The 41518-nt window shown below is 58.1% G+C and carries 40 protein-coding genes and 1 tRNA gene; 17 read left to right on the top strand and 24 right to left on the bottom strand.

From position 1 onward, the window contains the following. On the bottom strand, window positions 1–735 hold a 735-nt coding region (locus tag PHQ58_RS20185), incomplete at its 3' end, for an IS630 family transposase (RefSeq protein WP_300114868.1). Between the two features lie 56 nt (window positions 736–791). On the opposite strand from PHQ58_RS20185, the gene PHQ58_RS20190 reads away from it, so the two are divergent. Further along, a complete protein-coding gene (locus tag PHQ58_RS20190; protein WP_300114977.1) occupies window positions 792–3131 on the top strand; it encodes a methyl-accepting chemotaxis protein in 2340 nt (779 codons plus the stop codon). A gap of 60 nt (window positions 3132–3191) precedes the next feature. Here PHQ58_RS20190 and PHQ58_RS20195 read toward each other — a convergent pair whose 3' ends face one another. The 3 genes from PHQ58_RS20195 to PHQ58_RS20205 all read right to left on the bottom strand — a co-directional run bounded on the left by PHQ58_RS20195 (window position 3192) and on the right by PHQ58_RS20205 (window position 5538). Continuing rightward, on the bottom strand, window positions 3192–4346 hold the full coding sequence (locus tag PHQ58_RS20195; protein WP_300114871.1) for an aminotransferase class V-fold PLP-dependent enzyme: 1155 nt from the start codon (window positions 4344–4346) through the stop codon (window positions 3192–3194). A gap of 37 nt (window positions 4347–4383) precedes the next feature. Beyond that, window positions 4384–4515 carry a hypothetical protein gene (locus tag PHQ58_RS20200; protein WP_300114874.1) on the bottom strand — a complete coding sequence of 44 codons (132 nt, stop codon included), beginning with the start codon at window positions 4513–4515 and terminating at the stop codon, window positions 4384–4386. Between the two features lie 117 nt (window positions 4516–4632). Further along, a complete protein-coding gene (locus tag PHQ58_RS20205) occupies window positions 4633–5538 on the bottom strand; it encodes a LysR substrate-binding domain-containing protein (RefSeq protein ID WP_300114876.1) in 906 nt (301 codons plus the stop codon). A gap of 275 nt (window positions 5539–5813) precedes the next feature. Between PHQ58_RS20205 and PHQ58_RS20210 the strand changes: the two genes are divergently transcribed. Both PHQ58_RS20210 and PHQ58_RS20215 read left to right on the top strand, forming a co-directional pair. Continuing rightward, on the top strand, window positions 5814–7007 hold the full coding sequence (locus PHQ58_RS20210) for an acyl-CoA dehydrogenase (RefSeq protein WP_300114879.1): 1194 nt from the start codon (window positions 5814–5816) through the stop codon (window positions 7005–7007). 446 nt (window positions 7008–7453) lie between these two features. Continuing rightward, window positions 7454–8770 carry a CaiB/BaiF CoA-transferase family protein gene (locus PHQ58_RS20215; RefSeq protein WP_300114882.1) on the top strand — a complete coding sequence of 439 codons (1317 nt, stop codon included), beginning with the start codon at window positions 7454–7456 and terminating at the stop codon, window positions 8768–8770. 36 nt (window positions 8771–8806) lie between these two features. Here the strand turns inward: PHQ58_RS20215 and PHQ58_RS20220 are convergent, their stop codons facing one another. Both PHQ58_RS20220 and PHQ58_RS20225 read right to left on the bottom strand, forming a co-directional pair. Continuing rightward, the gene (locus tag PHQ58_RS20220) at window positions 8807–10561 is read right to left on the bottom strand and encodes a diguanylate cyclase (protein WP_300114885.1); all 1755 of its coding nucleotides are present in this window, start codon (window positions 10559–10561) and stop codon (window positions 8807–8809) included. A 45-nt stretch (window positions 10562–10606) separates the two neighbouring features. Continuing rightward, window positions 10607–11845 carry a YbfB/YjiJ family MFS transporter gene (locus tag PHQ58_RS20225; protein ID WP_300114887.1) on the bottom strand — a complete coding sequence of 413 codons (1239 nt, stop codon included), beginning with the start codon at window positions 11843–11845 and terminating at the stop codon, window positions 10607–10609. 260 nt (window positions 11846–12105) lie between these two features. Between PHQ58_RS20225 and PHQ58_RS20230 the strand changes: the two genes are divergently transcribed. The 6 genes from PHQ58_RS20230 to amrS all read left to right on the top strand — a co-directional run bounded on the left by PHQ58_RS20230 (window position 12106) and on the right by amrS (window position 16649). After that, window positions 12106–12681: a cytochrome b gene (locus PHQ58_RS20230; RefSeq protein ID WP_300114890.1), complete on the top strand. Its 576-nt coding sequence runs from the start codon at window positions 12106–12108 to the stop codon at window positions 12679–12681. A gap of 41 nt (window positions 12682–12722) precedes the next feature. Continuing rightward, window positions 12723–13295 (top strand): YceI family protein, encoded by a 573-nt coding sequence (locus PHQ58_RS20235; RefSeq protein WP_300114893.1) that lies wholly within the window; start codon window positions 12723–12725, stop codon window positions 13293–13295. A 63-nt stretch (window positions 13296–13358) separates the two neighbouring features. Further along, the gene (locus PHQ58_RS20240; protein ID WP_300114896.1) at window positions 13359–13934 is read left to right on the top strand and encodes a YceI family protein; all 576 of its coding nucleotides are present in this window, start codon (window positions 13359–13361) and stop codon (window positions 13932–13934) included. A 228-nt stretch (window positions 13935–14162) separates the two neighbouring features. Next, window positions 14163–14978, top strand: a complete 816-nt coding sequence (amrB, locus tag PHQ58_RS20245) for an AmmeMemoRadiSam system protein B (protein WP_300114899.1) — start codon at window positions 14163–14165, stop codon at window positions 14976–14978. Beyond that, window positions 14968–15558 (top strand): AmmeMemoRadiSam system protein A, encoded by a 591-nt coding sequence (gene amrA, locus PHQ58_RS20250; protein WP_300114901.1) that lies wholly within the window; start codon window positions 14968–14970, stop codon window positions 15556–15558. The genes amrB and amrA overlap by 11 nt, the downstream gene beginning before the upstream one ends. Beyond that, window positions 15555–16649: an AmmeMemoRadiSam system radical SAM enzyme gene (amrS, locus tag PHQ58_RS20255; protein WP_300114904.1), complete on the top strand. Its 1095-nt coding sequence runs from the start codon at window positions 15555–15557 to the stop codon at window positions 16647–16649. Before amrA ends, amrS begins: the two co-directional genes overlap by 4 nt. Before the next feature lie 155 nt (window positions 16650–16804). Here the strand turns inward: amrS and PHQ58_RS20260 are convergent, their stop codons facing one another. The 3 genes from PHQ58_RS20260 to PHQ58_RS20270 form a co-directional block, all read right to left on the bottom strand. Further along, window positions 16805–17506, bottom strand: coding sequence for an RES family NAD+ phosphorylase (locus tag PHQ58_RS20260; RefSeq protein WP_300114906.1), 702 nt, complete (start codon window positions 17504–17506; stop codon window positions 16805–16807). Further along, complete coding sequence (locus PHQ58_RS20265) at window positions 17503–17877, bottom strand: antitoxin Xre-like helix-turn-helix domain-containing protein (protein WP_300114909.1); 375 nt, start codon at window positions 17875–17877, stop codon at window positions 17503–17505. The genes PHQ58_RS20260 and PHQ58_RS20265 overlap by 4 nt, the downstream gene beginning before the upstream one ends. A 507-nt stretch (window positions 17878–18384) precedes the next feature. Then, window positions 18385–18460: transfer RNA gene (locus tag PHQ58_RS20270), tRNA-Arg, on the bottom strand. Window positions 18461–18615: 155 nt separating this feature from the next. Between PHQ58_RS20270 and PHQ58_RS20275 the strand changes: the two genes are divergently transcribed. After that, entirely contained in the window at window positions 18616–19161 is a 546-nt protein-coding gene (locus PHQ58_RS20275; protein ID WP_300114912.1) for a c-type cytochrome, read from the top strand. 51 nt (window positions 19162–19212) lie between these two features. Here PHQ58_RS20275 and PHQ58_RS20280 read toward each other — a convergent pair whose 3' ends face one another. The 3 genes from PHQ58_RS20280 to PHQ58_RS20290 are packed head-to-tail and all read right to left on the bottom strand — an operon-like array spanning window position 19213 to window position 21243. After that, the gene (locus PHQ58_RS20280; protein WP_300114914.1) at window positions 19213–19749 is read right to left on the bottom strand and encodes a DUF2946 family protein; all 537 of its coding nucleotides are present in this window, start codon (window positions 19747–19749) and stop codon (window positions 19213–19215) included. Further along, on the bottom strand, window positions 19742–20755 hold the full coding sequence (locus tag PHQ58_RS20285) for an alpha/beta fold hydrolase (protein WP_300114917.1): 1014 nt from the start codon (window positions 20753–20755) through the stop codon (window positions 19742–19744). The genes PHQ58_RS20280 and PHQ58_RS20285 overlap by 8 nt, the downstream gene beginning before the upstream one ends. 38 nt (window positions 20756–20793) lie before the next feature. Beyond that, on the bottom strand, window positions 20794–21243 hold the full coding sequence (locus tag PHQ58_RS20290) for a nuclear transport factor 2 family protein (RefSeq protein ID WP_300114919.1): 450 nt from the start codon (window positions 21241–21243) through the stop codon (window positions 20794–20796). 98 nt (window positions 21244–21341) lie between these two features. Between PHQ58_RS20290 and PHQ58_RS20295 the strand changes: the two genes are divergently transcribed. The 3 genes from PHQ58_RS20295 to PHQ58_RS20305 are packed head-to-tail and all read left to right on the top strand — an operon-like array spanning window position 21342 to window position 23406. Next, window positions 21342–21929, top strand: coding sequence for a LemA family protein (locus tag PHQ58_RS20295; protein ID WP_300114922.1), 588 nt, complete (start codon window positions 21342–21344; stop codon window positions 21927–21929). Next, on the top strand, window positions 21926–22885 hold the full coding sequence (locus tag PHQ58_RS20300) for a TPM domain-containing protein (protein WP_300114924.1): 960 nt from the start codon (window positions 21926–21928) through the stop codon (window positions 22883–22885). The genes PHQ58_RS20295 and PHQ58_RS20300 overlap by 4 nt, the downstream gene beginning before the upstream one ends. Further along, window positions 22885–23406 carry a TPM domain-containing protein gene (locus PHQ58_RS20305; RefSeq protein ID WP_300114927.1) on the top strand — a complete coding sequence of 174 codons (522 nt, stop codon included), beginning with the start codon at window positions 22885–22887 and terminating at the stop codon, window positions 23404–23406. The genes PHQ58_RS20300 and PHQ58_RS20305 overlap by 1 nt, the downstream gene beginning before the upstream one ends. 96 nt (window positions 23407–23502) lie before the next feature. Here the strand turns inward: PHQ58_RS20305 and PHQ58_RS20310 are convergent, their stop codons facing one another. From PHQ58_RS20310 to PHQ58_RS20350, 9 genes are all read right to left on the bottom strand, one after another. Next, a complete protein-coding gene (locus PHQ58_RS20310) occupies window positions 23503–23919 on the bottom strand; it encodes a F0F1 ATP synthase subunit epsilon (RefSeq protein WP_300114930.1) in 417 nt (138 codons plus the stop codon). Between the two features lie 3 nt (window positions 23920–23922). Then, the gene (atpD, locus tag PHQ58_RS20315) at window positions 23923–25347 is read right to left on the bottom strand and encodes a F0F1 ATP synthase subunit beta (protein WP_300114933.1); all 1425 of its coding nucleotides are present in this window, start codon (window positions 25345–25347) and stop codon (window positions 23923–23925) included. A gap of 48 nt (window positions 25348–25395) precedes the next feature. Further along, window positions 25396–26292 (bottom strand): F0F1 ATP synthase subunit gamma, encoded by an 897-nt coding sequence (atpG, locus tag PHQ58_RS20320; protein WP_300114936.1) that lies wholly within the window; start codon window positions 26290–26292, stop codon window positions 25396–25398. A gap of 30 nt (window positions 26293–26322) precedes the next feature. Beyond that, the gene (gene atpA / locus PHQ58_RS20325; RefSeq protein ID WP_300114939.1) at window positions 26323–27876 is read right to left on the bottom strand and encodes a F0F1 ATP synthase subunit alpha; all 1554 of its coding nucleotides are present in this window, start codon (window positions 27874–27876) and stop codon (window positions 26323–26325) included. 50 nt (window positions 27877–27926) lie between these two features. Continuing rightward, on the bottom strand, window positions 27927–28457 hold the full coding sequence (locus PHQ58_RS20330; protein ID WP_300114942.1) for a F0F1 ATP synthase subunit delta: 531 nt from the start codon (window positions 28455–28457) through the stop codon (window positions 27927–27929). Window positions 28458–28466: 9 nt separating this feature from the next. Then, window positions 28467–28937: a F0F1 ATP synthase subunit B gene (locus PHQ58_RS20335; RefSeq protein ID WP_300114945.1), complete on the bottom strand. Its 471-nt coding sequence runs from the start codon at window positions 28935–28937 to the stop codon at window positions 28467–28469. Between the two features lie 36 nt (window positions 28938–28973). After that, complete coding sequence (atpE, locus tag PHQ58_RS20340; RefSeq protein ID WP_300114948.1) at window positions 28974–29222, bottom strand: F0F1 ATP synthase subunit C; 249 nt, start codon at window positions 29220–29222, stop codon at window positions 28974–28976. Window positions 29223–29286: 64 nt separating this feature from the next. Continuing rightward, window positions 29287–30177, bottom strand: a complete 891-nt coding sequence (atpB, locus tag PHQ58_RS20345; RefSeq protein WP_300114953.1) for a F0F1 ATP synthase subunit A — start codon at window positions 30175–30177, stop codon at window positions 29287–29289. A 51-nt stretch (window positions 30178–30228) separates the two neighbouring features. Continuing rightward, entirely contained in the window at window positions 30229–30711 is a 483-nt protein-coding gene (locus PHQ58_RS20350; RefSeq protein ID WP_300114956.1) for an ATP synthase subunit I, read from the bottom strand. Between the two features lie 91 nt (window positions 30712–30802). Here PHQ58_RS20350 and PHQ58_RS20355 point away from each other — a divergent pair, with 91 nt between their 5' ends. The 4 genes from PHQ58_RS20355 (at window position 30803) to PHQ58_RS20370 (ending at window position 36590) form a co-directional block, all read left to right on the top strand. Continuing rightward, window positions 30803–31108, top strand: coding sequence for a DUF493 family protein (locus tag PHQ58_RS20355; RefSeq protein ID WP_300114959.1), 306 nt, complete (start codon window positions 30803–30805; stop codon window positions 31106–31108). Between the two features lie 2 nt (window positions 31109–31110). After that, window positions 31111–31926, top strand: coding sequence for a lipoyl(octanoyl) transferase LipB (lipB, locus tag PHQ58_RS20360; RefSeq protein ID WP_300114961.1), 816 nt, complete (start codon window positions 31111–31113; stop codon window positions 31924–31926). Window positions 31927–32036: 110 nt separating this feature from the next. Further along, a complete protein-coding gene (lipA, locus tag PHQ58_RS20365; RefSeq protein WP_300114964.1) occupies window positions 32037–33071 on the top strand; it encodes a lipoyl synthase in 1035 nt (344 codons plus the stop codon). A gap of 57 nt (window positions 33072–33128) precedes the next feature. Next, window positions 33129–36590, top strand: coding sequence for a DEAD/DEAH box helicase (locus PHQ58_RS20370; RefSeq protein WP_300114967.1), 3462 nt, complete (start codon window positions 33129–33131; stop codon window positions 36588–36590). Between the two features lie 472 nt (window positions 36591–37062). Here PHQ58_RS20370 and PHQ58_RS20375 read toward each other — a convergent pair whose 3' ends face one another. The 3 genes from PHQ58_RS20375 to PHQ58_RS20385 form a co-directional block, all read right to left on the bottom strand. Continuing rightward, window positions 37063–38238, bottom strand: a complete 1176-nt coding sequence (locus tag PHQ58_RS20375) for an HD domain-containing phosphohydrolase (protein ID WP_300114970.1) — start codon at window positions 38236–38238, stop codon at window positions 37063–37065. A gap of 87 nt (window positions 38239–38325) precedes the next feature. Continuing rightward, entirely contained in the window at window positions 38326–39513 is a 1188-nt protein-coding gene (locus PHQ58_RS20380; protein ID WP_300114973.1) for an EAL domain-containing response regulator, read from the bottom strand. Then, the gene (locus PHQ58_RS20385; protein ID WP_300114975.1) at window positions 39510–41342 is read right to left on the bottom strand and encodes an ATP-binding protein; all 1833 of its coding nucleotides are present in this window, start codon (window positions 41340–41342) and stop codon (window positions 39510–39512) included. The genes PHQ58_RS20380 and PHQ58_RS20385 overlap by 4 nt, the downstream gene beginning before the upstream one ends. Window positions 41343–41518: the final 176 nt, after the last annotated feature.

Here is a 41518-nt window from a genome sequence, read left to right on the forward strand (position 1 = left end):
ATCTTTGATCAAAGCTTGTAGAAATTCAACGAGCTTTTCTGAGTCAAATGCGTCCTCAATGATCATCCAGCGTGCCTTGCCCTGGTTGGTCACTGTGGCGATCATCGAGAGCTTTTGGCGGGTGCCACCAATTGCAAAAGCGACCGGGGTTTTACCTGCTGGCGCGTAGCTTCTGCCACGCACATCCGTGTTGACCAATGCAGTCTCATCACCCCAGTGAATTTCGGCTCCTTCAGCTCTGGCGCGTTGCTCTATTCCAGGGTATTCGCCCTCCAGCCACGCCTGTACTGCCGCAGGGCTTTGCTCGTAGGCGCGCTTGATGGGTTTTTGAGGTGTGAAGCCCCAGCGGGCAAGGTACTTTCCGATGCTGCGAACTTGCAGTTTGATGCCGTATTCCTGCTCGATGAGTTGGCCTACTGCAGCACGACTCCACAGGCTGAAGTCCATCTTGAGTTGCTCGGGGCGCCTGTCGATGATCATTTTCTGAATCGTGTCTTCTTGCACCGCAGTGAGCACACGTCCATCGCCTCTAATGCGACCTCGGCAGGCCGGACGAATGGCGGACCAACCACCAGCATCGAACAGATCAATGGTGACTCGAACTGCCGGGTAGCTCAGCCCCGTCATGGCCACGATTTGCATGATCTTGATTGCCTTCTTGTGCAACCGCACGACTTGCTTGCGCCGCTCGTGAAGTTGTTCGAGCGTTTGTTTTCTTGCGTTTTCTTTTTCCATGAACTTCTGATCCGGAAAATCATAGAAAGTTCATACTTTATCGGGCCTTATCTATAATTGCGCTTAAAGACGCGGTGCGGGGCCTCAAGATTGGTCAGACCGGGTATTTTTATGTGCTCAATGCCCAGCCCGGGGACAAACTGGGTGACCTGATCATTCACCCGGCCATGGAAGGCAAAAACCTGTTGGCCACCAAAGACGCCAGCGGGCGTGAGTTCATCAAGGACATCCTGCAGCAAAAAGATGGCGAGATCCGTTACCCCTGGTTGAACGCCGCACTGGGTGAAACCACCCCGCGTGAGAAAGTGGTGGCATTCAGCTACCTGAAAAGTTGGGATTGGGTGGTGGCCGGTGGCACTTATGTGGACGAATACACCGCAGAGATCAACCGTCTGCGCAACATTTACGCGGTGGCGGGCCTGGTGATTGTGTTGGTCATCTCAGCCATTTGGCTGTTGCTGATTCGTCGCATGGTGGTGCGCCCTATGGCCATGGTGAGCGGCGCCGCTGAAAAAATCGCACAGGGCGACCTTAGCACCACGCTGGTCACAGACCGCCAGGATGAGGTGGGTCAACTCATCACCGCTATGGGCAGGATGCAAACCGTTTTGACCACTTTTCAGGCCGCACAGGCTGAGATGGCGATCCAGCACGAAGCCGGCAACATTGACCACGTCATGCCCGCTGCCAGTCTGCCGGGCGTTTACGGTGCCATGGCGCAAAGCATCAACCAAATTGTCAAATCACACATTGCCGTGAAGATGAAGGTGGTGGACATCGTCACGGGCTACTCTGAAGGGCGGCTTGATGTGGTCATGGAACGCCTGCCCGGTCAGCGCGCGCGTATCAGCGAAGCTGTCGACAAAGTGCAGCATTCGTTGCTGGAGGCCAGCAAAGCGGCACGTTTTAACGCCCGGGTGAGAACCGCTCTGGACAACGTCAGCTTGCCGGTGCGCATTGCAGATGACGATGGCACGCTGATTTACCTCAACCACGCCTTGCAAGCCACGCTCAAGCAACACGCCGAAGGCTTTCGCCAGCAAATACCGGGGTTTGACCCCGACAAGGTGGTGGGGGGCAGCGTGGGGGTGTTTTACGCCGAGCCGCAAGCCGCTTTGGCGCGTCTGCGCAGCCTCAACACCGTGGCCCATTCGCGCCTGAATTTGGGTGGACGTCTGTATGACTTGACCACCACCCCAGTCACATCAGACACCGGTGAACGCCTGGGCACCGTGGGCCAATGGCAAGACGTGACCGACCAGTTGGCCGCTGAGGGCGAGATTGACCAAGTGGTGCAAGCTGCCACCAAGGGTGATTTGAACCAACGGCTCAGCTTGGTTGGCAAAACCGGCTTTTTTGCCAACTTGTCTAACGGCATGAACCTGTTGCTTGACACCAGCGAAGACGCCATGACCGATGTGGCCAACGTGTTGGCTTCGGTGGCCGAAGGCGACCTGACCAAGCGCATCACACGTGATTACCAGGGCTTGTTTGGCAAGCTCAAGGACAGTGTCAATGCGTCCAGCGAGAACCTGACCCGAGTCATGCAAGAGGTGCGCGGCGCGGCCGATGCCCTCACCGGCGCGGCCAACCAGGTGTCGGCCACGGCGCAGTCCCTGAGCCAGGCCGCCAGTGAGCAAGCCGCCAGCGTGGAGCAAACCACGGCCAGCATTGATGTGATGAGCGCCAGCATTTCGCAAAACAGCGACAACGCCCGCGTGACCGATGGCATGGCCGCCAAAACCAGCAAAGAGGCCGTGGACGGTGGCCAGGCTGTCAGCCAAACGGTAGCGGCCATGAAGCAAATTGCCGCCAAGATTGGCATCGTTGACGACATTGCCTACCAAACCAACTTGCTGGCCTTGAACGCGGCCATAGAAGCGGCACGGGCGGGTGAGCACGGCAAAGGCTTTGCCGTGGTGGCCGCCGAAGTACGCAAACTCGCCGAGCGCAGCCAGGATGCGGCGAAAGAAATTGGCGAACTCGCAAGCTCAAGCGTGACCACAGCAGAACGTGCTGGCAAGCTGCTCGATGAAATCGTGCCCAGCATCCAGAAAACCAGCGAACTGGTGCAGGAAATCGCGGCAGCCTCCAACGAGCAAGGCGAGTCCATCACCCAGATTGGCGGTGCCATGGGCCAATTGTCCAAAGCCACGCAGCAAAACGCATCGGCTTCAGAAGAATTGGCGGCCACCAGTGAAGAGCTGTCAGGTCAGGCGGAGCAATTGCAGCAGTCGGTGGCGTTTTTTAAAACCGGGCAGGATGATGGGGCCACTTTGCGGCAGCGGGGGGTACCCGTGCGGGGTGAACGCCGGGCGCTGACGTCGGGCAAAACAACACCCACCATGACCAAGCTGCCACGGACCGGCAGCGCCGGAAATTTCAAGCCGTATTGAAAGCAAGCACCAACAAGCGCCGGCTTGCTGGTGCTTGTTGGTTTGGTTTTTAACGGTCGGTCAGGCCAGCGCAGCTTCCGGTGCCGGAATGCCCATGGCGTCCAGCGCTGCCGCCAGTTGCGCCACGCTGCGCGGCACGTTGTGAAGCTTTTCCAGCCCAAACAGGCCCACGCGAAACGTCATGAAATCAGCCGGTTCGTCACATTGCAGCGGTACGCCGGCCGCGGTTTGCAGACCCAGCGCCAAAAACTTCTTGCTGTTTTGAATGCCAGCGTCTTCGGTGTAGCTCACCACCACACCGGGTGCCTTGAAGCCGTCGGCTGCCACGCTCTGGATGCCGCGGCTCTCAAACAGCGCGCGCACCGCCGAGCCCAGCGCTTGCTGCTCGGCCTTGACTTTCTCAAAGCCGTAGTCACGCGTTTCCTGCATCACCTCGCGCAGGCGCATCAGCGCATCGGTTGGCATGGTGGCGTGGTAGGCGTGGCCACCGCCCTCATAGGCTTCCATGATCTGCAGCCATTTCTTCAAATCGCAGGCAAAGCTGGTGCTGATGGTGCTGTCGATGGCGGCGCGGGCGCGCTCACTCAGCATCACCATGGCGCAGCAGGGCGAGCCGCTCCAGCCTTTTTGCGGTGCGCTCACCAGCACGTCCACGCCGGTGGCTTTCATGTCGACCCACATCGCGCCCGAGGCGATGCAGTCGAGCACAAACAGGCCGCCAACCTCATGCACCGCATCTGCCACGGCTTTCAAATAGTCGTCGGGCAGAATCATGCCGGCGGCGGTTTCCACATGCGGGGCAAACACCACGTCGGGTTTTTTGGCGCGGATGGTGGCCACCACCTCATCAATTGGGCAGGGAACCCATGGCGACTGTTTGGTGGTGTTGACGCGGCGGGCTTTCAGCACGGTGGACTCGGCTGGGATGCTGCCCATGTCAAAAATCTGCGTCCAGCGGTAGCTGAACCAGCCGTTGCGGATCACTAACGCTTTTTTGCCAGTGGCGAATTGCCGCGCCACGGCTTCCATGCCAAAAGTGCCGCTGCCAGGCACCAGCACAGCTGATTTGGCAGCGTAAACCTCTTTGAGAATGCGTGAAATGTCGGTCATCACGCCCTGAAAGCGTTGCGACATGTGGTTCAGTGCGCGGTCGGTATAGACCACCGAGAACTCAAGCAAGCCGTCAGGGTCAATGTTGGGAAGAAGTCCGGGCATGGTGCGCTCCTGTAAGTGGGGGGTAACGTTGATTAGCTTAGCACGGGTGTTGACCTTTGCACCCCCAGGGAAGTACCCGGCCGGGCGGTGTCAGCAGCATGCCCAGGCTTTTAGTGGCGTCGTCAATGAGCAGCAGTGTGGCTTGTGTGGTGGCATCCGTGGCATCCATCTGGACCTGCATATGCGAGGGGACAAACCCATGTCCAGGAAGCGCAATTTTGAAATGTCAGGGCAGCGGCTTATTGACAATACGCAAGCTTTTGCCGCGCGCGCAGGTGCGTGCAGCTCAAGCGCTGGTTTGCACTGCCTGCAGCAGCCAGGCTAGAAAGGTGTGGTTGGCAGATGGGTTGTCTGTGCCTTCAGGTTGCACAAAATAGTAGGCGCGCTGGCTTGCCAAAGGCTGCTCGCAGGCCACCACCAGTTCGCCGCGTGCCAGTTCCGTGGTGACCAGTAGCCGTGGCACCAGGGCCAGGCCCATGCCGCACACGGCGGCGGCGGCGGTCATGGAAAACAGCTCAAAACGCGCACCCGACAAGGCCAGCGCTGTGGCCACGCCTTGCGCTTCAAACCATTGCCGCCAGGCGTCCGGGCGGGTGCTTTGTTGCAACAGCGGCAGCTTGGCAATGGCCTCGGGTGACAAGCTGGCAGCACCTTGCAGCAGGCTTGGGGCGCAGACCGGCAGCACCACTTCGTCCAGCAGTTTCACCGCCTGGGTGCCGGCCCATTGGCTGACCTGCTCGGGCGTGCCGGCAAACAGCGCTGCATCAAACGGTGTGTCGGCAAACATGAAGGGGCGGGTGCGGGTTTCAAGGTGCACGGTGAGTTCGGGGTGCTGACTTTTGAGCTTTGGCAGGCGCGGAATCAGCCAGCGGGTGGCAAAAGTTGGTACGGCGGCCAGGTGCAGCCGGCTTTCGCGCCCCTGGGTGCTCATGACATCGAGCGTGTCTTGCTCCAGTGCCTGCAGGCGCAGCGCCACTTGGGCGGCGTAGTCGCGCCCGCGCTCGGTGAGTGCCACGCCATGGCGCGTGCGCTTGAACAGCGCCACGCCCACAAAGTCTTCCAGTGCGGTCAACTGGCGCGACACCGCGCCCTGAGTCAGCGCCAGTTCTTGAGCGGCGCGGGTGTAGCTTTGGTGGCGGGCGGCGGCATCAAAACAGGCGAGGGCTTGAAGGGACGGAATTTTTCTGCGCATGATGTGCGTAATGTACACATTTGTTTTAAAAATTGCTTGTGATTTGCTATTGTATAAATAGCTGTTTGCGCTTACTTATTATGGGATATAGCGTCATTTTCCATATGAAATATTTGATGCTTGAAAGGGTTTGTGAAAGCAAGTTATGAGTTATTTGAATATCAAAGTGACAACAAATCGGTTGTGTCAAGCACTGGCTGCGCGCTACCATGCAGTTATTCCATTCAGGCCAGACCTGAATTAACCGAACACCCCCACCCTCAGGAGACACCGAAATGGCCCACGCATCATTCAACTGGCAAGACCCCTTTTTGCTGGAGCAGCAACTCACCGACGAAGAACGCATGATCAAGGAAGCCGCTGCCGCCTACTGCCAGGACAAGCTGCAACCGCGTGTGGTGCAGGCTTTTCGCAACGAGCAAACCGACCCCGCCATCTTTCGCGAAATGGGTGAACTGGGCCTGCTTGGCCCCACCATTCCCGAAGCTTATGGCGGCCCTGGCCTGAATTACGTGGCGTACGGCGTGATTGCCCGTGAGGTGGAGCGTGTCGACAGCGGTTACCGCAGCATGATGAGTGTGCAAAGCTCGCTGGTGATGGTGCCGATTTTTGAATTTGGCAACGAAGCCACCAAACAAAAGTACCTGCCCAAACTGGCCACTGGCGAGTGGATTGGCTGCTTCGGCCTGACCGAACCCAACCACGGCTCGGACCCGGCCAGCATGCTCAGCCGTGCCGTGAAAGTGCCCGGCGGTTACAAGCTCAGCGGCAACAAGATGTGGATTTCCAACAGCCCGATTGCCGACGTGTTCGTGGTCTGGGCCAAAGAGGTGTCTGAGACCGGCACAGTCGGCCCGATTCGCGGCTTTGTGCTGGAAAAAGGCGCGGCGGGCTTAAGCGCCCCGGCCATTCATGGCAAGGTGGGCTTGCGTGCCAGCATCACCGGCGAGATCGTCATGGACGGCGTGTTTTGCCCTGAAGAAAACGCTTTTCCTGAAGTGCAAGGCCTGAAAGGCCCGTTCACTTGCCTCAACAGCGCCCGCTACGGCATTGCCTGGGGTGCGTTGGGTGCGGCAGAAGACTGCTGGTTTCGCTCACGCCAATACGTGATGGACCGCATTCAGTTTGGACGCCCCTTGGCTGCCAACCAGCTGATTCAAAAGAAACTGGCCGACATGCAGACCGACATTGCGCTGGGCTTGCAAGGCTGCCTGCGCCTGGGCCGCATGAAGGACGAAGGCACGGCGTCGGTCGAAATCACGTCGATTTTGAAGCGCAACAGTTGCGGCAAGGCGCTCGATGTGGCCCGCCTGGCGCGCGACATGATGGGTGGCAATGGCATCAGCGACGAGTTTGGTGTGGCGCGGCATTTGGTGAATCTGGAGGTGGTCAACACCTATGAAGGCACGCATGACATTCATGCGCTGATTCTTGGCCGCGCGCAAACAGGGATTGCGGCGTTTAATTAATTGGAGTCAGATTCCAATTAAATTGGCATGCAGGGGTGCGAGGGGCAATGGGGATGCCAGCTTTTTTGGCGGCAGCGGACGGGGTATTGGGCCCCGCCTCAACGCGCTGCGCTTTGCGAAGTCGGCGGGTCCCAATACCCCACCCGCTGCTGCATGCGCCGCTGGGGTGCCAAGGTTTTGAAGACCGGATGAGCGTCTTCTGTGCAGGAAGTGTCTCGTGCTTTTTTACTTCGACGACCCTTACCGCACCGCAGGCCATGCGGGTTTGGGCTGGGGGCCGACTTCGCAAAGCGGAGCGCGTTGAGGCCCCCGGCCCAAACCCGCATGGCCCACCAAGACTGTGGGTCCGCCCAAGCAACCCCACTGCGCATGGCCTACCCAAACTGTCAGTCAGTCAACGAATGACGCCCTGACTTCACCCCCACAACAGCAACAAAACAAGCACCATGACAACCAAGCCCTCAGCCCTCGCTCACCTCAAGGTCCTGGACCTGTCCCGCGTCCTGGCTGGCCCCTGGTGCACCCAGATGCTGGCCGACCTGGGCGCTGACGTGGTCAAGGTCGAACGCCCCGGCGCTGGCGACGACACGCGCCACTGGGGCCCGCCGTTTGTCAAGGATGCGGACGGCAACGACACCGACCAGGCCACTTACTTCACCGCTTGCAATCGCAACAAACGCGCCATCACGCTCGACATGGCCAAGCCGGAAGGCCAGGCGCTGATCCGGCAAATGGCGGCGCAGAGTGACATCCTGGTGGAGAACTTCAAGGTCGGCGGCTTGAAAGTTTACGGGCTGGACTACGAAAGCCTGAAAGCCATCAACCCACGCCTGATTTATTGCTCAGTTACCGGTTTTGGCCAAAACGGCCCGTATGCCGAACGCGCTGGTTATGACCTGATGATCCAGGCCATGAGCGGCATGATGAGCATCACCGGTCAGGCTGATGGCACACCCGGTGGCGGCCCGATGCGGGTCGGCGTGGCGGTGATCGATATCTTTACCGGCGTTTACGCCACCAGCGCGATTCTGGCCGCCATCGAGGTGCGGCATCGCACGGGGGAGGGCCAGCACATCGACATGGCGCTGCTTGATGTCGGCATGGCGGTGCTGGCGAACCAGGCTGCGGGGTTTTTGAATTCCGGCAAGGTGCCAGAGCGTCAAGGCAACACCCACCCGAGCCTGGCGCCGTACCAAAGTTTTGACACCGCTGATGGCGCCGTGCTGTTGGCGATTGGCAACGACGGCCAGTTCGCCCGCTTTTGCGAGGTGGCGGGCCACCCCGAGTGGGCTGCAGATGCCCGTTTTGCCAGCAACACCTTGCGGGTGCAGCACCGCGACGCCCTGATTCCCCTGATGCAGGCCGCCACGCGCACCCGCAGCACCGCGCAATGGATCAAATCGCTGGAAGACAAGGCCGTGCCCTGCGGGCCCATCAATGACATTGGCCAAGCCTTTGCCGACCCCCAGGTGCAAGCCCGGGGTTTAGTGATAAAACAGCCTGTAGCCCATATAAATAAAGCGCAAGCAGCTACTAAATCAATAGTGTCTGACGCCTTGGGTAACACCGCCGCCAGCATGGACACTGTCAGCGGAGCCAGCGCCACAATCAGCACCGTGGCCAGCCCGCTGCGGCTGACCGCCACGCCGCCGGTGCTGCGCCGCCCGCCACCTGCCTTGGGTGAGCACACCGACGAAGTACTGGCCGAACTGGGCTTGAGCACTGCCGACATTGCCGCACTGCGCCAGCGCGGCGTGGTTTGACACGCTCCCGCCGCACGCCACCCGCAAGGCGACGTGTCAGGCAGCAGCAGGCGTTGCCGGCAAGTCGGCAGCAGTGAACAGATGCACCTGATTGCGCCCGGCTTGTTTGGCCTGGTACATGGCCAGGTCGGCATGGTGCGCCAGCGCTATATCGGTTTGCCCATGCTTGGGGTACAAGGCGATGCCAATCGAGCATGAAATGAACAGCCGCTGCTCCGCCACTTCAAACACCAGCGCCAGTGCTTCGCGAATTTTTTCGGCCACCGTTACAGCGGATTGGTCAGTCTGATCAGCCGCATTGCGCAGCAGCAGCAAAAATTCATCGCCCCCAATGCGCGCCACGGTGTCAGACTGGCGCACGCAGGCCAACATGCGCTGTGCCACCGCCTGCAGCAGCTGATCGCCCACCGCATGGCCAAACTCGTCGTTCACGGGCTTGAAGTGGTCCAGGTCCAAAAACAGCAGGGCCACATGCGTCTGGTCCCGCTGGGCTGCGGCCAGTGCCTGTTGCAAGCGGTCGGTCAACAGGGCGCGGTTGGGCAAGCCGGTCAGGCTGTCGTGCTGGGCCAGGTGGCGCAGCTGTTCTTTGCTTTGTTCCAGTTCGGCGGTGCGTTCTGCCACGCGCGTTTCCAGCTCGTTGCGCGATGCCCAAACCCGCGTCGCCATGTCACGAAACAAGCGCATCAGGTGGCCGATTTCATCTTTGCCACCGGTGGGCAGGTCTTGCGGTGCAAAGTGTTCGCTTTGCACCTGTTCGATGGCGCGTGCCAGCCGGTTCAAGGGCTGCAACACCACGCGCCCCAGCAGCACATTGAAGGCGATCAAAGCGACCAGCAAAGACAAGGCAAACACCAGCAACATACCGACAAAATTTTGTAAGGGCAGCAAGGCGTTGATGTCCAGCAGCGTCACCTCATACCAGTCGATTTCGGGCAAATAAGCCAGGCCTACCAAAAATGGCTGGCCTTGCATGTGAACCAGTCGGCTCAGTGTTTTGCTGGGGCTTTGCTCGATTTCTTTCATGGCCGCCAACACGGTCTTCCGGTCTTCGTCGGTTTGAAACAGCATGTCCAGCGTTTTGTGCGTGCCGGCTGACTTGGTAATGCTGGCAAAGTCAATCAGCTTTTGGTCGCGGTACACCTGAATGGCCCCGACATGGTCCACAAACAGGCTGGTGATGCCGGGCTGGCTGTTTTCGACCACTTCACGGATAAAGCTGGTCAGGTCCAGCCCGGTGCCAGCGACGCCCAGAATGTCGTTGCCGTCGCGGATCAGTACATCAATCCACAGCTTGGTCACGCCCAGGGTCACGTCCGGGTTGACGTTGATGTGCATGTCGCGGTTTTGCGCGATGATGTCGTAAAACCAGCGGTCGGCCGGCTTGTCGGCCTTCAGCGTGTAACGCAGTGGCGCATTGGCGTACTCGTTTTTGGCGTTGTTGTGGTAGTAGCGGCCGCTGGGGTGTAGCCCCAAAAAGTAGCTGTGGTCGGCAAAGTTGGCCCTGAAGGTTTCCATTTCAACCAGCGCGCGGTGCGTCAGTTGGGCATCATCAGGCTGGCGTGCCCAGTCCTTGATCAATTGCGAGTTGGCCAGTTGGCGTGACAAGGCGATTTCCCGCAGAATGGGCTGCATCATGCGCACCTTGTCGTACAGCACCTGCTTTTCGGCGTAGCGCATCGCCCATTGCGCCACGATGCCCAAGGCCTGATCACGCGCCACCCACCAAGCCATGGCACCGGTGGCAATGGTCAGCAAGGCGCTGAGCAGCAAAATTCTTGTTTTGAGTTTCAATTGAATCACCTCTGCGGCATCTGTGCAAAGCCCGTGGCAGCTGGCCTAGCCTTGGGGCCGCGTGTGTTGCGCATCGCGCCTTTCCACCAGCTTCAACACCAGCAGCAGCAGCGTGCCCACCACCATCACCCCGGCGGCAAAGTACAGCCCGGCGTTGTAGCTGCCCAGCCGCACGGCCAGTTGCCCGGTGATGGCGGGGCCCACGATTTGCGCCACGCCGTAGCTCAGTGTCATTTTGCCCATCATCTTGGCGGGTTTGGTGGGGTAATAGCGCCCGGCCATGCTCAGCACCAGGCTGACCATGCCAATGAAGGTGCCGCCAAACAGCAGCGCGCCCAGCAGCGTGGGAATGAGCCCGCCCACCATCACCGGCAGCAAGATGCCCACAATTTGCAGCACGGCGGCCAGAATCAGTGCGTTGAGGTCACCGGTGCGCCGGGCAATGAAGTCCCAGTTGATGCAGGCTGGCGCCGCGCCCAGCCCGATCGCCAGAAACGCCAGGTTGCCCTGGCCGGCCAGCCCCGGCAGCTTGTTGACAATGGCCACAATGAAGGTGGCGCTCACCACATAACCAAAGCCGGCGCAGAAATAGGCCGCCATGAAGATGCGCAAATACAGCGCACTGGGCGGTTTGTCGACCATCTTTTGCCCGCTGGCGGTCAGGCCGGTCTGGTCTGGCGCTGGCAGCCAGGCCAGCGCCGGGTAGAGCAACACGCAGCCGATAGCCGTGAAGGCCCACCACTGTTCGCGCCAGTCCAGCGCCGGGCTCATCAGCATCACGGCCGCCGAACAGCCCGCAATGCCCAGCCCGATGCCCGCAAAGTGAATGCCCAGCTCGCTGCGGTGGTTGTGGCGAATCAGCCAGTTCAGGATCAGGCCAGTGCCCAGCAACATGCCGGCAGAGCTGCACAGCCCAGCCACATAGCGAGAAATGGCCCACAGCACCACATTGGTGGTCAGCGCCATCACCAGCGTGCTGACGATCGCCATCACCATGCCAATTCGGTACAGCTTGTCCTTGAGCACCAGGCTGCTGATTTGCGATGCAAGGATGGCCCCGCTGAGGTAGCCCGCGTAGTTGATGGCGGCCAGCCAACCGGCCTGGGCCACACCCAACCCGGCTTGCTGCTGCATCAGCGGCAGCAGCGGCGTGTAGGCAAAGCGCGCCACACCCAGCACCAGCAGCAGGCTGAAGATGCCCGCGCCCAGCACCTTGAGGCGTGCTCTCGCATCGGATGAATGGACGGTTTGACCCGTTGGCGGGCGCTCTGGGGGGTGATTCATCATTTGTTGTCAATGTTTTGTATGGATTCGCCCACGGCCAGCTTGCGTGGAGGTGCCAGGCTAGAGCCTAACGGGTTGTCTTGCATTATTTCACCGCTTGCGGCGCCACTGGCTGCGTAATGCCAGGGGAGCCGGGATTCGAAATGTTCGAAATATTTCAACTATGCCATCAATCTGGTTGAATTTGTTTGCATTAACTGCTTCCTAAACTCATAGTCAGCCTCAGGGTTATCCCTGTAACCCCTGTCTGGAGAAATGTTTTGACCCCGTCCCAAGTTGATCCCGCCCCGCGCCAGTTGCGCTACACCAGCGTGGCCATCGTCCTGCACTGGCTGCTGGCGCTGGCCATTCTGGGCATCTTTGCTTTGGGGGTGTACATGGCTGATTTGCCCTTTTCGCCCTCGCGCCTGAAGCTGTTCAATTGGCACAAGTGGGCGGGCATCAGCATTTTGCTGCTGTCGGTGGTGCGCCTGCTGTGGCGCGTGACGCACCGGCCGCCCGTGCTGCCCGCCGCCATTGCCCGTGCCATGCCGGGCTGGCAGACACTGGCCCACCACGCGACCCATCACCTGATGTATGTGTTGTTTTTTGCCGTGCCATTGATTGGCTGGGCCTACAGCTCGGCGGCTGGCTTCCCGATTGTGTTGTTTGGCCAGGTTGCGCTGCCTGATTTTGTGGGCCCGGACAAAGCCTTGGCCGAGTTGATCAAGCCGCTGCACGAGCTTTTCGCCTGGGGCTTGGTGGCGCTGGCCGCAGTGCACGTGGCCGCCGCCCTCAAGCACCAATGGATCGACCGCGATGGCCTGTTGCTGCGCATGCTGCCTGGCCTGCGTTGACCCGATCACCTACATCCCCTTTGTTTCGCCGGAGTACCCACATGAAAACCCACCTGTTTCTCGCCGCCCTGACCACCACCCTGCTGGCTGGCGTGGCCTTGCCTGCCGCAGCCCAGCAAAAACTGCTGCCCGCCCAAAGCGAACTGAGCTTCGCCGCCAAACAAATGGGTGTACCGGTCAGCGGGCACTTCAAGAAGTTTGACGCGCAAGTCAGCTTTGATGCCACCAAACTCGCTAGCAGCAAGGTGACTTTCACGGTTGACATGGGCAGCGCCACCATGGGCTCGGCAGAGGCTGACAGCGAGCTGCCCAAGGCACCTTGGTTCAACGCTCCCAAGTTTCCTCAAGCCACCTTCACCTCGTCGGCGTTCAAGGCATTGGGGGCTGGAAAATACGAGCTGGCTGGCAAGCTCAGCATCAAGGGACAGGCGCGCGACGTCCTGGTGTCTTTGAGCATGACGCAGTCCGGTGCGGTCACCGTGGCCAGCGGCGTGTTGCCGATCAAGCGGCTCGCCTTCAGCATTGGCGATGGCGATTGGGCCGACACCTCGATGGTGGCTGATGAGGTGCAAGTCAAGTTCAAGTTTGCCCTGAGCGGGGTGGGCAAGCTCTGACCCCGCTGCCGCCCCATTTTTTAACCGTTTCTTTTCTGTTTTCAACCTTTCCAGGAGTTTTTCATGCGTTCATCCTTTTTGCCCATCGCCGCTGCAGTTGTTTTGCTGGCCGGCACCGTGTCTGCCCAAGCCGCTAGCTATGCCATTGACCCGGCGCACACCTATGTCACTTTCGAGATCAGTCACTTTGGCACCTCTACCAACCGCGGCCGCTTTGACAAGAAGGACGGCTCAGTGGAACTGGACCGGGCGGCCAAGTCCGGCAAGGTCAGCATCGTGGTGGACACCACATCCATCAACACTGGCTTTGCAGCGTTCAACAAGCATCTGCAAAGCAAAGACCTGTTTGACACCGAAAAATTTCCGACCATGACGTTTGCTGCAGACAAGTTCACCTTCAACGGTGACAAAGTGGCCGAAGTCACCGGCACCTTGACGCTGCTGGGCAAGACAAATGCGCTGACCCTCAAGGCCACCAACTTCAATTGCTACGACAGCCCGATGCTCAAGCGCGAAGTCTGCGGTGGTGATTTTGAAGGCACATTGGACCGCACTGCCTACGGCATGAATTACGGCATCGACTGGGGTTTTCCGAAAAACGTGCGCCTAGTGGTGCAAGTTGAAGCGGTCAAGCAATAAATGCAAATTTATATGATAAATCAGCCTGTAGCCCTTTATAAGTAAGCGCTACCAGCTATTTATTAAATAGCAATTAAGGTCCCTGCGCGCCGGGCTTGCCCTGGCGGCGGGCCCTCTGTACTTGGCGGGTTTGCACAGCGTGTTCATCCCGCGCGAGCGCTTCAGTTGATAACTCGCAATTCCCCCTGATATGAAAAGCATTAAGTTCGCCCAAGGAGGGATGAACCTATGCAGTCAATTCGACCACCAGCAGTGGCTGGTGCTTTTTATTCGGGGCACGCCGCCATGTTGTCCGGCCATCTGCAGGCCTTGCTGTCCGCCGTTGTACCTGCGAGTGGGGTTGACGACGCGGTGCCCAAAGCCTTGATCGTGCCGCATGCCGGTTATGTTTATTCGGGCTCAACGGCGGCATTGGCCTATGCGCGGCTGGCGCCGTTGCGCAAAATCATTCGCAGTGTGGTGTTGCTTGGGCCGGTGCATCGGGTGCCCGTCAGGGGTTTGGCGCTACCGGGCGTTGATGGTTTTGCAACGCCTCTGGGCCAGATCGACCTTGATCAGGCCGCCATTGCTCGCCTCAAAGGCTTGACCCAAGTCGTGGTCAGTCCGGCGGCACACGCCTTGGAGCATTCCCTGGAAGTGCAATTGCCATTTTTACAAGCCGTGCTGGAAGATTTCAAGCTGGTGCCGCTGGCCGTGGGTGACGCCACACCCGCTGAAGTGGCCGAGGTGCTGGAGGCGCTGTGGGGTGGCCCTGAGACACTGATTGTGGTCAGCTCAGACCTTTCACACTTTTTGCCCTACAACACGGCACAGCGTGTGGACCAGGGCACCGTGCAACGCATCATGCGGCTGAGCAGCTCCATCACCCACGAGCAGGCTTGTGGCGGTACGCCGGTCAATGGCTTGCTGATGGCCGCCCGGCACCACCATTTGCAGCCACAGTTGCTGGGCCATTGCAACTCGGGCGACACGGCAGGTGACAAAGACCGCGTGGTGGGTTATGCCGCTTTTGCGTTCGTGCAGGAGCCAACTCATGTCCATTGATACCGCCGTGGAAATGCAAAGGGGTGTGCCGGTGCATGCGGGCGGCATTTTGCTGCCGATTGCCCGCGCCGCCATCTCTACCGCTTTGGGGCAGCCGCGCTCTGTGCCAGAAGATGCCCCGTGGCTGCAAGAGCCGGGTGCCTGTTTTGTCACCTTGACCCGGCAACGGCAGTTGCGCGGCTGCATTGGCTCGCTGGAGGCGCGCCGCAGTTTGCTGGCCGATGTCAAGTCAAACGCCGTGGCCGCTGCGCTGCACGACACCCGTTTTGCACCCTTGACCCTGGCCGAGTTGACCGCCATCAAGCTAGAGGTGTCCGTGTTGTCACCCATGCAGCCACTGCACTTTGACAGCCAGGCGCAGGCGCTGGCGCAGTTGCGCCCGGGCGTGGACGGGGTGGTGTTTGAATATGGGCGCTACCGCAGCACTTTTTTGCCACAGGTATGGGAACAGTTGCCCGATGTGTACCAGTTCATGGCGCACCTCAAGCAAAAAGCCGGCCTGCCGCCTGAATTCTGGGACGTGGGGGTTCGGCTGCAGCGCTACAAAGTGCGCAAATGGCAAGAGCAGGAGGCACCATGATGACCGAACACACCGAATCAGATTACCAGGCCCGCTATTGGCACTGGCTAGACGATGGTCGCATGCAATGCGACCTGTGCCCGCGTGACTGCAAGCTGCATGAGGGCCAGCGCGGTGCCTGTTTTGTGCGCATGCGCCAGGGTGAGCAGATGATTCTGACCACTTACGGGCGCTCCTCCGGGTTTTGTATTGATCCCATCGAGAAGAAACCGCTGAACAACTTTTACCCCGGCAGCAGTGTGCTGTCGTTTGGCACGGCGGGCTGTAACCTGGCCTGCAAGTTTTGCCAAAACTGGGACATCAGCAAATCACGCGACATGGACCGCCTGATGGACCAGGCCTCGCCCGAGGCAATTGCCAAGGCCGCGGTTGCCAACCACTGCAAGAGTGTGGCGTTTACCTACAACGACCCGGTGATCTTTGCCGAATACGCCATGGACGTGGCCGATGCCTGCCACGCGCGCGGTGTGCAAACCGTGGCGGTCACCGCGGGCTACATCAATGAGGTGGCCCGGCGTGATTTTTACGCCAAGATGGATGCTGCCAACGTCGACCTGAAAGCGTTCACCGAAGATTTTTATTTCAAGCTGACCGGTGCGCATTTGCAGCCCGTGCTTGACACGCTGGTCTACCTCAAGCGCGAAACCCAAGTGTGGTTTGAACTCACCACGCTGCTGATTCCAGGGCACAACGATTCAGACGAAGAGCTCACTGCCATGAGCCAGTGGATCATGACCGAGCTGGGCCCCGACGTGCCCTTGCATTTTTCGGCCTTCCACCCGGATTTCAAAATGCTCGATGTGCCCGCCACGCCGCCCGCCACCCTGGTGCGTGCGCGCCAGATTGCGCTGCAGGCGGGCTTGAACTATGTGTACACCGGCAATGTGCATAACATTGAGGGCGACACCACTTTTTGCCCGGAGTGCCATGCGCCACTGATCGTGCGGGATTGGTACTTGATCAAAAAGTACCGGCTGACGGCGCAGGGCCATTGCCCTGACTGTGGTGCGGCAGTGGCGGGCCGGTTTGCCAGTAAGGCCGAGCACTTTGGCCGCCAGCGTATCCCGTTGATGATGTCCGCCCCAACGTGAAGGCAGATACGGTTGAGGTGTCGTGACGCGTTAATAAGCGGTCGGTTGATGCGGCTGGCGGGGATAGAACCCAATACTATGGCCCCCTACATCGCCCGATAGGTTGACTAATTCTGTATCAGACTTTTGTAGCAATGACCCTTACCTGAGGCAAGCTAGAAATTCCAAACGTAGCGATCATCGCCATGGACCATCATGACTGATGTCCGTGTTGTCTTGCAGTGCCACGTTTGTTGCGTCTTGCCCTGATCAACCATCTCAAGTGCTTCGACATCCAGGACCGCAGCACATCGCTCTGCCGGGGCTCGCACGGATTCGTAGCAAATCCACTGCACACCCTTGTCCCGTGCCGCATCGGCCACCGCCTGGGTTTCGGTGTAATCGCTGCCATGCGTCCAGGCCGCAGACGCTGCAAGCCACGGTTCGCTCATCAGATCAATAGCACGACCCTCAACCTCCGCCTGAAAGAAAGTGTGCTCGGTAAGCAGGTCGGTGTTCAGCAACGGCACGCTGTCCATGATGAAGCGATAGCGCCAATAGGCGACCTCCGCGCAGGCTGCATGGAGCGCTTCAGCACCGTACCAAAGGCCGAGGGTTCCAGCACGCCGGAACCGGCTGGGGTGTTGCGGTCGATAGCGAAAGGGGGTTGCAAGCAGGTAATGCTTCGGCACTTTCATGGCCGGCATGGGTGGCTTGCTGACCTCCAGAAGTTGTTCGAGCATGAGTTGCTCGTCAGTGTCATCAACCAAGCGCATCGTTGAGACCACATGCTGCGCTTCAACGCCGCGCCAAGCCAACATGGTCTTTTGTACCACCCCGCTGTCAAACCAAGAAGTGCTCCATACGGAGTCGGTCATGCCGGTGCCCGCATGCCATCGAGGTAGTTTAGGGTTGCGACCAAGCCGTCAGGCCGCTCGATGAGTTGCAGGGGCACGCCGCCAAGCGCCTTATTCATCCCCCGCATCCAATCTTTGCGCTTTTGATCGTCTGTGCCAACCAGTGCATCCAAAGAGCGGTAAACCCGAACCAGCAACAAGGACAGTTCGCCGACTTTTGAATTGGGGTCAAGTGGATACTGACCTTTGCGAATGCGCGAGACAGTTGGCTCGCTCACACCGATGATCCGAGCCAAGGCTGCACCAGACAGTCCCAACAAATCAGTGGCACGAGCTGTTGCTTTAGCGAGTACGAAGCCCGGGTCAGGCTTAGGCGCAGTTTTAGTGTTCATGTGGTCTCAATTTCTTTCAGTAGAAGCATTTTTGCACAATCATTTAATAATTGCATGTTTTTCCAAGTGCTTGCCACATGTATTGCGACTACTTTTGCGCTTAATGTCCAAGACTCACGACCAGGCCCGCAGGCTGGCGTGGTGCTGGGTTGGGCAAAGTGTTGATTGGATGCGCAGTGGATCGCTGTTTGAAAGCACGCAAGCAGGCGGCGGCGTTTGCGTTGTTGGTCGATGAACAAAACGCATAGGCCAAGAGCTTTTACGAACACTTCGGATTTACGGCATGCGCCGACTCACCGATGACGCTTTACCTGCCACTGGTCTGATCTGGTTTCTGCTACGGCTCAGGGGGGAGGATTTTGAGCGGCACTTGCGCAGCGTTACCAGTCATAGGGTTTCAGGCCCTAGATGACTCTTTAAGGATGATGACTGTCATTCGCGCGGTACTTTCGTAAGTCAAGTACGCAGCGGAAGCTGACCGCCATGAACGACAAGTTCACTATCATTTGGTGCGGCTGGCGGGGATCGAACCCACGACCCTTGGCTTCGGAGGCCAATACTCTATCCACTGAGCTACAGCCGCAAGCTGCATGACGTTTGCAAGGGCCGTATTCTCTCACACGAACCTCAGGGCAAGTGGCTGCCCATCGCCAGATGGCCAAGCATGCCCCGGCTACATGGCAAGGCGGCACCTATAATTTTGCACAAGCTTTTTTCCACAATTCCAAAGAGGTCACCATGAGCGACAACCACCACGCCAGCGGGCACGATTCACACGCCGCGCCTACCCCAAGTGCAGCCAAGAAGGTGTTTAACCTGGTTGTTTTGTTGGGCTTGCCGCTCATCGTCGTGGGGTCTTTGGTTGGCTATTACAAGTCGCAGGACAGTGCCCAGGCCGGTAGCATGTCTGAAGAAGCGGTGACTGCGCGTATCCAGAAAGTGGGCATGTTGCAGCTGGGCGAGTCCAAGCGCGAGCTGAAAACTGGCGAAGAAGTTTTCAAGGCGCAGTGCACCACCTGTCACACCGCTGGTTTGTTGGCTGCGCCAAAATTGGGCGATGCGGCAGCCTGGGGGCCACGGATTGCCACGGGTTATGAGACGCTGCTGCACTCGGCACTCAAGGGTAAGAATGCCATGACCGCTCAAGGCGGCGGTGCATTTTCTGACTATGAAGTGGGGCGTGCGGTGGTTTACATGGCCAATGCGGGCGGCGCTAAGTTTGCTGAGCCCAAAGCGCCTGAAGGGGCTGCAGCACCTGCGCCAGCGACTTCAGCCGCAAAATAGATATCTAAGCGTTTTGACCTCTAGGTCACGTATTTATTGCGCAAGCAGCTACTATTTGTGTAGTAACTCGGGGCTTTTGGTAAAGCCAAACTGTGGCTCCAGTTCTGCCCGCAACACGTCTTTGGGCCGCCATTGGCCTTGTTCAACGGCCAGCGCGGCCTGCCCGATGTCCTGGGTGTGAACCAGGCCAAAGCCGATGTCCGCTTCAAGGTACAAATGCCCTGATTCGTCCAGCCAGCAGTGCTTGACCTGGGCGCTGCGCCCCATGTGGTCTTGAACGGCGCCGTCGGGCTGCAGACGCCACACCAGCGGGGCGGCTTGCAATTCAACAAAAACGCGTTGCGGTCCGTTCTGAAAATACCAGCAGCCTCGGGCGTCTGCCGCATAGTTGCGGGCAATGAAGTCAATGAGTTTGCCGTGGCGTAGTTCCGAGCCCTTGCTTCCAGCAATGCCGCTACCGAACCGGCCCAGGGCCTGTGCCTGGTCATCACGCATGTACCAGTTGCCACGCGCGTCCAGCCCCAGCCAGCCGTAGCAGTCTGGCACGTTGGGCCATTTGGCCATGGCTTGTTTGACGATGTCATCCATGAGGGAAGGCTTTCAAATTGAGGTTGGATTGCTGCGCCAGCCATTGCACCACGGCTTCAGGCAAGGCCTGGGCGTGGCCTGGCCATGGCCCTTGCGAAAACCCGACATGCCCGCCGTGGCGCGGCTGCCACAAGCTGACGTGTCGGCTTGCTGCGCCAAGGGGTGGCAGACTGGCGGCAGGAATAAACGGGTCGTTCTGAGCGTTAACCAGCAGCGAAGGCAACAAAAGGCGCGCCAGGTGCGGTTTGGACGAGGCTTTTTGCCAGTAGTCGGCGGTGTTTTTGAAGCCGTGCACAGGCGCGGTGAAGGCGTTGTCAAATTCGTACAGGGTGCGCGCCGCCAGCAGCTTCGGTGCATTGAACAGGCCCGGGTGCTGGGCCAGTTTTAACATCGCTTTGGGCTTCATGCTGCGTAAGAACATGCGGGTGTAGACCCAGCGGTTAAAGCCATGGCCCATGGCGTGGCCACTGGCGGCCAAGTCGACCGGGGCTGAAATGCTGGCCACGGCACTGGCTACTTGTGCGGCCTGGCTGCCTGCCTCTTGCGCCCAGCGCAACACAGCGTTACCGCCGAGCGACACCCCAACCACCAGCAGGGGACAGGATGCGTGCTGGCGCAGGCGCTGCAGGATCCAGCCAATTTCTTCAAAATCGCCAGAGTGGTAGGCCCGTGGTGCGCGATTGATCTCACCGCTGCAGCCCCTGAAGTGCGGCACGGCATACGCCAGCCCGCAGCGCTGGGCATGGCGGGCAAAAGCCAGCGCGTAATGGCTTTGTGACGAGCCCTCCAGCCCATGAAACAGCACCAGCAGAGGGGCTTGGCTCGGTGTCGGGCAGGGCGCGTCCTGCCAGTCGACGTCAATGAAGTCGCCATCTGGCGTGGGCCAGCGCTCGCGTCGGTAGCTAACAGGGGTGGTGTCTTTCGCCGACGCGTGGCGGGCGTGCAGGGCCGGCCAGATGGTTTGCAAGTGACCACCGGGCAGCCACCACGGCACTACTGTGTTCATAGCTGCTTGCGCTTTATTTAAAAGGGCTAGAGGCCAATTTAATGTAGAACAGGAGGGGTTTCAGTGATGTCTTGCGCCTCACGCGGGTTGCCGGGGCTGGCGTGGTGCGCAACCAATCGCCATCCTTGGGCGGTCTTGTGATAAACATTGGTGGCCATCACAAAGGCCTCCACCGGGCCTTCGTTGGTGAGGATGTCAATGCGCTCGCGTACGCTGTGCACGGCGCACGCCAGGGCTTCAATTTTGCGCACGGCGAGCGGCGCAATGCGCAGGCTGCCGTTGGCAAACATGGCTTCAAATGCAGAGCGAATGGCGCCCAGTCCAATCAGGCGCGGACCACCCGGATGAATGCAGATCACGTCATCTTCGTCCGCCCAGCAGGCCATCAGGCGCTCCAGGTCGGAGGTTTGTAGGGCCTCGTAAAAGCTGGTTTCAATGTCGTCGGCAGAGCCACCAACGGTGGCTGCGGTTTTTTTGGCTTTGGACATGGGCGCAATCGGGATGAGAAGCGTTGATTTTGACCGCTTTTGCAGCACCTTGGCTGGCCCCTTGTGCTACCGTTGCGCTTTACGTTACGGAGGTGTTTATGAAACGCTGGTTTTTCATGCTGATGGCGGCTGTGCTCCTGACGGGCTGCGGCTACAACGATTTTCAACGCCTGGACGAGCAAACCAAATCGGCCTGGAGTGAGGTGTTGAACCAATACCAGCGCCGCGCTGACTTGGTTCCCAACATTGTGGCCACGGTCAAAGGCGAGGCGGCCTTTGAACAAGACACGCTGACCAAAGTGATCGAGGCCCGTTCCAAGGCAACGTCGATTCAGGTGACGCCAGAAACGCTCAATGACCCAGCGGCTTTCAACAAGTTTCAGGCCGCACAGGGTGAACTGGGCTCGGCCTTGAGTCGCTTGATGGTGGTGGTGGAGCAATACCCCAACCTCAAAGCCAATCAGGGTTTCAGCGACTTGCGGGTGCAGCTTGAAGGCACTGAAAACCGCATCACGGTGGCGCGCAACCGATACATCCAGGCCGTGCAGGCTTACAACGTGCTGGCGCGTAGCTTCCCGAGCAACCTGACCGCCATGGTGTTCAGTTATGCCCCGAAGCCAAATTTTGCGGTGCAAAACGAGGCCGCCATTTCCGCCCCACCCGTGGTTGATTTCAACAAGAAATGAACGCGCTCAATCGCTTGCTGGCGCAATGGCAGGCGACACACCTGAGCGCTTGGCAACGCGTCCTGATAGGACTTTGTCGCTCTGGATTGCAATCAGCCTTGTGGCTGGCCTGCCTGTTTGCCATCAGCCTGGCCCAGGCGCAGCAAGCCGTTCCGGCTTTGACTGGGCATGTCGTCGACACCGCTGGCACGCTGGCCCAGGCACAACGTGAAGCGTTAAACGCCAGATTAACGGCATTTGAGCAGGCAAGGGGCTCGCAAGTGGTGTTGTTGCTGGTGCCCAGCACGCAACCTGAAGACATTGCCTCGTATGCCAATCGGGTGGCCAACACTTGGAAAATTGGCCGTAAGGACATTGGCGATGGCTTGCTGGTGATCGTGGCGGTGCAAGACCGCAAGCTGCGCATTGAAGTGGCCAAGACGCTGGAGGGTGCCATTCCAGATTTGGCGGCCAAACGCATCATTGATGAAGCGATCACACCACGCTTCAAGCAGGGCGACTATGCAGGCGGGCTGGATGCCGGTGTTACGCGCATCATGGCGCTCATCACCGGTGAGGCCTTGCCGGAGCCCCCCAAAACGGGCGCACAGCCAACTGGGGAGTTTGACTGGATGCAGCTGGGCATCTTCATGTTCATCGCCGTGCCGGTGGTTGGCGCGGTCACCAAAAGCATCTTCGGCAACCGCCTTGGCGCAGTCGCCACAGGCGGCATAGCTGGCGTCATCACTATGGTGCTCACGGCGAGTTTGCTGATAGCCGGGCTGGCCGGCGTAGTGGCTTTGGTCTTTACCTTGGTGCAAAACATCCTGGGAAAGCGCGGTAGCGGCGGGCGAGGCACAAGTTGGGGCCACGGCGGCGGTGGGTTTGGTGGGGGTGGCGGTGGCAGTTTCGGCGGTGGCTTTGGCTCCGGCGGTGGTGGCGATTTTGGTGGCGGTGGTGCCTCGGGAGACTGGTGATGTGGACGCGTTTAATCCGTATATTGAAACATCGCTGGCAGCGTGATGATGCGGCCCAGCGCGCCATTCCCCCCGCGCTGCTGGACAAGCTGGCAGCGCAAGTGGCAAAAAGCGAGGCTGGTCACAGCGGCGAAATTCGCATTTATGTGGAGGCAGGTCTGCCTCTTAGCTACCTATGGCGGTCCGACAGCATGGCGCAAATCACGCACGAGCGGGCGTTGGCCTTGTTTGGCAAGTTGAGGGTATGGGACACCGCAAATAACAACGGCGTGCTGATTTACCTTCTGCTGACTGAACGACGCATTGAAATCGTGGCCGACCGCGGTTTGAACCAGGTCGTGGCGCCTGGCACTTGGCCACACTTGGTAGCGTCGATGGGTGCCGCCTTCAAAGCCGGAGATTTTGAGGGCGGCTTGACGCAAGCAGTGCAAGCGGTGTCAGCCCTGTTACAGCAGCACTTTTCGCTGCACGCCAAACAGTCCAATACCAATGAATTGCCAGATGAACCTGTCCTGGGCTGAGGTGCTGGCGGGCGCCGACCCGTCATGATCAAGCCACGTTAAGCGCAAAAAAACCCGCTGCCTTTCGGTGCGGGTTTTTGGCGAAGCCAAAGCTGCTTAGCGTTTATTGCGGTATTTACGCAGGGCCGTAATTTGTGCCGCCATGACCGCCAGTTCAGACGATGCACGGGCCAAGTCCAGATCGGTCTTGGCGTTTTTGACAGCTTCTTCAGCGGCTAGCTTGGCAGCATTTGCCTTTTCATCATCGAGGTCTTTGCCGCGAATGGCGGTATCGGACAACACGGTGACGCAATTGGGTTGCACTTCAAGAATGCCACCGGCGACAAACACAAACTCTTCCGTACCGTCAGCCTTCTCAATGCGAACTGAACCTGCTTTGATGCGGGTGATCAGCGGCGTGTGGCGCGGGTAAATGCCCAACTCACCGGCTTCACCGGGCAAGGCCACAAACCGTGCCTCACCCGAGAAGATGGACTCCTCGGCACTCACCACATCAACGTGGATGGTGTTCATGGCTTAGACCTTTTTAGCTTTTTCGAAGGCTTCGTCGATCGTGCCAACCATGTAGAAGGCTTGCTCTGGCAGGTGATCACACTCGCCAGCCACAATCATCTTGAAGCCGCGAATGGTCTCGGCCAAGCTAACGTACTTGCCAGGTGAGCCAGTGAACACTTCAGCCACGTGGAACGGTTGCGACAAGAAACGTTGAATCTTGCGGGCACGAGCCACGGTCAATTTGTCTTCCGGTGCCAATTCGTCCATGCCCAAAATCGCAATGATGTCGCGCAGCTCTTTGTAGCGCTGCAGCGTACCCTGCACGGCGCGGGCTGTTTCGTAGTGATCCAGGCCCACCACGTTGGGGTCAAGCTGACGACTGGTGGAGTCCAGCGGATCAACCGCAGGGTAGATACCCAATGACGCAATGTCACGGCTCAACACCACGGTGGAGTCCAAGTGGGCAAAGGTGGTCGCTGGGCTTGGGTCGGTCAAGTCATCCGCTGGCACGTAAACGGCCTGGATGGATGTGATGGAACCGACTTTGGTTGAGGTAATACGCTCTTGCAAACGGCCCATTTCTTCAGCCAATGTTGGCTGGTAACCCACAGCGGAAGGCATACGACCCAACAGCGCGGACACTTCGGTACCGGCCAAGGTGTAGCGGTAGATGTTGTCCACGAAGAACAGCACGTCTTTGCCTTCGTCGCGGAACGACTCGGCAATGGTCAAGCCTGTCAGGGCCACGCGCAAACGATTGCCTGGAGGCTCATTCATCTGGCCGTAAACCATGGCCACTTTAGACTCTTCAAGGTTCTCAAGGTTCACCACGCCGGAGTCGGCCATCTCATGGTAGAAGTCATTGCCTTCACGGGTACGCTCACCCACACCGGCAAACACGGACAAGCCGCTGTGCGCCTTGGCGATGTTGTTGATGAGTTCCATCATGTTCACGGTCTTGCCCACACCGGCACCACCGAACAAGCCAACCTTGCCGCCTTTGGCAAACGGGCAGACCAAGTCAATCACCTTGATGCCGGTTTCCAGCAGTTCTTGTGATGGGCTAAGTTCGTCGTAAACCGGCGCTTTGCGGTGAATAGACATGTGCAAGGACGCGTTGACAGGGCCACGTTCGTCGATGGGCGCGCCGAGCACGTCCATGATGCGGCCGAGCGTTGCGGTACCTACGGGCACTTGAATGGACTTGCCAGTGTTAGACACCATCAGACCACGGCGCAAGCCATCGCTGGAACCCAAAGCAATGGTACGGACAATACCGTCACCCAATTGCTGTTGGACTTCGAGGGTCAGGGTGGAGCCTTCAAGTTTGAGTGCGTCATAAATGCTGGGCATGTGATCACGCGGAAATTCCACGTCAACCACAGCGCCAATGCACTGAACAATCTTGCCTTGAACGCCGGCGTTAGTTTGAGTATCTTGAGCCATTTGGTTTTGCTCCAATAAATTTGAATCTTGCTAGCGGGGTGCTGTGGTTTAGGCGCTGATAGCGGCTGCACCGGAGACGATTTCTGACAACTCTTTGGTGATGGCGGCCTGGCGGGTCTTGTTATAGACCAGCTTGAGTTCCCCAATCACATTGCCAGCGTTGTCTGTGGCCGCCTTCATGGCCACCATGCGGGCGGCATGTTCTGAAGCCATGTTTTCGGCAACAGCCTGAAACACCAGTGCCTCGACATAACGGACCAGCAGGTCGTCAATCACGGTCTGTGCGTCTGGCTCGTAAATGTAGTCCCAGCCGTGCTTGGAACCAGTGACGGCCTCGCTTGCGCGGGCTTCTTCCTGCATCTGTACAGCCGACAGCGGCAACAGTTGTTCCATCACCACTTCCTGTTTCATCGTGTTGATGAAACGGGTGTAAGAGAGGTAAACCGCATTCACTTCGCCCTTGGCATAGGCATCGAGCAACACCTTGACCGGACCAATCATCCGCTCCAGGTGTGGACGGTCACCCAACTGGGTCACATGCGCCACAACTTTTGCACCGATGCGGTTGAGGAACCCCAAGCCCTTGTTACCGATAGCCACGGCATGCGTGGTCATGCCTTCGGCTTGAACGTCACGCAACTTGTGGGTCACGCCGCGCAACACATTGGTATTGAGACCGCCGCACAAGCCCTTGTCCGTGGTGACCACGATCATGCCCACAACTTTTGCGTTGTTGGGTTTCATGAACGCGTGCACGTACTCGGGGTTAGCCTGGCCCAGATGGGCCGCGATGTTGCGCACTTTGTCGGCATACGGCCGGGCGGCGCGCATGCGTTCTTGAGCTTTACGCATTTTGGAGACGGAAATCATCTCCATGGCCTTGGTGATCTTCTTCGTGCTTTCGAAGTTTTTGATCTTGCCGCGTATTTCCTTGCCAGTTGCCATATCAGTCTCCTTGTCTGTTACGAGGTGACCTTAAGCAAACGTCTTTTTGAAGGCGGCAACGGCGGTGTTCAACTCGGCCTCGGCATCCTTGTCCATGGCGCGGGCTGCTTCCAGCTTGGCCAACAGCGCAGCGTGCTTGTCTTTCAGATAGCCGTGCAAGCCGTGCTCGAAAGCCAAGACCTTGTTCACAGCGATGTCATCCAGGAAACCCTTGTTGACAGCGAACAGTGTGGCGCCCATCAACGAGATGGGTTGCGGGCTGTACTGGGCTTGCTTGAGCAATTCAGTAACGCGGGCACCGCGGTCAAGTTGTTTGCGGGTAGATTCGTCGAGGTCAGACGCGAATTGCGCGAAAGCAGCCAATTCACGGTACTGGGCCAAGTCGGTACGGATGCCACCAGACAGGTTTTTGATCAGTTTGGTTTGTGCTGCACCACCCACGCGGGACACCGAAATACCGGCGTTGATCGCAGGGCGAATACCGGCATTGAACAAGCTGGTTTCCAAAAAGATCTGACCGTCAGTGATCGAAATCACGTTGGTTGGCACGAAAGCAGACACGTCGCCAGCTTGTGTTTCGATGATAGGCAAAGCTGTCAAAGAACCGGTTTTGCCTTTGACTTCACCTTTGGTAAAGTCTTCAACATACTTGGCATTCACGCGGGCAGCGCGTTCCAACAAGCGGCTGTGGAGATAAAACACATCGCCAGGATAGGCTTCGCGGCCTGGTGGGCGACGCAGCAACAAGGACACCTGACGGTAGGCAACGGCTTGTTTGGACAGATCGTCATAAACGATCAGGGCGTCTTCGCCGCGGTCGCGGAAATACTCACCCATCGTGCAACCAGAATACGCGCTTACATATTGCATAGCGGCAGATTCGGAGGCTGTAGCGGCAACCACAATGGTGTATTCCATAGCGCCGGCTTGTTCCAAAGAGCGCACCACGTTTTTAACGCTGGAAGCTTTTTGACCGATTGCCACGTAAACGCAGGTGACGTTTTGACCTTTTTGGTTAATGATCGCGTCAATTGCAACGGCAGTCTTGCCGGTTTGACGATCACCAATGATCAATTCGCGCTGACCACGACCCACAGGCACCATTGAGTCAATCGACTTCAGACCGGTTTGCATGGGTTGATCCACTGATTGACGAGCGATCACACCCGGTGCGACCTTTTCGATCACGTCAGTCAGTTTGGCGTTGATTGGGCCTTTGCCATCAATTGGCTGACCCAGTGCATTCACGACACGACCCTTCAACTCGGGGCCAACGGGTACTTCAAGAATACGACCCGTACATTTGACGGTATCGCCTTCGGAAATGTGCTCATAGGCGCCCAAAATAACGGAACCCACAGAGTCACGTTCGAGGTTCAGTGCCAAGCCGTAGCTGGGCTGACCGTCAGCGTCTGCTGGGAATTCGAGCATTTCGCCTTGCATCACGTCTGAGAGGCCGTGAATGCGGACGATGCCGTCGGTCACGGACACCACGGTGCCTTGGTTACGGATGTCGGTATTGCCGGACAGGCCTTCAATACGGCTCTTGATCAGTTCAGAAATCTCTGCGGGATTGAGTTGCATGACTCTTTCCTTCTTTCGTTAATAGGGCCTGGCAACCTGGGGCTTGCGCCTCAAGCTGTCAATGCCATTTTCATTTGTTCAAGACGGGCTTTGACAGAAGTGTCAAGAACCTCATCACCCACCACCACACGAACGCCACCGATGAGTTCGGGTTGCAATTCGACAGATACATTGAGCTTGCGCGCGAAGCGCTTCTCAAGTGCAGCTGTCAAATCGGCTAACGCCCCGTTGTCGATGGCAAACGCGCTGTAAATCACGGCATCGCTTGAACCGCTGCTGACATTCGCCAAAGCACGAAACTGCGTGGCAATTTCGGGCAGGAAAGCCAGACGGTTGTTGGCGATCACGGTGCGCAGAAAGTTTTGCGCATGGTTGTCCAGTGCAGACTTCATGACACCGGTAATCACCGCATACACCTGGTCGGCGCTTGCCTTGGGGCTGTCAGCAAACTGTAGCAATTGAGCCTGACCAGCGACGCTGGCCAATTCATCAAGCCAAGTCAGAACAGCTTTTGGGTCAGATGCGCTAGCCTTGAACAAAGCCTCAGCGTAAGGACGGGCAATAGTGGCGAGTTCAGCCATGTTGTTCTCTTAAAGCTCGGTCTTCAAACGGGAGAGCAAATCAGCATGAACGCCAGCATTGACTTCCTTGCGGAGAATCTGCTCAGCGCCTTTGACTGCCAGTGCGGCGACCTGCTCACGCAGGGTCTCACGCGCCTTGACGGTTTGCTGTTCGGCTTCGACCTTGGCGGCTGCAACAATTTTGTTGCCTTCGTCCATGGCTTTGGCCTTTGCTTCCTCAATGATGGTCAGGGCACGACGCTCGGCGTCAGCCAGGCGTGCAGTGGTTTCAGTGCGTGACTTGGCCAGCTCGACTTCCACGCGCTTGTTGGCGCTTGAGAGTTCAGTTTTGGCTTTGTCAGCAGCGGCCAGACCGTCTGCGATTTTCTGTGCGCGTTCGTCAAGTGCCTTTGCAATCGGTGGCCATACGAATTTCATCGTAAAGATCACCAACATGAAAAACACTGCGAGTTGCGCGAAGAATGTTGCGTTAATACTCACAACGACCCCTCTCTAGTTAATGAAAGGCGAAGGGAATTATTTCAGTACGAACGGGTTGGCAAACGCAAACATCATCGCGATACCAACACCGATCAGGAACGCAGCGTCGATCAGACCAGCCAGCAAGAACATTTTGGTTTGCAATTCATTCATCAGCTCTGGCTGACGAGCGGCTGCTTCAAGGTATTTGCTACCCATGATGCCAATACCGATACAGGCACCAACAGCACCCAGACCAATGATCAAACCAGCGGCCAGCGCCACAAAACGAAGCACGTTTTCCATTTAAAAGCTCCTATGGATTCAAGTTGAAAAGAAAAAAAGAAAAGAGAAACCGACTGACAAACTGTTAGTGATGGTCATGGGCTTGGCCCACGTACACCAGAGTCAACATCATGAAAATGAAGGCTTGCAAGGCAACAATCAGAATGTGAAAGATTGCCCAACCAGTACCCGCCACCACATGACCCAACCACAACGCTACGCCAGTGGCTGAGCCAAACCCAACCGCACCCATGAGCGCAATCAGCATGAACACCAACTCACCCGCGTACATATTGCCAAACAACCGCATGCCATGCGATACCGTTTTGGCTGTGAATTCAATCAGTTGCATGCTGAAGTTCAACACACCCAGAATCAAGGCAAACAAAGGATTTTTGCTGGTACCGAAAGGTGCGGTAACCAATTCATGCACCCAACCGCCAGCGCCCTTAATCTTGATGTTGTAGTAAAGGCACACCAGTAACACCGAAGTTGACATGGCCAAAGTTGTCGACAAGTCAGCGGTGGGGACCACACGCATGTAGGCATGTGCAGGGTCGTGGCCAGCTGCGCCGTAAATCATTTGCCAGATCAAGGGGATCAAATCAACAGGCAAAAAGTCCATCGAGTTCAATAAAAACACCCAGACAAATACCGTCAAAGCCAACGGGCCGACAAACTTGCGTGATTCGGCGTTGTGGATGATGCCCTTGGCCTGGGTGTCAACCATCTCAAGCAGGATTTCAACCGCGGCCTGCATGCGTCCGGGAACGCCAGCTGTGACGGTTTTGGCGACGCGCCACATGACAAAAAGACCGACACAGCCCAGCAGGACTGACCAGAAAATTGAATCGAGGTTGAAGACGGAAAAGTCGATGACCCCGGATTGCTTGCCGGTTTGCAAATGTTGCAAATGGTGGCCAATGTACTCTCCAGCGGTCAGTGCGGGTTGCGCAGCGTGTTCTTCAGCAGCCATCAGTTACTCTTTATCAGTTACTTTTGCCGTTAGGCAATCGTTGGATGTTTACTACTGCACCGGGTTGGTCTTGCGTTTGAACGCCAGCGCCAGCCAGTACACCTTAAGGGTGAGAATCAGACCGACCAGCATGGCTGGCCAACTCAAATCCTTCACCAGACGATGGGCTGCAAATAACACCCCCACCGTCACCACAATCTTCACCAGCTCCCATACAAAGAAGCTCACCACCGCCATGCCCGGGTTGGCCGCGGCAAACTGACTGGTCAGGCCCCGCGCAAACAATGCCGCAGGAATCACAACCGCCACCGCGCCGCAGGCCACCGACCTGGCAATCGCCTCACCGAAAATTACCCAAGCAATCAAACTGGCCAGCACACCCACCAGAACCTGACCCAACACAACCCACCAAGGTGAAACTGAGGGATTGGCCTTTGCCAGCGCCTGCGCTTGCAATCGGGTCAATGGTACAAAATCAGGCGGGTCACTTTCAAACCCGGAATCCTGCGCCTCTGAAGGTGGTATTGTCACCATTTACATTACGCTTACTTTACAGTTAGCCCGAGTTAGATTAGCCTTCCATTATACGGAGAAACCAGCTGCAAACCTCGCTGGCCAAGCCATCATGTCAGATCAAATCCCACACTCACCCTTTGTGGCAAGCGCCAGCGAGGCGCCTTCGCTCATCATTTATCCCTGTGCGTTCCCCATCAAGGTCATGGGCAACAAGGTAGAGGGGTTGGTGCATGCCATCACCCACATTGCAGGGCAATTTGACCCTGGGTTTGACGCCACCACCATTGAATTGCGCGAAAGCAAGGGTGGCAAGTATTTAGGGGTGACCATCACGGTCAACGCCACGAGCCGCGAGCAGCTGGATGAAATCTACCGCACCTTGTCGACGCATCCGATGGTGAAGGTGGTGTTGTAGACATGGCCTTGCAGGCACACCATCTGGGTCAGGTAGCCTACGAGCCCACCTACGTGGCGATGCAGGCGTTCACCGCGACACGTACCGAGAACACACCCGATGAACTTTGGATTTGTGAGCACACCCCGGTCTATACACAGGGGCTAGCTGGAAAAACTGAGCACATATTCAACCCTGGCAATATTCCCGTGGTGCAAACCAACCGGGGTGGCCAGGTGACTCACCACGGTCCTGGGCAGGTGGTGGCTTATCCGCTGATTGACCTGAAGCGGGCCGGCTATTTCGTCAAGGAATACGTCTACCGCATTGAAGAAGCGGTGATTCGCACGCTGATGCACTTTGGCGTGACGGGTCACCGGGTGGCGGGCGCGCCAGGCATTTACGTGCGCCTGGATGACCCGGCCAGCCATGCGCTGCTACCACAAAGGCCGCAAAAGACTGTTCATATCGCGCCAGAATTGGCGTCAATGCCGCTGTGCTCCGAGGCGATGGCTGTGCAAGAAAGGTCCGGGGAGAACCCGGCCGCGCAGCGCAATGGCTCTGACATCAAGCTTTCTGAGTTAAAGCCTCACGCCAGCACCCCCAACTTCACCGGCCTCGGAAAAATCGCCGCCTTGGGCATCAAGGTCAGCCGCAACTGCACCTACCACGGCGTGGCACTCAATGTGGCGATGGACCTGGAGCCCTACTCGCGTATCAACCCCTGCGGCTACTCGGGGCTGCAAACGGTAGACCTTTCTACAATCGGCGTCCACGCCAGCTGGCAAGAAGTGGCCGAGCTGTTCAGCCAGAAACTCACCACCTATTTAACCCCCTGAAGCCTCTTGGTGGACGCCAGCCGCCAACACCGATTGACATTGGGTGACCTCAAGGCATTGACGCAAACCTTTGGCAGAGTAAATTTTCATTTGAAACCACGGCACACCCCATGAACACCCCAACCACCGCCAACCCTTCTGCCAACCCCACTGTGCGCGAAGCCCAGTCGCAAGAAGACTACAACCCGCTGGCCAAACAAAAATCTGCCGCCAAGCTGTCGCGCATTCCAGTCAAGGTGGTGCAGGGCGAGATCTTGCGCAAGCCTGATTGGATTCGCGTCAAGGCCGGCTCACCGACCACGCGGTTTTATGAAATCAAGGACGTGCTGCGTGCCAACAAACTGGTGACCGTGTGCGAAGAAGCCAGTTGCCCCAACATTGGTGAATGTTTTGGCAAGGGCACCGCCACCTTCATGATCATGGGTGACAAGTGCACCCGGCGCTGTCCGTTTTGCGACGTGGGCCATGGCCGCCCCGACCCGCTGGATGTCAACGAACCGGAGAACCTGGCCAACACCATTGCCCAGCTCAAGCTCAAATACGTGGTGATCACCAGCGTTGACCGTGATGACTTGCGCGACGGCGGGGCCGCGCATTTTGTCGCTTGCATCGAGCAGATTCGCGCCAAATCGCCGCAAACGCAGATCGAGGTGCTTGTGCCCGACTTTCGGGGCCGCGACGACCGCGCGCTTGAGATTCTGAAGGCCGCTCCGCCCGACGTGATGAACCACAACCTGGAAACCATTCCCCGCCTGTACAAAGAAGCCCGCCCGGGCTCAGATTACCAATTCAGCCTGAACCTGCTGAAAAAATTCAAGGCGCTGCACCCGGATGTGCCCACCAAAAGTGGCCTGATGGTGGGCCTGGGAGAGACCGACGACGAGATTCTGACGGTCATGCAAGACATGCGCGACCACGGCATCAACATGCTCACCATCGGCCAATATTTGGCTCCGTCTACCTCTCACCTGACGGTCAAGCGGTATGTGCACCCGGACGTGTTCAAGATGTTTGAGGCCAAGGCCTACGAGATGGGTTTCAGCCACGCCGCTGTGGGCGCCATGGTGCGCAGCAGTTACCACGCTGACCAGCAAGCCGGCCATGCCATGGGGCATGTCGCGCCAGTCAACCCGAGTGCTCTTTGATAGCTATTTAATATATAGCTAGTTGCGCTTTATTCATAAGGTCTAGAGGCCTATTTCATGCAAAATTATTGGCAAGCGCCAGGGCTTTGGCTGGATTTGGCGTCGCTGGTGCAACAGTGTGACGCCGCCGTTTACGCCCGTGGACTGGACCTTTACCGCAGCCAGAAGGTGCTTGATCTCGCCATTGAACCGCTGAAAGATGTGTGGTTGCTCACCGGCCAGGTGCAAGGCACGGCGCGCTACCCGTACAAAGTTTCGGTTGAAGTCAGCCGCAGCCCGCAAGGCCGTGTGCTGGACTGGGACAGCGACTGCACGTGCCCGGTGGGTTACCAGTGCAAACATGCCATTGCCCTGATGGTCAAAGCCGCCTACAAAGGCCAGCAGGTGCTGGGCGAGGGCACCAGCGCCTTCAAGCCGCAAACCGAAAAAGAACTGAAAGCACAAGCCCAGGCCGACCTGGCCAAGCGCCAAGCCGCCGCCCAGCTGGAAGCCGAAAACCAGGTGCTGCGCTGGCTTGGTGAGCTGGAGCGCGGCGGCCCCAAGGCCCAGGTGCCCGCTTCGGCTGCAGACCGCAACGCCAAGCCCGAGCGTCATGAACAGTTTTTGTACCTGCTGGGCGTCACTGCGCCAACCGGCCCCAACCCCTTGCTGACGCTGGAGATGGTGGTGTCTTACCCCAAGGTCACGGGCGGCTGGGCCAAGGCCAAGCCAGTCAAGTTTCAGCCCGAACGCGGTCAGGCCGTGTACGACCTGGCCAGCGAGGTGGACCACGACGTGTTGCAACTCATGCGCACCATGCCCGGCGCGTCCAGCAGCTACTTTTACAACTACGGCGTCAAGTCAAGGGTCACGGTAGACGGCAAATACGGCCTGCAGGCGCTGGAGCAAGCGGCCAGCACCGGGCGGCTGTTTGTTGGCGACAACAAAGGCCAGCCGGTGCTGCCGGCCAAGTGGGGCCCGCCGCTGGAGGTGCGCTGGCAATGGCATGAAGTGACCCAGCTGTCTGGCGATGACAGCAACTGGGTGCTGCGCCCGCTGCTCGACACCGCGCAGGCCCGCTTGTGCATGAACAATCCGCCGCTCTACCTCGACAGCCAGCACGGCGTGTGTGGTGTGGCAAGGGTGCAAGGCATGAGCCTGGGCCAGGTGGCGGTGCTGCTGAAAAGCCCACCTTTGCGGGCCTCGGCGCTTAAAAAACACCAGGCCGCCTTGGTTGAGCGGCTTGGTCCGCTGCCCTTGCCGCCAGTGCTGGAGCAGCTTAAAACCCTCAGCGGCATCACGCCCAAGGCCCGACTGCGCCTGGCGCCTGTGCACCCAGCCGATGTGACCAGTGATGGCCTGATGCAGGCCACGCTGCGTTTTGACTACGCCGGCCACACCGGTTGGTGGGTGGGTCAAGGCACCACGGTGATGATTGACGATGGCAAAACCCGCTGCCTGCTGCACCGCGACCCGCAAGCCGAGCTTGAAGCCATCACCCATTTGATGGATTTGGGCTTGTCCGCCCGAAACAATGGCGTGTTTGGCATCGCTGGCAGCGAGCCGCAACAAGCCTGGCTGCGGTGGGCTGATGAGGGTTATGCGCCGTTTCGCCGTGCCGGCTTTGATGTGACGCTGGACGATGCGCTGAAAGACTGGATCCAGCATGGCGATGCCCTGCACGTGAACCTGCAGGCGCAGGGTGACGACGAGGCCACCTCGCCCTGGTTTGACCTGAGCTTGGGATTAGAGATTAACGGCGAACGCCACAACATCCTGCCCTGGCTGCCAGAGCTCATCAAGACCGCTGCCACCAGCCCGCGCGATGCCAGCACCGGCGAGCCCGAGCTGCCGCCCTACATCTACCTGCCTCAACCCGGTGGCGGCTTTGTTCGCCTGCCCACCGACAACCTGAAACCCTGGCTGGGCGCACTGCTCGAATTGGTGGGTGACCGCGCCCATGACTTCACGGGCGAAAGCCTGAAACTTTCGCGCCTGGACGCCATGCGCACCACCGCCTCGCTGGGCGAAGGCGCGGTCTGGCAGGGTGCGCAACACTTGCGCGACGTGGTCAAAAAACTCAGCGGCCGCGCCGAACTGCCCGACGTGCCGCTACCCAAGAGCGTCAAAGCCGAGCTGCGCCCCTACCAGCAGCAAGGTGTGAACTGGCTGCAGTTTTTGCGCGAAGCCGGTCTGGCCGGCATCCTGGCCGACGACATGGGCCTGGGCAAAACGCTGCAAACCTTGGCCCACATCCAGATCGAAAAAGACGCCGGCCGCCTGACGCACCCGGCGCTGATCATTGCGCCGGTGAGCCTGATGGGCAACTGGCGGCGCGAGGCCGAGCGCTTTTGCCCCGAACTGCGCACACTGGTCATACACGGCGCTGACCGGCATGAGGTGACAGGCAGCACGCACGACCACGACATCGTCATCGCGCCGTATTCGTTGCTGCCGCGCGACCGCGAAGGCTGGCTGCAAGGCCAATGGCACTTGGTGGTGCTGGACGAGGCGCAAAACATCAAAAACGCCAACACCCACGCCGCCGAAGTGGTGGGCCAGCTCAACACCCGCCACCGCCTGTGCCTGTCCGGCACGCCGATGGAAAACAACCTGGGTGAAATCTGGAGCCTGTTCCACTTTTTGATGCCGGGTTTTCTGGGCAGCCAAAAGCGCTTTACCGAACTGTTTCGCAACCCCATCGAAAAGCAAGGTGACCCCGAAGCGCTGCGCCAGTTGCGCGCCCGCGTGACACCGTTCATGCTGCGCCGCACCAAGGCGCTGGTGGCGCATGAGCTGCCGCCCAAGGTCGAAACCGTGATGCGCGTCGAGCTCTCAGGCAAGCAAGCCGACCTGTACGAAACCATTCGTTTGGGCATGGAAAAAACTGTGCGCGAGGCCCTCAACACCAAAGGCCTTGCCAAGTCGCAAATCACCATTCTGGATGCACTCCTGAAGCTGCGCCAGGTCTGCTGCGACCCGCATTTGCTCAAAATTGCGGCGGCGCAAAAGGTCAAAACCTCCGCCAAGCTTGACCAGCTGATGGAACTGCTGCCCGAGATGTTGGCAGAGGGGCGGCGCATTTTGCTGTTTTCGCAGTTCACCAGCATGCTCACGCTGATTGAGGCCGAGCTGAAAAAACGTGACCTCAAATGGGTCAAGCTCACCGGCCAAAGCCAGAAGCGCGACGAGATCATTGACCAGTTCACCAGCGGCCAGGTGCCCTTGTTTTTGATTAGCCTGAAAGCTGGCGGCACCGGGCTGAATCTGCCGCAAGCCGACACCGTGATCCACTACGACCCGTGGTGGAACCCGGCAGTAGAAGCCCAGGCCACCGACCGCGCCCACCGCATCGGCCAAACCCAAAGTGTCTGGGTGGTGAAGCTGGTGGCGCAAGGCACCATTGAGGAGCGCATTCTGGCGCTGCAAGAGCGCAAAGCGGCACTGGCCGAGAGCATGTACAGCGGCTCGGTGGGGCGCAAGCAGCCGCTGTTTTCTGAAAGCGATTTGCAGGAGTTGCTTAAACCGCTCTCAAAATAAGAGCTTTATGCGCTTATTAGACAAGGGTTATAGGCTTGTTTTACTTAAAGTTTGAAAGACCGCCGTAGAAGTGACCGGAGCTTGTTGAAGCAGCTGACAGTTCGTCCGGGTGAAAACAATGGTTGACCACCATGGATGCCGGTTACAAGAAGTACTGTTCTGCGAAGCGATACCAACTCATACGTTTACTTCACTTTGTTTTGTGAATCAGTTGATGAACACAAACCGCCCTAAAACGGCGGTTCTTAAGTATCTTTCTAGATTGTCAACAAAACGACGGTTTCATCGACACTGATTTCACAGTGAATTTGTCACTGGTCGGTCAGCAATAGACCCGTTGCCGAAATTCGTCTTGTTAATCTACCTTCCAGATAGCCGACATTTGCTGCTCAAGTTTTCCACTCGTTTGGACGGGCACTGTGACCTTGCTAAAACAGTCAGGGATCGAAAAATTGATCGCTTTGGCGCAAGGCTAACCAACGAGAAATTCAAACGGTGGCCAGCCCAATGCGTTAATGATGGAAAAACCATAGAGTCGCTCTGGCAGTAAACGCTGCAGTAACAACTTGTCGCTCACATTGCCCGTGATGGCAAACTCGGATTGTCGTGTGTCACGGCGCAATAATCGGGGGACCGGACGGCCAGCCGGGTCAGTAATGGAGGCCACAATTGGCGCCTTTGTATCGGCGGTGCGCTCAACCACAATGCCCAGTTCACCAGAGGCCATCTGCACAAAATCACCCGGCGGATAAATGCCCAGGGTTTTGATCAAGGCCATCGACATGGGCCCCCCATTGTCATGACGATAAATTTGCGAAATACCTTCATGAACTGACAGTGCCGCACGAAAGGTTCTTGGGCTGATCTTGGCGGTAAAGATATCGGCAAACTGCAAGACGGTTGCGATTTCACACACCTCTTTGCACCCCGTCGGGTAACCATTCCCGCTTATATGTTCATGGTGTTGTTCGACTGCTGCCAACCAGTTGACATCGGTGACACCAAGCTCTTTAAGAAGTGACACAGTCTTTCGTGGATGGCTAAAAATCTCGGCGCGCTGATCTATTTCCACCGGGCCAGCTTGGCCGGCCATCTCCCCCTGCAACTTCATGATGGTCATATTCATGGTGAGTGCGGCATTGACCAAGCTCATCATCAGATCCGTTGGCCAATCAAAGTGACGCGACAGCAAGATGCACAACACAGCGGTATGCACTGCATGCGTATAGCCGTAATGGGAAGCCTGATAACGCTCTTGCCTAACGATACGATAAATGCTGAAATCCGAATTCTGATCGTGCAGTGACAGAATGTGCTCGGCGACATTTGCTACTTGCGCCGCAAAATCATATTTCGTTTCCGGGTGCTTTAAAAGTGTCTGTAGAAGACCTGATATTTTCTCCCACTTTTGAAGCAGACCGACGGGCGCAGCGCTTTGCAGGGGCTGGGCAAACAAAACATTTTCTAGGCCCTCTTCTGGAAGACTTGCATCTACATAGGCACCATGGCTCAGCAATTTTTTAAGCTGCAGATCGGTGTGAAGGACCCCCATTTTGGAGATTAGCAACTTTCCCTTCACGTCGTAAATATTCCTCTTCAAGGGGATACCGATATGGATGTGTGATCGCAGTAATATTTTTAAATCCATAACAAATTTCACCCCCCGTGATTGGGTGCACGGGCATCTCGCATCGAACAGCTCATGGTCAAGGCTTGATTCAAAGGGCAACAGGCATTAGATCAAGGCCAATCGCCGGGTTTCCCACTCGCCCTGCCAAGCCGCCAATTGTTCAAGGGGCATCGGTCGGGCAATGAAATAGCCTTGGGCCAGGTCGCAGCCAGCGTTGCGCAACCAGTGCCACAGGGCTTGGTTCTCAACGCCTTCGGCCAGGACCTTCATGCCCAACTGGCAGCCCAACGCTATAGAACTCTCGACGATCAGGCGCGAGGCGACGTCGGTCTCGGCAGCACGCACAAAGATCAAATCGATTTTGAGTTCGTTAAATGGCAAATGTTGCAGGTTCTCCAGCGACGAATGCCCTGTGCCAAAGTCGTCAATCGACAATGCAAAGCCCTTGAGTCGCAAGCGGGTCAGGATCTCAATCGCCTTGGCCGGGTCGGCTGGAACCGAGGTCTCGGTCACCTCGAACATGATTTTTTCGGCCTTGCAGCCCACTTGATTGACGGCGGCCTCCACGGCCTCAGGAAACGTCAGGTCGGACATGGCGATCGGTGGCAGGTTGATGGACAAGGTGCCGGTAAATTTTAGGGTGCCGCAACCTCGCGAGCATTGCTGCAGGGCCATGGCAATCACTTTGCGGGTGAGCGGCAGGGCCAGTCCGCTGGATTCAGCCAGCGCAATGAAGGCATCTGGGTACAGCAGTCCGTGCTGCGGGTGCTGCCAGCGCACCAGCGCCTCCACCCCCACCCAGGCGCCATCGGTCAACCTGACTTGTGGCTGGTAATGCAACAGCAGTTCATTGTTCTCAATGCCGCGTGCCAGGTCCGCCTGGCTGATCTCGTGCTGCACCCGCGGTGTGGCGACCCGTAATTCGGGCGCTTGCAGCAGGGCCAATAAACTCTCGGCCCGAATCGGCTTGGTCAAAATGCCAGCGACACGCACATCCTGCAACTCTGCCAACAGTTTGGCCGACTGGAGCATGGCGGCGCCGTGGCCGCTCACTATCACCAGTCGCCCAGTAAAGCGGGCGGCGGCCAGTTGGCGAATCACCTCAATGCCATCCATGTGCGCCATGGCAATGTCCAACACCAGCAACACTGGCTGAGCCGCCAGCAAGGTGGCCAACTCGCGCCCGTCGTGGGCCATCAGGGTGTGATAGCCCGCTGCCTGCGCAACTTCGCTCATAAAAACACACAAGGCGACATCATCATCCAGGAGCGCAACGTAAGGGCGGGTGATCATGATGTTTCTTTCGATTTTTGATCCAAGGCTTGGCGTGCCAGAGTGGCCAATGTCGGTTGCCGAAACGGCTTTTCAAGAATGGCGCCGCTGGGGCGGCTGCGGCCCCGGTCTGCCACATCGGCGAAGCCTGAGATATAGAGCAGCGCCAACGCCGGTTGGACGGCGCGGGCCGCGCGGGCCAACTCAAAACCATTCATGCCGGGCATGATGACATCCGTCACCATCAGGGCGTAGGGTCGGCCCGACGTTAGGCTGTCTTGCAAAGCAGCTAGGGCAGAAGCTGGTGTGGCACAAGGTGTCACCTCATAGCCCAATGCCTTGAGCCAAGTGGCGGTGACGGCCAGCAGCTCAATTTCGTCATCCACCACCAGCACCCGTTTGTCGCCGCGGGGCATGGTTTCAGTAGATTCTTCGTCTGCAGTCCACGTCGCCGTGCCAACGCCGGATGACGGCGTCGCTATCGGCAACATCAGTCGCAGCGTGGTACCAAAGCCGGGTTCGCTGTAAATCGTCAGGTCGCCGCCAAATTGTTTGACAAACCCATGCGCCATCGACAGCCCCAGGCCCGTGCCCCGGCCACGCTCCTTAGTGGTAAAAAACGGGTCCATCGCACGCGCAAGCACCTCGGGGCGCATGCCGCTTCCGGTGTCGCTTACGCTCAGTTCGGCGTAATGGCCGGGTTTCAATGTGGTGCCGACTCCATCCACATGAATCGTGCACAGCTTGGTCACCAAGGTGAGGTGGCCGCCGTCGGGCATGGCGTCGCGGGCGTTGAGTACCAGGTTCAACACGGTGCTGGCCAGCCCGCCGGGGTCGACTTCCACCACCGGGTTACCGTCCAGCATCAACGTCACTTCAATGGCGTTGCCGGCGGTATGCTTCAGCAGTGGCAACAGCTCATTAAGTCGGCCACTCAAGTCCACCGCTTCCGAGTTTATGGACTGGGATCGGGCCACCGCCAGCAAGGCGCGTGTCAGGTCGGCCCCTCGCAACGCGGCGGTTAGGGCTGTGTTCAGTTTGGCCTGCGCTGGTTCGTTATTCCCCAGTAGGCTGGCCAGCAGGTCCAGGTTGCCGATGATGACGCCCAGCATGTTGTTGAAGTCGTGTGCCAGACCACCAGTGAGCTGCCCAATGGCATCCATCTTTTGCGATTGCGCCAGCTGGAACTCGGACTTGCGTCGGGCCGAGATGTCTTCGGCCACCGACAGCAGGACGGTCCGGCCGTTGAACTCCACGTTGCACCCGCGCACTTGCACCGGCACGCGGCTGCCATCGGGGCGCACGTATTCCTTTTCATAGGGGCCGTAACTCCCAGTCGCCAGCAAGGCGAGCGCTTGCGAGGTAAGCCGCGCCTCGAACTCGGTGGGCGCAATTTGTTGGTTGCTCAATCCTTTGAGTTGATCAAGCGGTCGTCCCAACAGGGCCAGAAAGGCCGGGTTGGCGTCAATAAAGTCACCTTGCAGGGTGCGCAAGGCGACCCCGATGGGCAGTTGCTCCAGCAGTTGTTTGATGAACTCAGCCTCTTCCCGGTGCGTCGCGTTCGATGCTTGTAATAGTTTCTCCTGCACTTCACGCCGGCCTTGAAAGTACAGCAGCGTGCCTGCCAGCGACAAGCTAAAGGACAGGATCAGCCATCCATCCCAGTGGATCGGTATCACGGTGGCGCTGTTGCTATCGGGTCGCATGATCATCAGGCGCTCGCGGTCAGCAACTTTGAAAGTGCGTTCGGCGTAACGCCCCTGGCGCAACTGGTTTGGTTTGATGTTGAGTACCGGCAGTGTTGGTTTTGAGGATACGGGCGACGACCATGCCAGCAGTTGGTACTTCATGCCGTTCGGGTTGGTCGCTTGATCGAAGACAAATAACTCAAGTCCATTGGGTGTTGCCGCCGACCGAAAACTGAGCCACTTTTAGAGGATATGCCGACCCAAAACTGAGCCAGGTGTTTTACTAGCGCTGCCTACTTTTTAGGCAGGAGCAAACAAGGTGATCACCATGGAACTAT

Source organism: Rhodoferax sp., from assembly GCF_028688795.1.
Taxonomy (GTDB): Bacteria; Pseudomonadota; Gammaproteobacteria; order Burkholderiales; family Burkholderiaceae_C; genus Rhodoferax.

Bases quoted from the DNA above. Each gene is read 5' to 3' on its own strand.
- amrS (WP_300114904.1), top strand. From the start codon at position 15,555: ATGATGACCGAACACACCGAATCAGATTACCAGGCCCGCTATTGGCAC.
- PHQ58_RS20385 (WP_300114975.1), bottom strand. From the start codon at position 41,342: ATGAAGTACCAACTGCTGGCATGGTCGTCGCCCGTATCCTCAAAACCA.
- atpA (WP_300114939.1), bottom strand. From the start codon at position 27,876: ATGCAACTCAATCCCGCAGAGATTTCTGAACTGATCAAGAGCCGTATT.
- lipB (WP_300114961.1), top strand. From the start codon at position 31,111: ATGGCCTTGCAGGCACACCATCTGGGTCAGGTAGCCTACGAGCCCACC.
- PHQ58_RS20305 (WP_300114927.1), top strand. From the start codon at position 22,885: ATGTGGACGCGTTTAATCCGTATATTGAAACATCGCTGGCAGCGTGAT.
- PHQ58_RS20195 (WP_300114871.1), bottom strand. From the start codon at position 4,346: ATGCCCGGACTTCTTCCCAACATTGACCCTGACGGCTTGCTTGAGTTC.
- PHQ58_RS20290 (WP_300114919.1), bottom strand. From the start codon at position 21,243: ATGTCCAAAGCCAAAAAAACCGCAGCCACCGTTGGTGGCTCTGCCGAC.
- atpB (WP_300114953.1), bottom strand. From the start codon at position 30,177: ATGGCTGCTGAAGAACACGCTGCGCAACCCGCACTGACCGCTGGAGAG.
- PHQ58_RS20210 (WP_300114879.1), top strand. From the start codon at position 5,814: ATGGCCCACGCATCATTCAACTGGCAAGACCCCTTTTTGCTGGAGCAG.
- PHQ58_RS20285 (WP_300114917.1), bottom strand. From the start codon at position 20,755: ATGAACACAGTAGTGCCGTGGTGGCTGCCCGGTGGTCACTTGCAAACC.
- PHQ58_RS20310 (WP_300114930.1), bottom strand. From the start codon at position 23,919: ATGAACACCATCCACGTTGATGTGGTGAGTGCCGAGGAGTCCATCTTC.
- PHQ58_RS20260 (WP_300114906.1), bottom strand. From the start codon at position 17,506: ATGACCGACTCCGTATGGAGCACTTCTTGGTTTGACAGCGGGGTGGTA.
- atpG (WP_300114936.1), bottom strand. From the start codon at position 26,292: ATGGCAACTGGCAAGGAAATACGCGGCAAGATCAAAAACTTCGAAAGC.
- PHQ58_RS20300 (WP_300114924.1), top strand. From the start codon at position 21,926: ATGAACGCGCTCAATCGCTTGCTGGCGCAATGGCAGGCGACACACCTG.
- PHQ58_RS20355 (WP_300114959.1), top strand. From the start codon at position 30,803: ATGTCAGATCAAATCCCACACTCACCCTTTGTGGCAAGCGCCAGCGAG.
- PHQ58_RS20295 (WP_300114922.1), top strand. From the start codon at position 21,342: ATGAAACGCTGGTTTTTCATGCTGATGGCGGCTGTGCTCCTGACGGGC.
- PHQ58_RS20265 (WP_300114909.1), bottom strand. From the start codon at position 17,877: ATGAACACTAAAACTGCGCCTAAGCCTGACCCGGGCTTCGTACTCGCT.
- amrA (WP_300114901.1), top strand. From the start codon at position 14,968: ATGTCCATTGATACCGCCGTGGAAATGCAAAGGGGTGTGCCGGTGCAT.
- PHQ58_RS20380 (WP_300114973.1), bottom strand. From the start codon at position 39,513: ATGATCACCCGCCCTTACGTTGCGCTCCTGGATGATGATGTCGCCTTG.
- PHQ58_RS20370 (WP_300114967.1), top strand. From the start codon at position 33,129: ATGCAAAATTATTGGCAAGCGCCAGGGCTTTGGCTGGATTTGGCGTCG.
- atpD (WP_300114933.1), bottom strand. From the start codon at position 25,347: ATGGCTCAAGATACTCAAACTAACGCCGGCGTTCAAGGCAAGATTGTT.
- atpE (WP_300114948.1), bottom strand. From the start codon at position 29,222: ATGGAAAACGTGCTTCGTTTTGTGGCGCTGGCCGCTGGTTTGATCATT.
- PHQ58_RS20275 (WP_300114912.1), top strand. From the start codon at position 18,616: ATGAGCGACAACCACCACGCCAGCGGGCACGATTCACACGCCGCGCCT.
- PHQ58_RS20200 (WP_300114874.1), bottom strand. From the start codon at position 4,515: ATGGATGCCACGGATGCCACCACACAAGCCACACTGCTGCTCATTGAC.
- PHQ58_RS20215 (WP_300114882.1), top strand. From the start codon at position 7,454: ATGACAACCAAGCCCTCAGCCCTCGCTCACCTCAAGGTCCTGGACCTG.
- PHQ58_RS20205 (WP_300114876.1), bottom strand. From the start codon at position 5,538: ATGCGCAGAAAAATTCCGTCCCTTCAAGCCCTCGCCTGTTTTGATGCC.
- PHQ58_RS20280 (WP_300114914.1), bottom strand. From the start codon at position 19,749: ATGGATGACATCGTCAAACAAGCCATGGCCAAATGGCCCAACGTGCCA.
- lipA (WP_300114964.1), top strand. From the start codon at position 32,037: ATGAACACCCCAACCACCGCCAACCCTTCTGCCAACCCCACTGTGCGC.
- PHQ58_RS20235 (WP_300114893.1), top strand. From the start codon at position 12,723: ATGAAAACCCACCTGTTTCTCGCCGCCCTGACCACCACCCTGCTGGCT.
- amrB (WP_300114899.1), top strand. From the start codon at position 14,163: ATGCAGTCAATTCGACCACCAGCAGTGGCTGGTGCTTTTTATTCGGGG.
- PHQ58_RS20240 (WP_300114896.1), top strand. From the start codon at position 13,359: ATGCGTTCATCCTTTTTGCCCATCGCCGCTGCAGTTGTTTTGCTGGCC.
- PHQ58_RS20225 (WP_300114887.1), bottom strand. From the start codon at position 11,845: ATGAATCACCCCCCAGAGCGCCCGCCAACGGGTCAAACCGTCCATTCA.
- PHQ58_RS20350 (WP_300114956.1), bottom strand. From the start codon at position 30,711: ATGGTGACAATACCACCTTCAGAGGCGCAGGATTCCGGGTTTGAAAGT.
- PHQ58_RS20330 (WP_300114942.1), bottom strand. From the start codon at position 28,457: ATGGCTGAACTCGCCACTATTGCCCGTCCTTACGCTGAGGCTTTGTTC.
- PHQ58_RS20375 (WP_300114970.1), bottom strand. From the start codon at position 38,238: ATGGATTTAAAAATATTACTGCGATCACACATCCATATCGGTATCCCC.